Here is a 55666-nt window from a genome sequence, read left to right on the forward strand (position 1 = left end):
CGACGTGGTCGAACTCCAGGCCCTTGGCGAGCGAGGCGGGCAGCACGGTCACCCGCTCCGAAGCCGCCACCGCCTCGGGCACCGTCCCCGCGAGGCCGTCCGCCGCGATCACCCCCACCGAGCCCTCCGCCGCGAGCGCGTCCCGCACGGCCGCGCGGATCCCGGACGGGAGGTCCGCCGTCCGGTGGACGGTCACCTCGCCGTCCGTGCGCGCCGACCGGCCCGCCGGGACGTCCGCGCCCAGGTGCGGCAGGAGCCGGTTGGCGAGGTCCACGATCGCCGCCGGGACCCGGTGGCCGAGCGTCAGGGGCACCACCCGCGCCTCCGGCTTCCCCAGGTGGGCGAGGTGCGCGCCCCAGTCGCGGGCGGCCCAGGGCGTGGTGCCCTGGGCCAGGTCCCCGAGGACGGTGAGCGAGCCGAACGCGGTGCGGCGGGCGACGGCCCGGCACTGCATGGGCGAGAGGTCCTGGGCCTCGTCCACGACGACGTGGCCGTAGCCCCCGGGGTGCTCGACGAGGCCCGCGAGCTCGTCGAGGAGGACGAGGTCGGCGGCGGTCCAGCGGGCCGTGCGGTACGAGCGCGGGGGCCGCTCCCAGCGGATCGCGTCCCGCTCGGCGGCGGTCAGTTCCACCGCGCCGCCCGGATCGGTGAGCAGCTCCGCGAGGACCTCCTCCGGGACCGCCTTCGGCCAGCACGCGTCCAGGAACGCCGTCACCGGGCGCGACCGCTCGATCCGGCGCGCCCAGGCCGTGCCCCTCGGCCCCGACCGGCGTTCGGCGCGGGTCCGGAGGGCCCGGACGACCCGGGCGCGGACCCGCTCGCGGCCCGTGGCGTAGGGCGGCGCCTCCTCCCGTACCGCCGTGACGATCTCCGCGAGGACGGCGGCCGGGAGGCGCCAGTGGTACGCGCCGTCGGGGACGGCCAGGTCGTCCGCCGGGGCCGGGTCGACGCGGGCGTACAGCGCGCGGCGCAGCACCTCCGCCATCCGGGCGTCGTGCTTGGCCCGGGCCGCCGCACCGCCGTCCTCGGCGCGCACCGGGTGGCGGGCGATCTCCTCGTCCAGGGTGGTCTGGCGGATCCCGGTCTCGCCGAGCGCGGGCAGCACCTCCGCGATGTACGCGAGGAAGGTCCGGTGCGGGCCGAGGACGAGGAGGCCGGAGCGGCGGATCCGCTGCGGGTGGGTGTAGAGCAGGTACGCGGCCCGGTGCAGGCCCACGGCGGTCTTGCCGGTGCCGGGCGCGCCCTGCACGCACAGGGAGGCGGCCGGGTCGGAGCGCACGAGGTCGTCCTGCTCGGGCTGGACGGTGGCGGCGATGTCCCGCATGGGGCCGGTCCGGGGCCGTTCGATCTCCCGGGCGAGCAGGATCCCGGCCGCCCCTCCCCCGCCGTCCGTCAGGTGCTCGTCCTCCAGGGCCGTCAGGTCCTCCGACGCGCCGATGCCGTTCGGGGCCCAGCCGAAGCGGCGGCGGCGCAGGACGCCCTGCGGGTCGTGGGCGCCGGCCTGGTAGTAGGCGCGGGAGACGGGGGCGCGCCAGTCGACGACGAGCGGCGGGGCGGCGGGGTCCTCCGCGATCCGGCGGCGGCCGATGTGGTGGGTCTGACCGTCCTCGTGGTCGAGGCGGCCGAAGAACAGCGGCCCCGGCGGCTGTTCGCCCATCTCCTCGGCCCGGCCGCGCAGATGGCGGCCGAGGGCCTCGGCGTCGGCGCCGGACGCGGCGGTGTCCTCGCCGGTGACGACCTGCCCGGCCGCGTCCTCGGTCATGCGGGCCAGGGCGGCGCGGCAGGCCTCGTGGTGGGAGCGCTCGCGGGCGAGCTCGGATTCCGGGTGCGCGGAGGTGTCCAGTGACGTCATTCCGACGAGCCTAACGGAAAACGTTACCGGGTTACGTTTTTTACTTGGTCAGGTCAGCGCTCCGTACGGAAGCCCCGCCCGCTCCGTACGGAAGCCCCTCCCGCAGCGTCGCGAACGCCCGCCCCGCCTCCGCCACCGCGTCCGCCGCCACCGCGTCCGCCGTCTCGCCGCCCGCGATCCGGACGACGTTCCGGTCCGCGAGGACCCGGAGCACGGCCACGACCTGCCCGGCGGCGAGCCGCGCCACCAGGGGGTCGCCGCCGAGCGCGCCCGCGAGGGCCTCCTCCGTACCGGCCCGGTACGCGTGGAGGCGGGCGAGCAGCGCCGGGGTGCCGTAGAGAAGGCGGTGGTACGCCAGGACCTCGGGCGCGTCGCAGAGCCCGGTGACCGGATCGCGCCGCTCCAGGCCGTCGAGCAGGTGCGCGTACAGGGCGTCGAGCGGGGCCGTGCCGGTGGCGCGCCCCGCCTCCACCACGCGGGCCGGCTCGTCCTGGTGGTCCGCGAACCGGTGGAGGACCAGGTCCTCCTTGGCCGGGAAGTACCGGAAGAGCGTCGGCTTCGAGACCTCGGCGGCGGCGGCCACCTCCGCGACGGAGACCCCGTCGAACCCGCGCTCCAGGAAGAGCGCGACCGCCGTGTCCGACAGGACCTGCCGGGTGCGGGCCTTCTTGCGCTCGCGGAGGCCGGGGGCCGGCGGCTCCCCCGTCACGACGCGGTCCCCCCGCCTGCCACCAGGACCGCGACCCCGTCCAGGATCCGGTCCAGGCCGAAGCGGAACTCGTCCTCCGGTTCGTCGGCGACGTCGAGGACGCCCGAGTGCAGCACCCGCGTCACCGCCGGGTACTCCTCCGGGTCCGCGAGCCGCCGCAGGGTGCGGGCGTACCGGGCCATGACCTCCTCCGGCGGGTCGTCGCTCGCGGCGACCACGGCGGCGAGGTCGGCCGTCAGGACGGCCTCGTTCTTCACGTAGCCGGAGACGAGCAGGGTCACCGAGAGCACGGCGCCGTCGTCCAGGCCCGTCCCCTCCAGGGCGACGAGGGCCCTCTCCCACCAGGCGACCATGTTCGGGGTCGCGGGCGGACCGGCGACGGGGACCCGCAGCAGCCAGAGGTGACGGTGGTAGACCTCGCGCATCGCCCAGGCCCAGGCCGCCAGCGCCTCGCGCCAGTCGGTGCCGGGCGGGGGGAGTTCGGGCGGGGCGCCGGTCGCGGCCTCCTGCATGAGGACGTACAGCTCGCTCTTGGCGGAGACGTACCGGTAGAGCGACATGGTGGAGACGCCCAGCTCCTTGGCGACCCGACCCATGGAGACGGCGTCGAGCCCCTCGGCAGAGGCGAGGGAGACGGCCGCGCCGACGATCCGGTCCAGGGTCAGGCTGGGCCTCGGCCCCTTGGCGGGCCGCTCCCGCACCCCCCAGGCCGCCTCGATCGCGGGCGGCAGGAAGGACCCGCCGCCCGACGGACCGCCCGCGCGGGAATCCGCCCGGCCGCCCGCCCCGGCTCCCGCCCGCCCGTCGCCCCGGTCGCTTCCGCCGTCCGCCATGACCTTCCGCCTCCGCACCTCGTAGGCCCCGTCCCGCAGGACGCGCACGGCCCGCACCACTCGTACGACCCGCACGGCCCGTACTGCATGCACGGCCCGCACCGCTCGTACGACCCGCACGGCGCGCACAACCCGCACGGCCCCGTACAGCCCGCACGACCCGTACCGCGCCCGCCGCCCGCAGGGCCCCGCACGCTTGACGTCCATCCTAGTAATGCGTAACCCTTACACAGTAACGCGTAAGGCATACGCAGTACCGGCGCGGTGTTCCGCCGTGCCCTCCACGAGCCCAGGGAGCACGCCATGCCTCCGGCCATCGAAGCCACCGGCCTGTCCAAGAGCCACGGCACCGTCCGCGTCCTCGACGCCCTCGACCTGCGGGTCGCCGAGGGCACCGTCTTCGCCCTCCTCGGCCCCAACGGCGCCGGGAAGACCACCACCGTCCGCATCCTCGCCACCCTCACCCGGCCCGACGCCGGCCACGCGCGCGTGGCCGGGCACGACATCGTCACCGAGCGCTCCCGGGTCCGCCGCGCGATCAGCCTCACCGGCCAGTACGCCGCCGTCGACGAGACCCAGACCGGCGCCGAGAACCTGCGGACCGCGGCCCGGCTCTCCGGGCTCTCCCGCCCCGCCGCCGCCCGCCGCACCGCCGAACTCCTCGAACGCTTCCGCCTCACCGAGGCCGCCGACCGCCTCACCAGGACCTACTCGGGCGGCATGCGCCGCCGCCTCGACCTCGCCGCCGGCCTCGTCCGCGACCCCGGCACCACCCGGGTGATGTTCCTCGACGAACCCACCACCGGCCTCGACCCGCGCAGCCGCCAGGAGCTGTGGGAGGCCGTCCGCGAGCTCTCCGCCGCCGGCACGACCGTCTTCCTCACCACCCAGTACCTGGAGGAGGCCGACCGGCTCGCCGACCGGATCACCGTCATCGGCGCGGGCCGCACCCTGGCCACCGGCACCGCCGCCGAGCTCAAGTCGCGCTACGCCGGACACCGGCTCGACCTCGTCGCCCGGGACCCGGAGGCCTATCTGCGGCTCGCGTCCGCCGCGGCCCCCGTCACGACCGCCCCCGAGACGCTCGCCCTCGGCGTCCCCACCGACGGCAGCGCCGCCCACGTCCGCGAACTCCTCGACGTCCTCGACCCGGAGCGCCGGGACATCGCCCGCTTCGCCCTCCACACGGCCACGCTCGACGACGTCTTCCTCGCCCTCACCGACACCACCGCCCTCCCCGTGAACGACAAGGAGCCCAGCCGTGTCTGACGCCCTCTCCGCCGCGAGCGTCCTCGCCGGCCGCGGCATCCGGATCAGCCGCCGCAACCTCGACGCCGTCATCACCTCGATGATGCTGCCGATCATGCTGATGCTGGTCTTCGTCTACTTCTTCGGCGGAGCCATCGACACCGGCACCCGGTACGTGACCTACGTCGTCCCCGGCGTCCTCGTCCTCTGCGCCGGGTTCGGCGCGGCGAGCACCGCCGTCAGCGTCAGCGAGGACATGCGGCTCGGGGTCGTCGACCGCTTCCGCACCCTCGACATCGGCGGTACGCCGTTCCTCGCCGGGCACGTCGCCGCCACCGTCGCCCGCAACGCGCTCTCCACCACCCTCGTGCTCGGCGCGGCCTTCGCCATCGGCTTCCGCCCGGCCGGGACCGTCGCCGGCTGGCTCGCGGCGATCGGACTGCTGCTCGCCTGGATCACCGCCGTCTCCTGGCTGTCGGCGGCGCTCGGACTCGTCACGAGGTCGGCGGAGGCGGCCGGGGCCGTCACCTTCTTCATGATGTTCCTGCCGTACCCGAGCAGCGCGTTCGTCCCGATCGAGACCATGCCGAGCTGGCTGCACGGCTTCGCCGAGCACCAGCCGGTGACCCCGCTCATCGAGTCGATGCGCGGCCTGCTGCTCGACCGGCCGGCCGGTGACGCGCCGTGGATCGCGCTGGGCTGGTGCGCGGGCCTGCTGACCCTGGCGCTCGCCGCCTCCGGCTTCCTCTTCCGCCGCCGGACCCGCTGAAGTCCCCGGGAACGGCTCAGAAGATGTCGGGCGAGAACGGGCGCAGCGCGGTGCGGAACAGCAGCTCGGCACGGGCCGCCGCGCCGGGCACCGCCTCCTCGACGCGCCCGAGCCGGGCCAGCCGTACCGCCGAGTGGTCGCCGAACGCCAGCGTCCCCAGCTCGGCGACGCCGAGGACGAGGTCGGCGGACGCGTCCGTACGGACGCAGGAGGCGCCCTCCGGCGAGGCGTCGAGGCGGAAGCGCCCGCCCGCCGGGCCGTCCGCGTCCCGCACCTCCAGGACGAGGGAGTCCTCCACCGGGTACGCGCGGCCCTCCAGGAGCCGGACCACGTCCAGGACCCGCACCCACAGCATGTCCGCGTGGGACACCGTCCTCGCCGCGCGCGGATCCGGCAGGAGCTCCGGCAGCGGGTCGTCGGGAGCGCGGTGGCCGGAGCGGACGGTGGTGATCCAGTCGATCGAGCAGAGGTAGAGCCACAGGGCGCGCTCGGCGGCCGGGGTGACGGCGACCAGGTCCCGCACGGTCGCGGTGTTCACCGGCTGCTTGCCGTCGTCCCACTTGTCGTCCGAGCGGTACGACACGAACCCCTCGGGCTCGCCGGACGCCGACCGGTACACCGCGTAGTACGGCTCCGTCCACGGGTCGATCTGGAAGCCGAGGCCGGTGCCCTGCGCCCAGAGGCGCTCGGTCCGGTCGGTGACGCCGGCCCGGACCCCGGCGAGCCGGCGGTGCAGCGCGGGCCCGATCTTGCGGATCTCGTCGCCGTCGGACAGGTCGACGCGGCCGCCGTCCTCCGGGCGGCCCGAGCGGCGCGGGTCGAGCCCGGCCCGCCGCAGGTCCACGCTCCACTCGGTGGTCCAGCTCGCCGGGCCGAAGCCGAAGCGGCCGTAGATCGGGTACTCGGCGGCGATCAGGGTCGCGATCGCGTCGCCCCGCTCCTTCGCGGCGGCCAGGTCGGCGGCCATCATGCGGCTCAGCAGGCCCTGGCGCCGGTGCGTCGGCGAGACGGTCACCTGCGTGATCGCGTCGGCGGTGAGGCTGCCCCCGCCGACCGTGCTGACCTCCTGCCGGAACGAGCGGAAGGTGGCGACGACCCGGTCCCGGTCGAACGCCCCGAGGGTCCGCGCCAGGTCCGTGTGCGGCAGCCGGTCGGCCGCGTCCCCGTCCGGTACGACGGGCGGACGGAGGAAACCGGTGCGCAGGGCCCGCAGCCAGTCGGGGAACTCGGATTCCGTCACCGCGCGTACGTCGACAGTCATCCCCCGACCCTACGCAGGCCCCCGACGGGCCCGCACCGGGTTTTCGGGCGCCCCGGAAGCGGCCCCGGGAACGGCCCCGCGGGCCCCGCCGAAAGCCCCGGAAGGCCTCAGGCCAGCAGGTCGTCGACCTGCGCCTCGCCCTCCCGGTACCGGCGGGCGATCTCCGCGCCGCAGTCGTCGGCCGTCCGCTGGAGCTGCTGCCGGCGCCGGGAGATCTGCTGCTCGTACCCCGCGAGCCGGCCCATCCCCGCGTGCAGTTCGTCGTCCGTACGGGCCGTCAGGTCCGACAGCCCGACCTCGGACAGCATCTCGGCCGCGAGCCGCCGGTACTCCTCCCCGCGCGGCGTCGACAGCGTCACGTGCCGGGCCGAACTGCGGTGCCGCGAGGGCACGTCGGCGAGGATCTCCGAGAGCCGGTCGAGGACCGGCGCCTCCGGGTCGGTCCGGCGCGCCAGCTCGGCCCGCAGGATGTCGATCCGGCCCTGGAGCATCCGCCGCACGTAGCTCAGGTCGGCCTCGTCGCTCCGGGCGTCCCGGCGCAGCGCGCGCAGCTCGGGCAGCCTCAGCGTGCCGAGCTCCGGCTGCGCCCGGTCCGGCAGGGCGGGCTCGGAGGTCCGCTGCGCGGGCGGCCGCGTCGCGGAGGAGCGGCCGGCCCGCGTCAGCGGTACGGGACCGGGCGGCGTGGGCCCGGTGCCAGGTGCACTCATGAGTTTCGTCCCCTCGACCGGTGCGGAGCCGCACCGCCTGACAGGCATGGTGCCACTCCCACCCGTGCACGTGCAGGCGCTCTGCACCCGTTCGGCCCCTCCCGCGTTCGGGTGGGTAGGTTGGTGCGCATGCGAGCAGTGGTGCAGAGGGTCGACGGCGCGCGCGTCGTCGTCGCAGGGGAGACCGTCGGTGAGATCGAGGGCGAGGGGCTGTGCGTCCTGGTCGGGGTGACCCATGACGACACCCCGGAGAAGGCCGCCCGATTGGCCGGAAAGCTCTGGTCCGTCCGGGTGCTGGAAGACGAGAAGTCGTGCTCCGACGTGAACGCGCCGCTGCTCGTGATCTCCCAGTTCACCCTCTACGGAGACGCCCGCAAGGGCCGTCGCCCCACCTGGAACGCGGCCGCGCCCGGCCCGGTCGCCGAGCCCCTCGTGGACGAGGTCGTGCACCGGCTGCGCGAGCTGGGCGCGCACGTGGAGACGGGCCGCTTCGGAGCGGACATGCGCGTCTCGCTCACGAACCACGGCCCGTTCACGGTGATCGTCGAGGTCTGACCCCGGTCAGGGCTCGACGACGACCTCCTGCGCGGCCGCCGTCGTCCCGGCGACCAGGGGCGCGTCCACGGGAACGTTCCGCTTGACCAGGGCCAGGGCGATCGGGCCCAGCTCGTGGTGGCGGACGGCGGTGGTCACGAAGCCGAGCTGGCGCCCGTCCTCGCCGTCGGAGGCGAGCCGGACCGGGGTGCCGTGGCCCGGCAGGAACACCTCGCTGCCGTCCAGGTGCAGGAAGACCAGGCGGCGCGGCGGCTTCCCCAGGTTCTGCACGCGGGCGACGGTCTCCTGCCCCCGGTAGCAGCCCTTCTGGAGGTGGACGGCGCTGCCGATGAGGCCGATCTCGTGCGGGATGGTCCGGTGGTCGGTCTCGAAGCCGAGCCGCGGCCGGTACGCCTCGACCCGCAGCGCCTCGTACGCGAGGATCCCGGCCACCGGGCCGTGCGAGGCGGCGAAGGGCTCCAGGTCCGCGCGGGGCAGGAACAGGTCGCGGCCGTGCGGGGTCTCCCGTACGACGGCCCCCTCGGGGACCTCGGCGATGGAGCCCGCCGGGAGGTGGACGACCGCGGTGTCCTCCGTGCGGTCGGCGACCTCCACCCGGTAGAAGAACTTCATCGACTCCAGGTACGCGATCAACTCGCCCTGCGTGCCCGGCTCGACGTGCGCCCACACCGTCTCGCCGTCGTCGACGAGGTAGAGGGCGTGCTCGATGTGCCCGTTCGCGGAGAGGATCAGCGCCTCGGTGGCCCGCCCGGCCGGCAGGTCGGTCATGTGCTGGGTGAGCAGCAGGTGCAGCCAGCTCAGCCGGTCGTCGCCGGAGACGGTGACGACGCCGCGGTGCGAGAGGTCGACGAAGCCCTCGCCCCCGGAGAGGGCGCGCTGCTCGCGGAACAGGTCGCCGTAGTGCGCGGCGACGCCCTCGTCGTGCCCTTCCGCGGCGACGGCGCCGGGCAGGGACAGCAGGGGGCTGGTCGTGGAATGTCGCTGCATGGGGAAAGCCTACGACTCCGTGTCCAGGGGGGCGCCGGGCGTCCGGGCCCCGGTGGGCATCCGGGCCCCGGTGGGCATCCGGGCCCCGGTGGGCATCCGGCGCCCGCCGGACATCGGGGATCCGCCGCCGGGCGTCGGGCCCGCCCCCGGGCCTACTCGCCCGCCGGGATCTCCTCGCGCTTCTTCGCGGCGCAGTCCCCGCACCTTCCGAAGATCGCGAAGTGCTTCATGTCCGTCTCGAAGCCGAAGGTCTCGCGGAGCTTCCCGGTGAACTCGGCCGCCACCTCGACGTCCGCCTCGATCACCCCGGAGCAGTCCCGGCAGACCAGGTGGAGGTGGTGGTGCCGGTCGGCGAGGTGGTACGTCGGGGCCCCGTGCCCCAGGTGCGCGTGGCTGACGAGCCCGAGCTCCTCCAGGAGCTCCAGGGTCCGGTACACGGTGGAGATGTTCACCCCGGAGGCCGTCTTGCGGACCTCGCAGAGGATGTCGTCGGGCGTCGCGTGCTCCAGCGCGTCGACCGCTTCCAGGACAAGCTGGCGCTGCGGCGTCAGCCGGTAGCCGCGCTGCCGCAGGTCGCTCTTCCAGTCGGTGCTCACCACGCCCCCCAGTGTAGGAGGGCGCGGCGCGCGACCCCAGGCCTTCGCCGGACGGAAGGGTCCACTCAGCGGAAGAAGGCGATGCCGTCGTCCGGCATGTCGGGCAGGTTGCGGGCCATCTCCGCGACCTCCTCCGGGGTGACGACCTTCTTCAGGTGCGCCGACATGTACGGCCGCAGCGGGACCTCGGGGGTCGCCTTCTCGCCCACCCACATCAGGTCGCTCTTGACGTAGCCGTACAGGCGCTTGCCGCCGCTGTACGGACCCGAGGCGGCCGTACGGGCGACGGCGTCCGTCGCCAGGTCGATCTGCGGCTTCTGGTCGGCGAGCTCGCCGTACCAGATCTCGACGACGCCCTGGTCGCGGATCATGACGACCTCGACCTTGCGGTCCTTGTCGATCCGCCAGTAACCGCTCTCGCTCTCCAGCGGACGGACCTTGTTGCCCTCGTCGTCCAGGACCCAGGAGTGCGAGTGGTACTCCAGGAAGTCCCGGCCGTCGTGGCTGAAGGTCACGGACTGGCCGAAGTTGCACTTCTCGGCGCCGGGGAAGTCGGAGACGCCCGCGCCCTCCCACGTGCCGAGCAGGAACGCGAGGGGGACGAGGTCCGGGTTGAGGTCGGACGGAATCTCGATCATGAGCAGCTCTGGCGTTCTCTAGAGGTGGATTACCGCTGGCCCTGGTACAGCTTCTTCACTGCCAGGCCCGTGAAGGCGAGCACGCCCACGCAGACCAGGACCAGCAGAGCTTCGAAGAAAAAGATCACGGAGTGCTCCTCGACTGAGGTGTGAAGGCGGAACGGGCCGGACCCCAGCTTAGTGGCCTGGGGTCCGGCCCACTCGGTGAGGTGGGTCTCGGCACGGGTTCCGCGCGGGCGGCGGTCAGCCGAGGAGCTGCGCCTGGAGGGCGACGGTCTGCTGGAACGGCACGGTCAGGGTCCCGCCCTTCCGGGTCTGGGTGACCACCCCGATCGTGTCCCCGGCCTGGATGTAGGCCCACCGGGTCTGCTCGGGGCCGTACGGCTCCGTCTCCGCGTAGGCGTAGAGGGAGAGGTACGGCACCGCGACCTTCTGGAGGGACGCGTCGATCTCCGCGGCCTCGACGCCGAGGGGCATCCTGGTGGTCTTGGAGACCCCCTCCATGGTCTCGTCCTTGAAGTCCTCCGCGAACGCCACCGACGCGAACCGCAGCAGGTGCACCCGGGTGGTCGTGCCGTCCGGCGTGGTCCAGCCGCGGGCGGCGACGTGCCGGAGCGCCGAGTCCGCCATGTACTCCCTCACCCCGGCCCGGTCCTTCTCGGGAAGGAGCGCGAGGTAGGAGTCGAGGCCGGTCCAGCCGCCGTTCAGCTTCGGGTCGGCCGTGGCGCCCGCCGGGGCGGGCAGCAGGAGCTTGCGCAGGTCGGCGTGGTGGATCTCGCCGTCGTTGCCCTCGGTCCACGGGCGCGGGACGTCCTCGGGCAGCGCCGGGAGGGCGAGCTCCGGATAGTTCCAGCGGCCGTCGGACTCGGTCGCGAGACCGGGCACGTCGGTGCGCTCCAGGGCGGTGATGCCCAGGGCCGTACCGGCGCCGACGCCGCCGCAGACGAGCACGGCGGCGGTCCAGCGGACGATGCCCCACAGGAGGGGCCGCCGGGACTTCTTCGGCGCGGGGGCGGAGACGGGCTCGGGCTCGGGTACGGAGACGGCCTCGGGTGCGGGGACGGGTGCGGGCTCCGTCGCGGGCGCGGGTGCGGGCGCGGGTGCGGGCGTAGGCGCGGGCGCGGATGCGGGGACGGGCGGCGCCGGCGGCGCCGGTGTCAGGGCCTGCTCGGTCATACGTACTCCCCCGGGGACGCGATGTGGTCGAGCTGCTGCTTCAGGAGGTCCGCCACGCGCGCCTCGTCGAACGGCTTGGCGCCCACCGCCTTGAAGGTGACCATGACCTCGGAGTCGTACGCGAGGCAGATCATCTGCTTCAGCGCCAGGGCCTTCTCCTTCTTGTCCAGCTCGTCGTTCTCGGGCGCGGTGTAGCAGACGGCGTCGCGGTGGTCCTTGATCTTGGGTCCCTTCGGGAACTCCAGGAAGTCCATGACCTCCTTGCGCAGCCGGTAGCTGTCCTTGACCCGCTTCTTGTCCTTCATCCGCGCGATCTGGAAGGAGGCGACGACGTCGCGGTCGGGGTCGGCGAAGGTGCGGACCGCGATGCCCCCGATGCCGAGCCGGTCGACCTGCTTCTCGAACTCCCGGCGCTTCTTCCCGGAGAGCCCCTTGCCCTCCTGCTTCATCAGGGCGGTGGCCTCCGCGGCGCCGAGTTCGCCGTCGTTCCCGTACAGCTCCTCGTCGGGACCGAACTCGTACCCCTCCGGCAGCGGGAGGAGGAGCCTGCTCAGCGGGGTTCCGGCCTTGCCGCGCGCCAGGGCGGCGGCCGGGTCCTCGTCCCGCGCGGTCTTCTCCGGCGTGCCCCACACCTGCGTCGGCGCGGTGCGGTCGGCGGAGGAGACGGTCAGGGCGGTGTACGTGACGCCGCCGCCGATCAGGCCGAGGACGAGCACGGAGGGCAGGACGACGCCGAGGAGGATCCGGCGGGCTCCCCTCTTCCCCGGAGTCTCCGCCCGCTGCTCGCCCGCCTCTTCGGTCACGGGTTCGGTCACGTCGTTCCAGTCCTCACTCACAGGCGCCCCAGCTGTCGCTCGGCCAGCGAACGGATGTCGTTCTCGGAGATCTTCTTCGTGTCCACGATGAAGATCTCCACCGCGATGTCACCGCGGTGGAAGTAGGCCCTGGCCCGGTACATGTCGAGGTAGCCGGCCTTCCGCTTCACGGGGAAGACGTAGTAGCGGCCGTTGGTCGAGCCCTTGAGCTCCCGGCCCTCGTTCCGGGCGAAGTCCTCGTCGGGCATGTAGCCCTGCTGGTCCTCGACGTACTCCCGCGCCCCGAGGACGTCGTTCGCGCGGTACTGGATCAGCCGGACGTCGACCTCCCGGTGCTCACCCGTCGCCCAGGAGGCGACCGCGACCCGCTGGAGGCCCAGGCCGATCTGGTGGTCGAGGGCCCCGCTCGGCCTGTCGAACATCGAGGTGAACGCGGACACGTCCATCCAGCCGTCGGTGTCGGCGGCGTCGGCGTTCCTCGCGCCGGCGGGCTTCGGCAGCAGCAGCTTCCGCAGGTCGCCCCGGGCCTTCGTCCGGAGGTCCTCCGACGCGGGGAGCGGCTTCGCCTTCTGCCCCTTCGGGAGGGACTTCGGCTGGACGAGGCCCGGCTGGTTCAGCGGCGGAAGGGCGGTCGGTTCGCGCTGGGCCTGGACGCCGTAGCCGACGGCGGTGCCGCCGACGAGGCCGATGACGGCGGCGACGGCGATCAGCCCGACGGTACGGAGGACGCGGCGGCGGGGCCGTGCGGCGGCCCCGGGCGCGGTGTCCGGCCCGGCCTGGGGCGCGGCACTCGTCTCGGCCTCGGGCGCGGGCCCGGCACTCGTCTCGGCCGCGGGCGCGGTGTCGGGCGCGGGCGCGGTGTCGGTCGGCGCGTCCGGTTTCACCGGCGGTGGTGCCGTTCCCTGGTCAGGGATGGTTGCTTCGTCGTTCAAGAGTCCCCCCACGAGACCTGAAGCACGGATTCCACAACCCGCGCACCCACCTGACCCGTGAGGGGTGCATGGGGTTGCGGTGGTCCGCATTACAGTTCGGTGTATGGCGAAGAAGCTCGTGATCAAGGTGACCGCCGGGGCCGACTCCCCCGAACGCTGCTCGCAGGCCTTCACGGTGGCCGCCGTGGCCGTCGCCAGCGGGGTCGAGGTGTCGCTCTGGCTGACCGGCGAGTCCGCCTGGTTCGCCCTCCCGGGCCGGGCCGCCGAGTTCGAGCTCCCGCACGCCGCACCGCTGCCGGACCTGCTCGACTCGATCCTGGTGGGCGGGCGCGTGACGCTCTGCACGCAGTGCGCGGCCCGCCGCGAGATCACGGAGAAGGACGTCCTGAACGGCGTCCGCATCGCCGGCGCGCAGGTCTTCGTCCAGGAGGCGACGGCGGACGACGTACAGGCCCTCGTCTACTGACCCGCTGGACTCCGTCCGACGGCTCCCGGGCGACGCCCCCGAGCCCCGACCCGCCGCACGGGCCCTACCGCCCCCCGCGCTTCTTCCCGTCCAGCTCGTCCCACCACTCGTCCGACTTCGGGTCCCCCGAGGGATCGTCCCACCAGCGGTCCTCCGGGCCCCGGCGGTTCGCGATCATCGCGGCGACCGGGGGGATGACCATGGCGACGACGCACATGGCGACGGCGGCCGGCATCGAGAAGAGGCGCACGACGGCCCAGGCGCCCACGAAGAGGACGAGGCAGGCGCCCATCATCCAGAAGTAGACGTGGCGACGGCGTGCGTACACCCCTTCAGCCTACGTCCGGGCAGACCGAAGGGCCGTGCCCCAAGTCCCGGAATGGCGTCCAACCCCCCAGGAGGCACGGCCCTTCGGCCGGTAAGGCGTCGCGGATCAGACCGCGATGGCGACCTCCGCGAGGCCGCCCTTCTGCGCCACGACCTTGCGGTCGGCGGTGCCGCCCGGCACCAGGGCGCGGACGGTCCAGGTGCCCTCGGCCGCGTAGAAGCGGAACTGTCCGGTGGCGGAGGTCGGAACCTCGGCCGTGAACTCGCCGGTCGAGTCCAGGAGGCGGACGTAACCGGTGACCGGCTCGCCGTCCTTGGTCACGAAGCCCTGGATGGTGGTCTCACCGGGCTTGATCGTCGAGGCGTCGGGGCCGCCGGGCTGCGCTCCACACATGCTGTTCTGTCCTTACGGTCGAGGGGTCCGGAGGAAGGGGAGGTCCGGAGGGGTTACTTGGCGGCGCCGAGCTCGATCGGCACGCCGACGAGGGAGCCGTACTCGGTCCACGAGCCGTCGTAGTTCTTGACGTTCGGGACCTCGAGGAGCTCGTGCAGGACGAACCACGTGAGCGCGGAGCGCTCGCCGATGCGGCAGTAGGCGATGGTGTCCTTCGCCAGGTCGACCCGCTCGTCCTCGTAGAGGGCCTTGAGCTCGTCGTCCGACTTGAACGTGCCGTCGTCGTTGGCGTTCTTCGACCACGGGATGTTGCGGGCGCTCGGCACGTGGCCGGGGCGCTGCGACTGCTCCTGCGGGAGGTGCGCCGGGGCGAGCAGCTTGCCGGAGAACTCGTCGGGCGAGCGGACGTCGACCAGGTTCTGGGCGCCGATCGCGGAGACGACGTCGTCGCGGAAGGCGCGGATCGAGGCGTCCTGGGCCTTGGCCTTGTACTCGGTGGCCGGGCGGCTGGGGACCTCGGAGCCGTCGACCAGGTCGCGGGAGTCGAGCTCCCACTTCTTGCGGCCGCCGTCGAGGAGCTTCACGTCCTGGTGGCCGTAGAGCTTGAAGTACCAGTAGGCGTAGGAGGCGAACCAGTTGTTGTTGCCGCCGTAGAGCACGACCGTGGTGTCGTTCGCGATGCCCTTGGCCGAGAGGAGCTTCTCGAAGCCCTCCTGGTCGATGAAGTCGCGGCGGACCGGGTCCTGGAGGTCCTGGGTCCAGTCGATGCGGATGGCGTTGCGGATGTGGTTCTTGTCGTAGGCCGAGGTGTCCTCGTCGACCTCGACGAGGGCGACCTGCGGGTTGTCGAGGTTGGCCTCGACCCAGTCCGCGTCGACCAGGACGTCGCTGCGAGCCATGCTGTTCTCCTCCGGGGCAGTGTGCGGCGGTGCGGTGCGGGGTGGTGCGGGTACGCGTCGGAAGCGTGTGCACGACGGCGTACGGCTGCGCGAGATGGGGCCCCGACTTCGGTCGGCGGGCCGTGAGGAAGGGCGGGGTCGGACGTCCCGCTCAGACGGAGCGACAGAGCATGGCGGCGACGCGGCACAGGTCCACTGCCCGCCGCTTCGTGAGATCCGCCTGTCGCTTCATGCCCACGATCGTAGGGACGGACAGGCGGCCGTGTCACCGGCGTGTCGTATTTTGAGACGCGATCGTCCGAGATATGAGACGCGATCACGGTACGGGGCGGCTCCGGGCGCCTCCGCACCGAGGTGTCCGGTTTCTTTTCTGCGGATCGGACAGCGCCGTCTCAGAATGTGACCAGCCGGTAGGGGTGGCGCCCCCACCGGGCCGGGGCCGGGCCGTCAGGGCCCAGGGACTCAGCCCGTCAGGGCCATGTCCTTGCCCGAGACCGTGACCGCCAGGCCCTCCGGGCGCGGCTCGACCTTCTCCACCTTCATCCCGGCGAGCACCTGGAGCGGGCGCTCGAAGTCGGTGCGGGCCCGGACCAGGTCCTCCACGCCCGGGATGCCCTCGCCGGGCACCTCGTCGGCGCGGAACCGGATCGTGTCGCCGTTCACGACGGATACCGTCGAGACGACCGTGCGGGTCAGGGTGCGGCCCAGGACCTTGACGCTGCCGGTGACCTCCACCTTGCCCTCGCCGCCGTAGGCGACGGTGGCCTCGCGCTCGGAGGCGGCGGTGAGGTCCGCGTAGGAGATGAGGGCCGTGCCGGTCGCGGAGCCCGCCTTCGCGCCCGTCCAGCCGCCGGTCACGGTCACGTCCCGCAGGACCATGTCCAGCTCGCCGACCCGGATCTGCCGGTCGCCCGCCCGCGCCTGGATCCCGGTCGCCCGCACGTCGACCCGGTCGAACCGGTCGGTCGCGACCTGGGTGAGGAAGGGGAAGCCCTTGATGTCGACCTCGACCGACTCGCTCCGGAGACCGGAGAGCTTCGTCCGGTCCGCCGCCTCCGACTCCGTGTACGCCGCGGCGAGGCGGTCGACCCCCACGAGGATCCCGCCGAGGACGACGGCCAGGATGAGCAGAATCCGCAGTGCTCGCATGGGCTGTGCGTCCCCCCGTGAAAGTGTTCGGCCCCCGACACGAAGATCGACGTGCCGGGGGTCCGGTTGGTTCCCGCGCCCGGACGGTCTCCGGGGCGCATCGGGGTGCCGCGTCAGCCCAGGGCGCGGCCGAGCAGGTACACGGCGGGCGCGGCGGCGGTCAGCGGCAGCGCGACGCCCGCGGTCATGTGGACGAACCGCGACGGGTAGTCGTAACTGGCCGCCCGCAGGCCGACAAGGGCGCAGACCCCGGCGCCGAGACCGAGCAGCGCCCCGGACGCGCCCAGGTCCGTGAAGCCGCCGGCCGCGATCCCGGCACCCGCCGAGGCGAGCAGCGCGGCGACCGCGGAGACCGGGCCGGGCAGCGGGAGCGCCTTCGCGAGGACGGCGGCGGCGACCGCGACCCCGCCGACGACCACCGCGTCGGGGGCCGCGCCGAGGTGCCCGGTGGCGATCACGGTCAGCGCCGCCGAGGCGACGGTGGCCATCAGGCCGTACATCCGCTCGTCCGGGTCCGCGTGGCTGCGGAGCTGGAGCACGAGGCAGAGCAGCACCCAGACGCCGAGCGTGCCCAGGATCGCGGGGGCCGCGTTCTCCCGGCCGACGACGAGCAGGGCGCCGTCGGCGGCCAGGCCGCCGGCGAAGGCGAGGGCGATGCCCTGCCGGGCCGGCCACATGCCGTTGAGCCGGAACCAGCCGGCCGCGGTGAGGCCCTGGAGCAGGACGAGCGGGAGGAGCAGCCCGTAGGGGCCGAGGGCGGCGCCGCCGGCGATCAGCAGGCCGAGGACCGCCGTCAGGGCGGCGGGCTGCATGCCGGGCTCGATGATCGGCGAGCGGCCCTCGGCGCGGGCGCGCTGGGCGTCGGTGATCCGGGTGTTCCCGGAGGTGGTGGGCGAGGAGTAGGCGGGCCCGCCGTCGGCCGCGGGGGCCGGTGCCGGGGGCTGGGCCTGGTCCTGGGCCTGGTCGGCGGCCGGAGCCTGAGTGTGGACCGGGGCGGGGGCGGGCATCGGAGCCGCCGCCTGCTGCGGCTGGGGCTGGGCCTGGGGCTGGGGCTGGAACTGCTGCTGCCGGTACGCGCCCGCGTAGGACTCCGGCGACTGCTGCCCGTACGCCTGCGGCTGGGGCTGCGGCTCGTACGGCTGCGGGTACGGCTGTGCCTGCGGCTGCGGCTGCGACTCGTACGCCGGCGGCTGCTGTCCGTACGTCTGCTCCTGCCCGTACGCCTGCGGCTGCCCGTACGCCTGCGGCTGCCCGTACGCCTGCGGCTCGTACGCCCGCGGCGGCTGCTGCTGCCCGTACGGGTCGGGGGCCTGCGGCCGGGGCCGGACGGCCGGCTGGTACTGGGTGTCCCAGGTCTGGCCCTCCCACGTCTGCGTGACGTCGGGGCCCTGCTGCCCGTCCGCGTACGGGTCGTACGGCTGCTGCCCGCCCGCGTACGGGTCCGGCTGCTGTCCGCCGTGGTGCTGGTCGTTGCTCATTGCTCTGGGGTTCACCCTCCTGCGAACGGGGGGAGCACCTCGACCGTGCCGCCCTCGGCAAGCCGTACGGTCTCATGGCTCCGGGTGCCGACGGGGTCGCCGTCGACCAGGAACGAGCACCGCTGGAGGACCCGGACGAGCTCTCCCGGGTGCTTCGCCCGGACCGCGTCCAGGGCCTCGGCCAGGTGCTCGGCGGCGTACGGCTCCTCGGCGACACCGGCGGCCGCCTTGGCCGCGGCCCAGTAGCGGATGGTTCCCGCTGCCATAGCGGCGCTCCCTTCGTTCGTGTGCGCGCCGCTCCCCATGATGGGCCATGCGCGCGTGGGCCGGACCGGTGACCGCCGTCCCGGTGAACCGCGCGGGAGAGGGTTCCCGAACCGCCCCGACACGGCCGCCTCACCCCCGCGCAACATGGCGGTCCGGGTGCGGGAAGTGAGCGAAGAGACATCCACGATGTGAAATCCGCCCTCTCCACCGGAAGGCATCTGGGTTATTCTGCTGGGCAGAGGATCCGGGCGACGCAGCCACCGGGTCCTTTTGCGTTTTCCGACCGTTGTTACGGACGGATGAACAAAAGCTCTCAGGGCGCGAGAGCCGGCAGAGCCGTACGAAGCAGTGCACGTCCTCGCAGGGACCGAGGAAGGAACCGACCTTATGGGCGAGCGAACCGAGCACGATCGCATGACCACGACCGGGGCGGGTGGTGGGCGATGAGTTCACTGCTCCTCCTGACCAACGCCCTCCAGCCGTCGACCGAGGTGCTCCCCGCACTCGGTCTGCTGCTGCACAACGTCCGGGTGGCCCCGGCCGAGGGCCCGGCCCTCGTGGACACCCCCGGCGCGGACGTGATCCTCGTCGACGGCCGCCGCGACCTCCCGCAGGTGCGCTCGCTCTGCCAGCTGCTGCGGTCCACCGGACCCGGCTGTCCGCTGATCCTCGTCGTCACGGAGGGCGGCCTCGCGGCCGTCACCGCCGACTGGGGCATCGACGACGTCCTCCTGGACACGGCGGGACCGGCCGAGGTCGAGGCGCGGCTGCGGCTCGCCATGGGCCGCCAGCAGATCGTCTCCGACGACTCCCCGATGGAGATCCGCAACGGCGACCTGTCGGTCGACGAGGCGACGTACAGCGCGAAGCTCAAGGGCCGGGTCCTGGACCTCACCTTCAAGGAGTTCGAGCTCCTGAAGTACCTCGCCCAGCACCCGGGCCGGGTCTTCACGCGCGCGCAGCTCCTCCAGGAGGTGTGGGGGTACGACTACTTCGGCGGCACCCGTACGGTCGACGTCCACGTGCGGCGGCTGCGGGCGAAGCTCGGCCCCGAGCACGAGTCCCTCATCGGCACCGTCCGCAACGTCGGCTACCGCTTCGTCACCCCCGAGAAGGTGGAGCGGGCGGCCGAGGAGGCCCGTGCCAAGGAGGAGGCGCGCGTCAAGGGCACCACGGAGGACGTCACCCCCTCGGGGGACAGGAACGTGGCAGACGCCACAGTGCGGCCTGCCGGTAGGTAGGTCCCCCCGCGTAGACTGCCGCGCGTGGCCAAGGTGACGCGGGATGACGTAGCTCGACTGGCGGGTACTTCGACCGCGGTCGTGAGCTACGTCATCAACAACGGACCCAGGCCGGTCGCCCCGGCCACGCGCGAGCGTGTCCTCGCCGCCATCAAGGAGCTGGGCTACCGCCCCGACCGGGTGGCCCAGGCGATGGCGTCCCGGCGCACCGACCTCATAGGCATGATCGTCCCGGACGCGCGCCAGCCCTTCTTCGCGGAGATGGCGCACGCGGTCGAGCAGGCCGCCGCCGAGCGCGGCAAGATGGTCCTCGTCGGGAACTCCGACTACCGGACCGAGCGCGAGATCCACTATCTGCGCGCCTTCCTCGGGATGCGGGTCTCCGGTCTGATCCTGGTCAGCCAGGGCATGAGCGAGCAGGCCGCGAGCGAGATCGAGGCCTGGGACGCGCGCGTGGTGCTGCTGCACGAGCGGCCCGAGGCGATCGACGACGTGGCCGTCGTCACCGACGACATCGGCGGCGCCCAGCTCGTCACCCGCCACCTCCTGGAGCACGGCCACCCGTACGTGGCGTGCCTCGGCGGCGTCCCGAACACCCCGGCCGTGGGCGACCCGGTCGCCGACCACGTCGAGGGCTGGCGGCGGGCCATGGTCGAGGCGGGCCGCTCCACCGAGGGCCGGCTCTTCGAGGCACCGTACAACCGCTACGACGCCTACCAGGTGGCCCTGAAGCTGCTCGCCGGTCCGGACAGGCCGCCGGCCATCTTCTGCTCCACCGACGACCAGGCCTTCGGCGTGCTGCGGGCGGCGCGCGAGCTGCGGATCGAGGTGCCGACCGAGCTGGCGGTCGCGGGCTTCGACGACGTGAAGGAGGCGGCGCTCACCGACCCGCCGCTGACGACCGTCTACTCGGACCGCCCGGCGATGGCCCGGGCGGCCGTCGACCTGGTCCTCGACGACTCGCTGCGGGTGGCGGGCTCGCGCCGCGAGCGGGTGAAGCTCTTCCCGTCGGCCCTGATCGTGCGCCGCTCCTGCGGCTGCGACGGCGGCGGACCGGACCTGGCACGGCTCTCGACCCCGCGCTGAGCCCCGGCCCGTACAGGGCTTCACACGGAGGCCTTTACATCGGGCATACAGGCTTCTGTCGGGCTTCTCAGCCGCTCCTCAGACGCCTCTCATGTACGGCTCCGAGAGTCTTCCCATGACGGATCACCAGGAGCAGCCGCAGCAGCCGTACTACCCGCCGAGGCCGCCGTACGAGCCGGGCCGGGCCCCCCACGAGCCGTTCACCACCGAGCACGGCACCACGATCTGGCCGTCCGGCGGCCACGGCGGTCACGTCCCGCCGCCGGCGGACCCGGCGCCCACCGCCGCCGTCCCGGGCCCCCGCCGCCGCGCCAGGCGCGGGGTCGGGCTCATGGCGGCCGTGGCCATCGCGGCCGCCGCGGTCGGCGGCGGCGCGGCCACGCTGGTCCAGCGGCTCGTCTCCGACCCGGCGACGGCCTCCGCCTCCGCCCCCGTGGCCGGCACGAACGTGGCCGCGCGCGGCACCGGCACGGTCGCCGGGGTCGCCGCCGCCGTCTCCCCCTCCATCGTGGAGATCTCCGCCGCCTCGAACTCCGGCAAGTCCACCGGCTCGGGCGTGATCATCACCTCCGACGGCGAGATCGTCACCAACAACCACGTGATCTCCGGCGCCTCCGAGATCACCGTGCGGCTGGACGACGGCAGCACCTACCCGGCCGAGGTCGTCGGCACGGACCCCGACAAGGACCTGGCGCTGATCAAGCTGAAGGGCGCGTCCGGCCTGAAGGCCGCTTCGCTCGGGGACTCGAAGGACGTGAAGGTCGGCGACGAGGTCGTGGCCATCGGCTCCCCCGAGGGGCTGACCGGGACCGTCACCAGCGGCATCGTCTCCGCCCTCGACCGGGACGTGACCGTCGCCAAGGACGAGGACCAGGGACAAGGACAGGGCCAGGGCCAGGACCGGCAGCAGTACGACCCCCGGCAGGGGTGGCCGTTCGAGTTCGGCGGGCAGCAGTTCAACGGCGACACGGGCTCGTCGAAGACCACGTACAAGGCGCTCCAGACCGACGCCTCGCTCAATCCGGGGAATTCCGGCGGCGCGCTGATCAATATGAACGGCGAGATCATCGGAATCAATTCGGCCATGTATGCGCCCAGTTCTTCGAACGGCTCCACGGCCGGGAGCGTCGGCCTCGGATTCGCGATCCCGATCGACACCGTGAAGGCCGACCTGGACGGACTCCGCTCGGGCGGCGACAACTGAACACGTGGGACGCTGCCCCCATGACGGGACAGCAGAACGAAGCCGAGCGGATCCTCATCGTCGACGACGAGCCCGCCGTACGGGAGGCCCTGCGCCGCAGCCTCGCCTTCGAGGGGTACGCGACGCGGGACGCCGTCGACGGGCTCGACGCGCTCGCCGCCGTGGAGTCGTACGCCCCCGACCTCGTCGTCCTCGACGTGCAGATGCCCCGCATGGACGGCCTGACGGCGGCCCGCCGGATCCGGGCGTCCGGCTCGACCGTGCCGATCCTGATGCTCACCGCCCGCGACACCGTCGGCGACCGGGTCACCGGGCTCGACGCGGGCGCGGACGACTACCTGGTGAAGCCCTTCGAGCTGGACGAGCTGTTCGCCCGCATCCGGGCCCTGCTGCGCCGCAGCTCGTACGCGACGGCGTCGTCCGCCGCGCCGGAGGACGACGTCCTCTCCTTCGAGGACCTGCGGATGAACCCGGCCACCCGCGAGGTGACCCGGGGCGGCCGGCCCGTGGAGCTGACGCGGACCGAGTTCACGCTCCTGGAGATGTTCATGGCGCACCCGCGCCAGGTGCTGACCCGCGAGCAGATCCTCAAGGCCGTGTGGGGCTTCGACTTCGAGCCGAGCTCGAACTCGCTCGACGTGTACGTGATGTACCTGCGGCGCAAGACGGAGGCGGGCGGCGAGCCGCGCCTGGTCCACACGGTGCGGGGCGTGGGGTACGCGCTGCGCGGAGGGGGCGGGGAGTGACGGCGTCCCCTCCGCCCCCGCCCGCGGTCCGGCCCGGATCCCGCTTCCGCCCGCTGGCCTGGTTCCGCTCCCGGCCGCTGCGCTCCCGGCTCGCCCTGCTGACCGCCGTCGCGGTGGCGCTCGCGGTGGCGGCGGTGTCGCTGGCGTGCTGGTTCGTGACGCGGGAGCAGCTGGAGAACGAGCTGGACTCCTCGCTGAGCTCCACCCGGCTGGATCCGGGCGGGTTGCAGAACATCCTGTCGTCCTGCCGCCAGGGCAGCACGCCGCCGGCGGTGGTGGGCTCGTACAAGGTGCAGGTGATCTTCGCCGACGGGAGCGTGTGCATCTCGGGGGAGGCCGCCATCCCGGTCGGGCGGGGCGACCTCGCGGTGGCGCAGGGCCGGCTGGAGGACGTCCTGCACACGGTGAGGGACGACGCCGGGCGCGAGATGCGCGTCTACACCTATCCGCAGGAGAGGGCGCCCGGCCTCGCGGTCTCCCTCGCCCGGCCCCTCTCCGAGATCGACAACTCGATGTCCACGCTGCGCTGGGTGCTGCTCCTGGTCTCCGGGATCGGGGTCGTCGGCGCGGGCGCGGCCGGCCTGTGGGTGGCGCGGACCGGTCTGGAGCCGGTGAACCGGCTGACGGGGGCCGTCGAGCACGTGGCGGCGACCGAGGACCTGACGGTCCGCATCCCGGTGGAGGGCGAGGACGAGATCGCCCGCCTGTCGCGCTCGTTCAACGCGATGACGGCGGCGCTCGCGACCTCCCGGGACCTCCAGGCGCGGCTGATCGCGGACGCGGGCCACGAGCTGCGGACGCCGCTGACCTCGCTGCGCACCAACGTCGAACTCCTCGCGCGGAGCGAGGAGACGGGCCGGGCGATCCCGCCGGAGGACCGGCGGGCCCTGATGGCCTCGGTGAAGGCGCAGATGACGGAGCTGGCGTCGCTGATCGGGGACCTCCAGGAGCTGGCCAGGCCGGACGCGGGGCGGTCGGGCCCCCTGGAGGTGGTGCCGCTGCACACGGTGCTGCGGGCGGCCCTGGACCGGGCGCGGCTGCGCGGCCCGGAGCTGGCCTTCGTGACGGACCTGGCGCCCTGGTACGTACGGGCGGAGACTGCGGCGCTCGAACGGGCGCTGGTGAACGTCCTGGACAACGCGGTGAAGTTCTCGCCGCCCCGGGGCACGGTCGAGGTGACCCTGATGCGGGGCGAGCTGACGGTCCGGGACCACGGCCCGGGCATTCCGGCGGACGAGCTGCCGCACGTCTTCGACCGCTTCTGGCGCTCGCCGTCGGCCCGCAGCCTGCCGGGCTCGGGCCTGGGCCTGTCGATCGTGGCGCGCACGGTCCGGCAGGCGGGCGGCACGGTCGCGCTGGCCCCGGCGGAGGGCGGCGGGACGGTGGCGACGGTCCGGCTGCCGGGGGCGCCGACACCGCCGCCGGGCGGGGCCTCCGGAGCCTCAGTTGTGCCGGAGGAGGGCCTCGACAAGCCCTGACCGGGTGTTCGGGAAGTCCAGGGGGACGATCCCGAGCTCGGTCCGGCCGGCCATCTCGGCGCTGTCGAGGAAGCCGTGGACGCGGGGGTTGAGCCGGTCGGAGTTCCAGCGGGGCGGGAGGTACGCGGAGGTGCTGACGAAGTTGACGTAGAGCCGTCCCGGCTGGGCGACGGCGGCCCGGAAGTGGGCCTGGACCTTGGGGTACTTGGCGTCGGGCAGCGCGTTCCAGTCGTCCTGGAGGGCGATCTGGGCCCCGTCCCACCACTTCAGGCCGGGCAGCCCGCCGTTGTCGGCGATGAGGACGACCTTCCCGCGGGCCTCGCCGAGGAGCGGCAGCCGGTCGCCGACGCGGAAGAGGGGGCGCCAGCCGCGGTGGTCGAGGTAGTCGTCGAAGACGGCCCGGAAGGTGGCGTCGGACTCCTCGGAGTACTCCTGCTTGACCCGCATGAGGACGGTCTCGGAGGGGTGCGCGGCGAGGAAGTCCCGGCAGGCGATCAGCACGTCGCCGAACATCATGTTCTGGTACGAGGCCCCGTGGTGGATCGCGAACGAGCCCCCGGTCACCCGGCAGCGCACGTCCAGGAAGCGGATGCCGCTGTCCAGCTGCTGGGCGATCGTGGTGTTCTGGCACTCGCTCCAGGGCCCGCCGAACCGGGCGCCGGAGTCGTGCGTGCCGGGGATGGTGAGCCGGGTCAGCTCGGTGCCGTCCCCGTGCGCGGCCATCCACGCCCGTACGTCCACGGCCGAGGCGGGGGGCGCCCCGACGAGCAGGGCGGCACCGGCGGCCGCGGCCCCCACGAGGAATCGTCGTCGGTCCATGGCACCGCACTATGACAGGTTCACTTCAATACCCGCCAGGGTGCGGCACGAGGGAGACGGAAAAGGGGCGGCGGCCGGGGACGGAAGAGGGTCGGCGCCGCGGAACGCGAAGGGGCGGCGGCCCGCCGAAACGGTCCGCCGCCCCTCCCGTACGCGTTACTTGACGACCGTGATGCGGTCCGCCGCCGGCGCCGGCAGCGGCGCGGAGGCCGAGGAGTGGGCCGCCAGGTAGGCGGTGAACATGTCCAGGTCGGACGCGCCGACCAGCTTGTTCCTGTGCTCCTTCAGGACCGGGAAGCCGTCACCGCCACCGGACAGGAACTCGTTCATCGCGACCCGGTAGGTCTTCGCCGGGTCGATCGGCTCGCCGTTCAGCCGCACCGAGGAGACCACGACCCGGTCGGCGCCGGTCTTGGTCATGTCCAGGGTGTACGTGAAGCCCTTCGACACCTGGAGGATCTTCGGGGACGCCAGGTTGGCGCCGCTGACCTGCTGCTGGAGCACGGTGACGAGCTGGGCGCCGGTCAGGTCGACCGCCGTCATCATGTTGGTGAACGGCTGGACGGTGTACGCCTCGCCGTAGGTCACGACCCCGTCGCCCTCGGCGCCGGACGCCTTGCGGGTCAGGGGCGCGCGGATGCCGCCGGGGTTCATCAGGGCGAGCTGGGTGCCGCCCTTGTCGGCCGGGGCCATGCCCTCCAGCTGCGCGTCCGCGATCAGGTCGCCCAGCGGCTTCTCGTAGACCTGGGGGTCGAGGGGGTTCTCGATGTCGGCGGCGATGTGGCCGACGGGGCGGTTGGCGATCGGCGCGGCCAGGGTCTTCCAGCGGTCGATCAGCCTGCTCATGTCACGGGCCGGCTTCACGTCACGGGTGACGACGTGGTTGGCGGAGGCGACGGCCGTGCGGACGATGTCGTCCGTGCGCCGGTCGTAGGTGAGCGTCGTGTCGGTGTAGAGCCGGCCGAAGGAGGCCGCCGAGGTGACCGTGCGCGGCTTGCCCGCCGGGTCCGGGATCGTGCACGCGTACGCCTGGTGGGTGTGGCCGGTGACCAGGGCGTCGACCTGCGGGCTGACGTTCTTGGCGATGTCGACGATCGGACCGGAGATGCCGTTGCCGGGACCCGGGCTGTCGCAGTCGTAGTTGTACGCGCCCGAGGCGGGCAGACCGCCCTCGTGGAGCAGGGCGACGATCGACTTCACGCCCTTGCGCTCCAGCACCTTGGCGTACTTGTTGATCGTCTCGACCTCGTCGCCGAACGTCAGGCCCTTGATGCCCTCGGCGGAGACGATGTTCGCCGTGCCTTCGAGGGTGACGCCGATGAAGCCGATCTTGACGCCGTTGCGCTCCCAGACGAAGTACGGGTCGAGCAGCGGCCTGCCGGTCTTCTCGTTCGTCACGTTGGCCGCGAGGTAGGGGAAGTCGGCGCCCCGGAACTTCCGGCCCTTCTCGAAACAGCCCTCGGTCGGGTGACAGCCGCCGTTCTGGATGCGGGCCAGCTCGCGCGCGCCCTCGTCGAACTCGTGGTTGCCGACCGAGGTGACGTCGAGGTCGAGCTTGTTCAGCGCCTCGATGGTCGGCTCGTCGTGGAAGAGGCCGGAGACCAGCGGCGAGGCGCCGATCATGTCGCCCGCGGCGGCGGTGACGGAGTACGGGTTGCCCTTGCGGGCCTGCCGCAGGTGCGTGGCGAGGTACTCGACGCCGCCGACGCCCTCGACGGTCTCGGTCGTGCCGTCCGGCTTCAGGCGGGTGAGCCGGCCCGACGAACCGGTCGGCGGCTCCAGGTTGCCGTGCAGGTCGTTGAAGGAGAGCAGCTGGACGTCGACCAGACGGCCCTTCCCCTTGTCGTGGCCGCCGTCGAACCGGTCACCGGCCGCGCCGGCCGACGGCATCGCGGCGACGAGCGCCCCGACCGTCGCGAGCCCGGCCCCCGCGGCGAGGATCCGCCGCGCCGTCCTGTTCTTCCTCGGTGTCGCTGCCATCTGCCCTCTGTTCCTTCTGCGCCTCTACGGGACGCACTTCCCGTATGCCGGTGCAGCCTAGGGTCAACGCGCGTAGCACAACAGGGGGTAGCGGATTACAAGACGGTTGCCGCCCGCTTTCCGCCGGGCGGCGGCGGGCCGCCGTAGGCTCGTGCCATGACTTCCGACACGGCACCGGCCCTCGAACCCGGACGGCAGATCCACACGTACGACGAGCTCACGCCCGAGCAGGTCCGGGACGTAGGAGAGCTCCTGGAGGCCGCCGACCGGGCGGACGGGATGCACGCCGTGTCCGAGCAGGGGCGGCTCTACCTGCGCAACGGCCGGCGCGAGGGGGTGCGGCACTTCCTGCTGACCGTCGGCCCCCGGCTCTACGGCTACGCCCAGCTGGAGGAGACCGACCCGATCGAGGCCCCCGCCGCCGAGTTGGTCGTCCACCCCGACCGGCGCGGGCTCGGACACGGCCGGGCGCTCGGCACCGCCCTGCTCGGCGCCTCCGGCAAGCGGCTGCGCGTCTGGGCGCACGGCGGCAAGCCGGCCGCCCGGCACCTCGCCCAGGTCCTCGGACTGACCCTCTTCCGCGAACTGCGCCAGCTGCGGCGGTCCCTGGTGCCGCTCGACATCCCCGAGCCGGTGCTGCCCGAGGGCGTCACCGTCCGCACCTTCGTCCCCGGACGGGACGACACTGCCTGGCTCGCCGTCAACGCCGCCGCCTTCGCCCACCACCCCGAGCAGGGCTCCCTCACCCAGCGGGACCTGGACGACCGGGCCGCCGAGCCGTGGTTCGACCCGAAGGGCTTCTTCCTCGCGGAGAAGGACGGACGGCTCGTCGGCTTCCACTGGACGAAGACGCACGCCGAGGAGCAGCTCGGCGAGGTGTACGTGGTCGGCATCCTGCCCGAGGCCCAGGGCGGCGGCCTCGGCAAGGCGCTCACCGCGATCGGCCTGCGGCACCTGGCGGCGCAGGGGCTGCCGACGGCGATGCTGTACGTGGACGGGGACAACTCCACGGCGGTGCGGGTGTACGAGGGGCTCGGCTTCGCCACGCACGAGGTGGACCTGATGTACCGCACGGAGTCGTAGGCACCCAAGGCTCCGTGGACAGGGGGCGGTTGACACCGCCCCCTTCTTTGCACCACCCTTTCACTACTTGATTAGTGAAAGGGTGGTGGAAGGGAACGTGCTCGAATACCGCATCGACCGGCGCAGCGGCGTCGCCACCTACCTCCAGATCGTCCAGCAGACGAAACAGGCCCTCCGCATGGGCCTCCTGGAGCCCGGCGACCGGCTGCCCACCGCGCGCGAGGTCGTCGAGGCGACGGCCATCAACCCCAACACGGTCCTCAAGGCCTACCGCGAACTCGAACGCGAAGGCCTCGTCGAGGCCCGCCGCGGCCTCGGCACCTTCGTCCGCGCCACCCTCGGCACCGGCCCCGCCGACTCGCCGCTGCGCGGCGAACTCGCCGACTGGGCACGCCGGGCGCGGGACTCGGGACTCGAACGGGACGACGTGGCCGCGCTCTTCACATCCGTACTGAAAGAACACTTCGAGGGGGACGACGAACGATGACCGAGGACACCGCCCTGAGGGCGGAACTCCTGGGCAAGAAATACGGGGGACGCAGAGGCGACTGGGCCCTGCGGGAGTGCGGCTTCGTCCTCCCCCGGGGACGGGTCTGCGCCCTCGTCGGCCCCAACGGCGCCGGCAAGTCCACCCTCCTCGGCCTCGCCGCCGGGCTCCTGCGCCCCACCGAGGGCACCATCGAGGCCCCCGACCGCGAACTCCTCGCGTACGTCGACCAGGACAAGCCGCTCCATCCCCGGCTCAGCGTCGACGACACCCTGCGCATGGGCCGCGAACTCAACCCGGGGCGCTGGGACGACGCCGTCGCCCGCCGGGTCGTCGAGGGCGGCGGCTTCTCCTCCGACACCCTCGTGCACCACCTCTCCGGCGGCCAGCGCACCCGCGTCGCCCTCGCGCTCGCCCTCGGCAAGCGGCCCGAACTGCTCCTCCTGGACGAGCCGATGGCCGACCTCGACCCGCTCGCCCGCCACCAGCTCATGGGCCTGCTCATGGCCGACGCCGCCGAGAACGGCACCACCGTCGTCATGTCGTCCCACATCCTCACCGAGCTGGAGGGCGCCTGCGACCACCTCCTCCTGCTCCACGGCGGCCGGATCCGCCTCGACGGCCCCGTCGAGGAACTCCTCGCCGCCCACACCCTGCTCACCGGCCCCGTCGCCGACCTCGCCCCGCACACGGTGATCGAGTCCCGCACGACCGGCCGCCAGCTCACCGCCCTGATCCGCCGCGAGGGACCGGTCGAAGGCCCCTGGGAGACCTCGGACCCCTCCCTGGAGGACCTCCTCCTCGCCCACCTCCGCACCCCCGAAGGAGCCCCCGCATGAGCACGCTCGCCCTGAGGGGTTCCTACTGGGTGACGGTCCGCCAGTACCGGCGGACGCTGTGGCTCACGGGCGCGCTGGTGCTCCTGGCGCTGGCGGTGATCGGGGGGCTGCGGGTCTGGGACCTCCGGACGCCGGACGTGTACATGGAGAACGGCGAGAGCTTCTCGGCCGACGACAGGGCCTACGGCCTGCTCCGCTACGGCATCGAGCAGCTTTCCCTCGGCATGGCCCTGCTGCCGCTCCTCGCCGGCGCCTTCGTCGCCGGACCGCTGATCGCCCGCGAGTTCGAGTCGGGGACGTACAAGCTCTCGCTCACCCAGTCGGTGACCCCGGCGGCCTGGCTCCGCGCCAAGCTCCTCATCGCGACCGCCGTCGCGCTCGTGACGACCCTGGCCCTCGCGGGCGTCTTCCGGATCGGCTGGGGCCGGACCGCGAACACCTGGAACCTCGGCTGGTCCGACCGGGGCCCGTACGAGGCGGCCGGCGTCGTCCTCTTCGCCTACGTCCTCGCCGCCGTCGCCGTCGGCGCCCTCGTCGGACAGCTGATCCGGCGCACCCTCGTCGCCATGGCGGCCACGGGCCTGGTCATGGGCGCGGTCCTGCTCGTGCTCGGCGAGCTCCGCTGGTCCTTCCTCGCGGTGAAGACGGTCACCGGCCCGCACGGCGGCACGCTCTGGACCCCGAAGGACGGCTTCATGATGGAGACGGGGCTGCTCACCTCCTCCGGCGCCCGCTTCGACGGGACCGCCTGCTGGGAGGAGGCGGCCCGGACACCGGGCACGGACCACGTCAACGGCCTGTGGAACAAGGTGCAGGACCAGTGCCTCGCCCGGAACGGCGTCACCGGCCAGTACCTCGACTACCACCCCCACTCCCACTTCTGGCCCACCCAGCTCATCGAGACCGGCATCCTCCTCGCCCTCGCCGCCCTCGCCGGCTACGCCGCCTTCCGGGTCCTGCGCGCCCGGCACCCGTAACCCCCCGTACACGGAAAAGGGGCGCGGGGCCCGCACACGGCCCCGCCCCCGATTCCCGTACGACATGTCGTCGTTACCGGCCATTCAGAAGCGCTTGCGACGCTCACGCAATGAAGCGCTCCGTGTCCGGCCTCCCCAAAGGGAGACTTCCCTCCCCCGCGGCCCGCTCCGACGCGCCTGAGCAGCCCCTCGCGCGGAAGAATGGGGTCATGAGCCAGCAGCCCGCCGAGGTCCCGGTCCAGTCCTCCGCCACGCCGTCGTCCCCCGCCCCCCTCGGTTCCATAGCCGCGCACCGTCCGCAGGCGGCCACCGACATCGATTCCGGTCTGGACACCGATCCCGACGCCTACGAGGGCGACGGCGCGCTCGGCGACGAACTGCCGCAGGGGCGGTTCCTCGACCGGGAGCGCAGCTGGCTCGCGTTCAACGAACGCGTCCTCGAACTCGCCGAGGACCCCACGACCCCCCTCCTCGAACGGGCGAACTTCCTCGCGATCTTCGCCTCGAACCTCGACGAGTTCTTCATGGTCCGGGTCGCCGGCCTCAAGCGCCGCATCGCCACCGGCGTCGCCACCCGCTCCGCCTCCGGCCTCCAGCCCCGCGAGGTCCTCGACCTGATCTGGACCCGCTCGCGCGAGCTCATGGCCCGGCACGCCGCCTGCTACCAGCAGGACGTGGCCCCGGCCCTGGCCGACGAGGGCATCCACCTGATCCGCTGGCCCGAGCTCACGGAGAAGGAGCAGGCCCGGCTCTTCACCCTCTTCCGCCAGCAGATCTTCCCCGTCCTCACCCCCCTCGCCGTCGACCCGGCCCACCCCTTCCCGTACATCTCGGGACTCTCGCTCAACCTCGCCGTGGTCGTGCGCAACCCGGTCAGCGGCCACCGCCACTTCGCGCGCGTGAAGGTGCCCCCGCTGCTCTCCCGCTTCCTGGAGGCCTCCCCGCAGCGGTACGTCCCCCTGGAGGACGTCATCGCCGCGCACCTGGAGGAGCTCTTCCCCGGCATGGAGGTGCTCGCCCACCACATGTTCCGGGTCACCAGGAACGAGGACCTGGAGGTCGAGGAGGACGACGCCGAGAACCTGCTCCAGGCCCTGGAGAAGGAGCTCATGCGGCGCCGCTTCGGCCCGCCGGTCCGCCTGGAGGTCGAGGAGTCCATCGACCCGTACGTCCTCGACCTGCTCGTGCGCGAGCTGAAGGTCTCCGACGCCGAGGTCTACCCGCTGCCCGGCCCGCTCGACCTCACCGGCCTCTTCGGGATCGCCGGGCAGGACCGGCCCGAGCTGAAGTACCCGACGTTCGTCGCCGGCACCCACCGGGACCTCGCCGAGGTCGAGTCCGCGTCCGCGCCGGACGTCTTCGCCGCGCTGCGCGAACGGGACGTGCTCCTGCACCACCCGTACGACTCGTTCTCCACCTCCGTCCAGGCCTTCCTGGAGCAGGCGGCGGCCGACCCGGACGTCCTCGCGATCAAGCAGACGCTGTACCGGACCTCCGGCGACTCCCCGATCGTGGACGCCCTCATCGACGCCGCCGAGTCCGGCAAGCAGGTCCTCGTCCTCGTCGAGATCAAGGCCCGCTTCGACGAGCAGGCCAACATCAAGTGGGCGCGCAAGCTGGAGGAGGCCGGCTGCCACGTCGTCTACGGCCTCGTCGGCCTCAAGACCCACTGCAAGCTGTCCCTGGTGGTGCGCCAGGAGGGCGAGCTGCTCCGCCGGTACTCGCACGTCGGCACCGGCAACTACCACCCCAAGACGGCCCGGCTCTACGAGGACCTCGGCCTGCTCACCGCCGACCCGCAGGTCGGCGCGGACCTCTCCGACCTGTTCAACCGGCTCTCCGGCTACTCGCGGCGCGAGACCTACCGGCGCCTGCTGACCGCCCCGAAGTCGCTGCGGGACGGCCTGGTCTCCCGGATCACCAAGGAGATCGCCCACCACCGCGCCGGGCGGCCCGCGTACGTGCGGATCAAGGTCAACTCGATGGTCGACGAGGCCGTCATCGACGCCTGCTACCAGGCCTCGCGGGCCGGCGTCCCCGTCGACATCTGGGTCCGCGGCATCTGCGCCGTACGGCCCGGCGTCACCGGCCTCTCGGAGAACATCCGGGTCCGCTCGATCCTCGGCCGCTTCCTGGAGCACTCCCGGGTCTTCGCCTTCTGCAACGGCGGCGAACCCGAGGTGTGGTTCGGCAGCGCCGACATGATGCACCGCAACCTGGACCGCCGGATCGAGGCCCTCGTACGGGTCTCCGACCCGGCGCACCGGGCGGCCCTCATCCGGTTCCTGGAGACCGGGATGTCCGACACCACCTCCTCCTGGCACCTCGGCCCGGACGGGAACTGGACGCGGCACGCGACCGATCCCGAGGGACGGCCCCTGCGGCACGTCCAGGAGATGCTCATCGACGCGCGGAGGCGCAGGCGTGCACAATCCTGACCAGTCGCAGGACGTCACGGCGGGCGAGGCCCTGTCCCCGTACCTCCACGCGCGGGCCGCGGACTTCCTCCGCGGCCTGCGCCTGCACGGCGAGAGCGGCTCCGACACCGCCGGGGCGGAGGAGGCAGCCCGTACGCTGCGGGCCGCCGCCCGGCGGATCGGCGCCACCCTCCACACCTTCCGGCCGCTGCTCGACGGCCCCTGGGCCGACGAACTGCGCACCGAGCTGGCCTGGCTCTCGGGCACCCTGGCCGTGGAGCAGGCCTGCACCTCGCGCCTGGTCCGCCTGGTGGACGCGCTGTCCCGCCTGTCGAACGGCGGCGGGCCCGTCCCCGCCGCCCGCGGCAGCGAATCGGCCGGGCTCTCGGTCGGCGCGGCCCGGGCCGGCGCCCTCCTGGAGCGCCAGCTGACCCTGGCCCGTACGCGCGCCCACTCGGCGGCCCTCCAGGCGCTCGGCTCCGCCCGCTTCCACGCGGTCGCGGACGCCGTCGCCCTCCTCGCCTCGGAGGTCCCGCTCGGGCCCGCCTCCGCCGCGCCCGCCGCCGAGGTCCTGGACGCCTCCGCCTCCGTGGCCGAAAGACGCCTCCTGGACGCGGTCGCCGCCCTCCCGCTGACCCGGGCGGCCCACCCGTACAACGCCGAGGCCCTCGCCCTCGCCGCCGGCGAGACCCAGGACGCGCCCTGGCACCAGACCCGGCTGCTGCTGCGGCTGCACCGGTACGCCACCGAGGCCCGGCACGCCGGGAACGAGCCGGACCCCGTCCTGTACGAGGCCACCCGCGCCCTGGACCGGCACCGCGACGCCGCCGAGGCCGCGTCGGCCGCCGCCACCGCCGCCCGCACCCCCCGGATCGCCCCGGCGACGGCCTACGCCCTCGGCGTCCTCCACGCCGACCAGCGCCACGAGGTCGAGGCGGCCCGCTTCGCCTTCCAGCGCGCCTGGCGCAGAACGACGGCCCCGGTCCCATGACCCCCCGCGACGCCCCGATCCTGGCGGCGGGCTGCGTCCTGTGGCGCCCGTCGCCCTCGGGGCGGGGGATCGAGGTCGCGCTGGTCCACCGGCCCAAGTACGACGACTGGTCGCACCCCAAGGGGAAGCTGAAGCGCGGCGAGACGGCGGAGGAGTGCGCGCTGCGCGAGGTCCTGGAGGAGACGGGACGCCACTGCGAGCTGGGCGCCCGGCTGCCCACGGTCCACTACACGGTGGCGGGCCGCCCCAAGGAGGTCTCCTACTGGTCGGCCCGCGCCCTCGACGGCGCCTTCACCCCGACCCGCGAGGTCGACGCCCTCCTCTGGCTCCCCCCGGACCGCGCCCGCCCCCGCCTGACCCAGCCGAGGGACCGCGACCTCCTGGACGCGACGGTGACGACCCGCCGCTGAGGCGACCCCCGGCCGAAGGCCGGAAAAGACCCGCGCCCCACCCCGCACGACGACCCCCACCCCCGGCCACCCCGCCCCGAGGGCTCGCACCGGGGCTTCCGGCACGGTTCACTTCCCGTTCACCCTCCCCCGTCGGCGGCTTCACCTGTTCTGCCTAATTTCGGCCTTACGAGGTGCTCGGAGCACAGTGAAGGCACCCGCCAAACCGACACACGCCGTCGTAGAACGTTCAGGACACTCGGTCCGCGACAAGACGGCTTCTGGAAGGAACACCCGAAAGTGAAGCTTTCGCGCAAGAACGGGCTTCGCGCCTCCGCGATCGGTGCCCTCGTCGTCTCCGGCGCCCTGGTCCTCTCGGCGTGTGGCTCGGACAACAACACGGCGACCCCGGACAAGAAGGACGGCGGCAGCACCTCGGCCGCCGCTTCGAACATCGCCTGTGAGGGCGCCAAGGGTCAGCTTCTCGCCGCCGGCTCCAGCGCGCAGAAGAACGCGATGGACCTGTGGGTCAAGAACTTCCAGGCCGCCTGCTCCGGCGTCGAGATCAACTACCAGGCCATCGGTTCCGGTGGCGGCATCACCAAGTTCAACCAGGGCCAGGTCGCCTTCGCCGGCTCCGACTCCGCGCTGAAGGAGGAGGAGGTCGCCGAGTCGCAGAAGATCTGCAAGGGCGGCAAGGGCGTCAACCTGCCCATGGTCGGCGGCCCCATCGCCATCGGCTACAAGCTGGAGGGCGTGGACAATCTGGTCCTGGACGCCTCCACCATCGCCAAGATCTTCGACAACAAGATCACCAAGTGGAACGACGAGGCGATCGCCAAGCTGAACCCGGGCGCCAAGCTCCCCGACTCCACCATCCAGGCCTTCCACCGCTCCGACGAGTCGGGCACCACCCAGAACCTGGGCAAGTACCTCTCGACCGCCGCCGCGGCCGACTGGAAGCACGACCCGAAGTCGAAGTCGTGGCCCGCCCAGGGCGGCCAGGCCGCCAACGGCTCCTCCGGCGTCGCCACCGCCGTCAAGGACGCCGAGGGCTCCATCGGCTACTTCGAGCTCTCGTACGCCACCGCGAACAAGATCTCCACGGTCAGCATCAACACCGGCGCCGCCGCCCCGGTCGCCGCCTCCTCGGAGAACGCCTCCAAGGCCATCGCCGCCGCCAAGGTCAAGGGCACCGGCAACGACCTGGCCCTCTCCCTCGACTACGCCACCAAGGCCGAGGGCGCCTACCCGATCGTCCTCGTCACGTACGAGATCGCCTGCGACAAGGGCAACAAGGCGGAGACCCTGCCGACCCTGAAGGCCTTCCTCAACTACACCGTGAGCGAGGAGGGCCAGAAGGTCCTCGCCGACGCCGGCTACGCCCCGCTCCCGGCCGAGATCGCCGCCAAGGTCCGCACGATCGTCCCCACCCTGTCCTGACCCCCGGCCGGGCCGGCCCCTGACCTCCCGTGCAGGGGCCGGCCCGGCATCCGGTGCACCGCCGCCAGGAGCCCGTACACCCGTACCGGCCCCGCAGACCGGAGAAGCAGATGGCCACCACCACACCCGAGCTCAAGAGGAGCCGGAGCGCCAAGAGCGCCTCCCGCCCCGGGGACCGCGTCTTCAGCGGACTCTCCCGAGGCTCCGGCATCACCCTCCTCGTCATCATGGCCGCGATCGCGGTCTTCCTCAGCTACCGCACCGTCATCGCCCTCTCGAAGGACAGCGCCAACTTCTTCACCACCTTCGAGTGGAACCCGGCCGGCGACCCGCCGGTCTTCGGCATCGCCGTCCTCGCCTTCGGCACCGTCGTCTCGTCGGTCGTCGCGATGGTCATAGCCGTGCCGGTCGCGATCGGCATCGCGCTCTTCATCTCGCACTACGCCCCGCGCAGGCTCGCCAAGCCGCTCGCGTACGTCGTCGACCTGCTCGCCGCCGTGCCCAGCATCATCTACGGCCTCTGGGGCGCGATCTTCCTCGTCCCCTACCTGGCCGGCCTGAACGAGTGGCTCGACCAGTACCTCGGCTGGACGTACATCTTCGACAAGTCCCAGGACGGCGTCGCCCGCAACCTCTTCACCGTGGGCATCCTCCTGGCGATCATGATCCTCCCGATCATCACCAACGTGACCCGCGAGGTCTTCCTCCAGGTCCCGAAGATGCACGAGGAGGCCGCCCTCGCCCTCGGCGCCACGCGCTGGGAGGTCATCCGCATGTCGGTGCTGCCCTTCGGCCGCTCCGGCATCATCTCCGCCTCCATGCTGGGCCTCGGCCGCGCGCTCGGCGAGACCATGGCCGTCGCCGTGGTCCTCTCCCCCAGCTTCCTCATCTCGGGCCACCTGCTCGACCCGGGCGGCGGCACCTTCGCCCAGAACATCGCCGCCAAGTTCAACGAGGCCAACGAGTTCGGCCGGGACGCCCTCATAGCGTCCGGTCTCGTCCTCTTCGCCATCACCCTGCTCGTCAACGGCGCGGCCCGCTGGATCATCGGCCGCCGCAAGGAGTACTCGGGGGCAGCGGCATGAGCCACGCCATTCAGGACCGTCCGCTCTCGGTCGCCCCGCGCCGCGGGTCCCTCTCCCACGCCCGCCTCCCCCGCTGGACCCCGGCGGCCGTCGCCGCCGGCTCGATCCTCGCGGGCGTCGGCATCGGCCTCGTCACCGGCTGGCACAGCAAGGTCCAGTGGGGCCTGATCTCGGCCCTGCTCTTCGTCCTCGTCACGTACGCCCTGACCAGCAAGGTCGAAGGCAGCCGCCAGGCCAAGGACCGCGTCGCCACCAGCCTCGTCTGGGTCTGCTTCGTGCTCGCCGTCGTCCCGCTGCTCTCCCTCGCCTGGGTCACGATCAGCAAGGGCGTGGCCGTCCTCGACGGCTACTTCCTGACCCACTCGATGAACGGCGTCCTCGACGCCGAGGCCGGCGGCGGCGTCTACCACGCGCTGCTCGGCACCATCGAGCAGGTCGGCATCGCGACCCTGATCGCCGCGCCGATCGGCCTGCTGACCGCGGTCTACCTCGTCGAGTACGGCGGCGGGAAGCTCGCCCAGGCCGTCACCTTCTTCGTCGACGTCATGACGGGCATCCCGTCCATCGTCGCCGGCCTCTTCATCCTCGCCACCTGGAACCAGATCCTGGGCTTCGGCCCCTCCGGTTTCGCCGGCGCGATGGCCCTCGCCATCCTGATGATGCCGGTCGTGGTCCGCTCCACCGAGGAGATGCTCAAGCTCGTCCCGAACGAGCTGCGCGAGGCCTCCCTCGCCCTCGGCATCCCCAAGTGGCGCACGATCCTGAAGGTGGTCCTGCCCACCGCGATCGGCGGCATCACCACGGGCGTCATGCTCGCGGTCGCCCGCATCACCGGCGAGACGGCCCCCGTCCTGCTCCTCGTGTTCGGTACGAGGCTCATCAACCCGAACCCCTTCGAAGGCGCCCAGTCCTCCCTGCCGCTGTACGTGTACGAGCAGTACGCGGTCGGCACCGACCCCGCCGTGGCCCGTGCCTGGGCCGCCGCGCTCGTCCTGATCGCCTTCGTCATGATCCTCAACCTGGTGGCCCGCGGCATCGCCCGCTGGAAGGCCCCGAAGACCGGCCGCTGACCGCGGCAATTGGAAGTGATCCCCATGGCCAAGCGAATCGACGTCAGCGGCCTCTCCGCCTACTACGGCGCCCACAAGGCGATCGACGACATCTCGATGACCGTCGAGCCCCGCTCCGTGACGGCCTTCATCGGCCCCTCCGGCTGCGGCAAGTCCACCTTCCTGCGCACCCTGAACCGCATGCACGAGGTCACCCCCGGCGGCCGCGTCGAGGGCAAGGTGATGCTGGACGACGAGAACCTGTACGGCGCGAACGTCGACCCGGTCGCGGTGCGCCGCACGGTCGGCATGGTCTTCCAGCGCCCGAACCCCTTCCCCACCATGTCGATCTTCGACAACGTGGCGGCGGGCCTGCGCCTCAACGGCAGCTACAAGAAGTCGCAGCTCAGCGACATCGTCGAGAAGTCCCTCAAGGGCGCCAACCTCTGGAACGAGGTCAAGGACCGCCTCAACAAGCCGGGCTCCGGCCTCTCCGGCGGCCAGCAGCAGCGCCTGTGCATCGCCCGCGCCATCGCGGTCGAGCCCGACGTCCTGCTGATGGACGAGCCCTGCTCGGCCCTCGACCCGATCTCCACCCTCGCCATCGAGGACCTGATCGGCGAGCTGAAGGAGCGCTTCACGATCGTCATCGTGACGCACAACATGCAGCAGGCCGCCCGCGTCTCCGACCGCACCGCCTTCTTCAACCTGGCGGCCGTCGGCCAGCCCGGCAAGCTCATCGAGCTGGACGACACGGAGCGCATCTTCTCCAACCCGAGCGTCCAGGCGACCGAGGACTACATCTCCGGCCGCTTCGGATAAAGGCCGTCCTGCGGTGCTGCATGGCGGTGCCACCGCACGACGAAGGGCCCGGCTCCCCCACGAGGGGAACCGGGCCCGTTTCCGTACGGGAAGCGTCGGACTAGCCGAAGCAGAGCCTCACCACGCCGCATCCCCCCGGGGGCGACCCCCGGACCCCCGGCAGTGCCGGGGCACAGCGCCTGTCAGCCGTCAGCCGTCAGCCGAAGCAGAGTCTCACCACGTAATAGCTCAGCGCAGCGACCAGCGCCGCCGCCGGCATCGTGATGAACCAGCCCAGGATGATGTTCTTGGCGACACCCCAGCGGACCGCGTTGACGCGCTTCGTCGCGCCCACGCCCATGATCGCGGAGGTGATGACGTGCGTGGTCGAGATCGGCGCGTGGAACAGGAACGCCGAGCCGAACATGATCGACGCGCCCGTGGTCTCCGCCGCGAAGCCCTGCGGCGGGTCCAGCTCGATGATCTTGCGGCCGAGGGTCCGCATGATGCGCCAGCCGCCCGCGTACGTGCCGAGCGACAGCATCACCGCACAGGCGATCTTCACCCACACCGGGATGTCGTCGCCGGCCTCCTGCACGTCGGCGATGACCAGGGCCATCACCACGATGCCCATCGTCTTCTGGGCGTCCTGGAGGCCGTGGCCGAGGGCCATGCCGGCCGCCGACACCGTCTGCGCGATGCGGAAGCCGCGCTTCGCCTTGTGCGGGTTGGCCTTGCGGAAGATCCACATGATCGCGCACATCACCAGGTAACCGGCCACGAGGCCGACCACCGGCGAGACGAACATCGGGATGACGATCTTGTCGAGCACCCCGCCCCAGATCACCTCGGTGCCGCCGGCCAGCGCCGCGCCCACCATGCCGCCGAACAGGGCGTGCGAGGAGGAGGACGGCAGACCGAAGTACCAGGTGACCAGGTTCCAGATGATCGCGCCCACGAGCGCGGCGAAGAGGATGCCCATCCCCTTGTCGCCGGTGGGGGTCTCGATGAGCCCCTCACTGACGGTCTTGGCGACCCCCTGGCCCATGAAGGCGCCCGCGAGGTTCATCACCGCCGCCATCGCCAGGGCCGCCCGGGGCGTCAGCGCCCGGGTCGACACCGAGGTGGCGATGGCGTTGGCGGAGTCGTGGAATCCGTTCGTATACGTGAAGCCGAGCGCGACACCGATGGTCACGATCAGGGCGAAGGTGTCCACGAAGCCTCAGGACTCCTTGACCGCGATGGTCTCCACCGTGTTGGCCACGTGCTCGAACGCGTCGGCCGCCTCTTCGAGGACGTCCACGACCTGCTTGAGCTTCAGCACCTCGATGGCGTCGTACTTGCCGTTGAAGAGCTGGGCGAGCAGCTTGCGGTGGATCTGGTCGGCCTGGTTCTCCAGACGGTTGACCTCGATCCAGTACTCGGTGAGGTTGGACATCGTCCGCAGGTTCGGCATCGCCTCGGCGGTCAGCTCCGCCGCCCGGGCCAGGACCTCGATCTGCTGCTCGACACCCTTGGGCAGCTCCTCGATGTTGTAGAGGACGACCAGGTCGACGGCCTCCTCCATGAAGTCCATGATGTCGTCGAGGGACGAGGCCAGGGAGTAGATGTCCTCGCGGTCGAACGGCGTGATGAAGGAGGAGTTGAGCTGGTGGAAGATCGCGTGGGTGGCGTCGTCACCGGCGTGTTCCGCTGCCCGCATCCGCTCCGCGATCTCGGCCCGGGCGGAAGGCTCCGCCCCGAGCAGTTCCATCAGGAGCTTCGAGCCCGTGACGATGTTGTCCGCGGACGCGGCGAACATGTCGTAGAAGCTCGTCTCCCTGGGGGTCAGACGAAATCGCACGTGGGGTCCTCGGGGTGCTGGGTTGGGTCAGGCTGATGCTAGGCGCATCATCCGGCCACGGCTAACCGGCGTCCTCTCAGTGTCGCCCATCAGGCACAGTGATCTGCACGGGCCCCCGCCCGGTTCGGCGGGGATCGGTACCATATACCCACGAGGGGTATACACCCCCTTTCTGGACAACGGGAGGACGCGATGACGACCACCGAGGCGGACCAGGTCACCCCCGAGCCCGTCGAGGCCGTCGGGCCCGTCGAGACCGCCGCGGCGGCCGGCCACGAGCACGGTCACGAGCAGGGCGTGCACGGCTACCACAAGCAGAAGGACGAGCACCTCAAGCGCCTCCGGCGGATCGAGGGCCAGATCAGGGGCCTCCAGCGGATGGTCGACGAGGACGTCTACTGCATCGACATACTCACGCAGGTCTCCGCCTCCACGAAGGCGCTCCAGTCCTTCGCGCTCCAGCTCCTGGAGGAGCACCTGCGGCACTGCGTCGCGGCCGCGGCGGCCAAGGGCGGCGACGACATCGACGCCAAGGTCGAGGAGGCCACGAAGGCGATCGCCCGCATGCTGCGCACCTGAGGTGCGGGGGTCCGGCCGGAAATCGCCGTTCGCTCAGCAGCCGCGCGCGGTCCGTTCCGCCGCCACCCTGAGCACCTCGTCTATCCGGTCGGCGCTGAGCCGCTCCCCGTCGGCGGCGGAGGCGGCGATGATGAGCTCGCCGCACAGCTCTATCTCGGCGAGGGCGACGCACTCCTGGTCTGCGGGCACGGTCGCGGTACCGGGCGGGGCCACGCGCATCCACCTCTTCCTGCCGGCGTCGGTCTCCCAGCGGTCTCCCAGCGTAGGGACGGTGCCACGCACCGCGCATGACACGTCTGGACCATTTGCCGATGGCCCGCGCCACCGTCGCCCGAGGTGGGGGCGGGGCCCTCCCCTCGCACGAGGTCCCGGCCCTCCCCCTGCCCTCAGGTCTCGACCTTCCCGTCGTAGAGGTCCCGGCTGTCCGGCAGCACGACCCGGACGGGGACCCCGAAGCCGTACAGGAGCGTGGTCGACGCGACGGCGACCGTGCGGCCCTGGTTGCTGAAGCTGAACCGGTGGCGGACCTTCCGCAGCCGCCCCTCCCCGTCCAGGTACGCGTCGAACGGCACCGCGTCGTCGGAGAACCCTTCCGCCGCCGCGGCGAGCGCCCCGCGCAGCTGCGGCGACGCGGCCCGGGCCGCGTGCGCGATGTCGGCGACCCCCCGGTAGTGGCCGACCTTCACCCCCGCGAGGTCCACCTCGCCGACGTACGCGACCTCCCGGACGCCCCGCAGCAGTTCGGCCGCGGCGGCCGGGTCGGTGGCGCCGCCCGTGACGAGGTTCCCGTCGTCGAGGGCCGTGGTGTCGACGCGGACCCACTTGTCGGCGGGCACCCCGGCCCCGCGGTTCTTCATGTAGAGCGCGCCGGGGGTGAGGAGTTCGGTGATCGGCCGGTGGCCGCTCGTGCCGGCCGGGTCCTTGGGCAGCACCACCTGGAGGTGGCCGGTCCGGCGCCGGAAGTCGTAGCCGCCCTCGCCCCGGATGGTGACCCGGGTGCCGCCCGAGGCCATCTCCATGGCGGTGCTGGCCTTGGCGGTGCCGGCCCGCGCCAGCGCGTCGGCGGCGCCCCGCACGGCGAGCGCGGGATCGACGGCGGGCTTGGGGTCCGGGGGCGCGGCGCACCCGGAGACGGCGGCGGACCCGACGAGGGAGCCGACCAGCACGACGGTGGCGGCGAACGCCCCGCTCCCCCGGCCCTGCGGACGCCCGTACTCCTGCACCACCATCGCCTGCCAACCCCCGTACCTCGCCGCTGTCCGTCCGGGACCGCCTCGCCCCCGGCCCGGGGGCGTCCGTTCCGGATAACGACGGTCAGGGCGAGCCGTCACGCGCAGTACGGTGGTCGCGTGCACGCGGAGGCTTCCCCCCACACCACCACGACGACGGAACGCGGCTCGTTCGCGCTGGCGCGCTGCAGCTGCGGCTGGTCGGGCCCGGCCCGCAGATCGAGGGACCGGGCGCGTACGGACGCGGCGGACCACGCCCGTACGGCGACGGGCCCGGGCACCCCCTAGGGGTCTTCTCACCCGCCGTCAGGCGGCCAGGTCCTTGCGGTCCTTGCGGCCGGTCCCGGCGGACGATCCGCCGACGCGGGACTCGGGGATGTCGACCGTCTCCGGGAACCGCGCGGGCTCGGCCCGGCGGGAGCGGACGAGGCGGGCGGCGCGGCCCGAGCGGGCGACGGCGGAGACGACCGGGGTCAGCAGGGCGAGCGCGAGCGGGGCGAGGAGCAGCGCCACCGCCGTACCGAGGGCGAGGCCGCCGATGACGTCGGTCGGGTAGTGGACGCCCATGTAGACCCGGGCGAAGCCCTCGGCGAGGGCGAGGCCGATCGCGGCGAGACCGAAGCCCCGGTGGGCGACGAAGAGACCGACGGCGAGGGCCATCGCGAGGGTGGCGTGGTCGCTGACGAAGGAGAAGTCGGTCTTCCCCCCGACGAGGACCTCCAGGCCCCGGTGGTCCACGAAGGGGCGGGGGCGCTCGACGAAGCCCCGGATGGGGATGTTGACCAGGAGGGCGGTCCCGGCGGCCAGCGGGGCCCAGACGAGACCGGCGACGGCCGAGACGGAGTCGGCGAGGGTGCCGCGCCGGCGGACGCTCCACCAGCACCCGAGCACGGTGAGGACGATCGCGAGGACGATCCCGTACTCGCCGACGTACGCCATGACGCGGTCGAACCACGGCGGAGCGGCCTTGGCCAGTCCGTTGATGTCGTAGAGCAGGCTGACATCGGGGCTCGAACCGTCCGATGCGAGTACAGCCATCTGCTGCGGCCCCTTGCTCTCGTTGTCTGCGGTTTCCAACCCCCGTGGTCAGAGCGGTCGGATCAGGGAACGAACCGCCTGAGGCGTGCGTTCCGCTCTCTCCGGTGGATCATGCCGACGTTATCGAAGAGTGACGGCCCGCCGCAGCTCAGGGCCTGTGCATGACGGAGAGTTCCGGCCATGTCCCGTACGCCCCGAACGCCTCCCTACGTCTGCGGCGGGTGCGTGGGCAGGGCGGCGGCGCCCTCCGGGGTGACCCGGGTGGCACCGAAGTAGTCCGGGGTGTCGATCCGGTCGAAGCGGATCACCGCCCCGGTCCGCGGCGCGTTGATCATGTAGCCGCCGCCGACGTAGACGCCGACGTGCCGGATGGCCCGCGAATCGGTCAGGTCGTCCGAGAAGAAGACCAGGTCCCCGGGGAGCAGCTCCTCGCGCGAGGGGTGCGGCCCGGCGTTGTACTGGTCGTTGGCGACGCGCGGCAGCCGGATCCCGACGCTGTCGTACGCGGCCTGGGTGAGCCCGGAGCAGTCGAACCGGCCGTTCTGCGCGGCCGTGCCCGTACCGCCCCAGAGATAGAGGGTGCCGAGCTTCTGCTGCGCGTAGTGGATCGCCCCCGCGGCCTGCCGGGACGGGTCGACGCGGCCGAGGGGCCGGGCGAAGCTCCTCTCCAGGGACTTGATGATGCGGACGTAGTTCCGGGTCTCGCTGAAGGGCGGCACGCCGCCGTGCCGGATCACCCGGTACGCGCCCGCGTTGTACGCGGCCAGCATGTTGGTCGTCGGGTCCCCGGGCACGTTCCTCACGTACTCGGCGAGCTCGCAGTCGTACGAGGCGGCCGACGGGATCGCGTCCTTCGGGTCCCAGATGTCCCGGTCCCCGTCGCCGTCGCCGTCGATGCCGTGGCCGGCCCAGGTGCCGGGGATGAACTGGGCGATGCCCCGGGCGTCGGCCGGGGAGACGGCCCGCGGGTTCCAGCCGCTCTCCTGGTAGAGCTGCGCGGCGAGCAGCGCCGGGTTGATGGCGGGGCAGAGGTTCCCCCACCGCTGCACGAGCCCCTGGTAGAGGGCCGGGACGGCGCCCTTGGCGAGCCCCACGGTGCCGTTCTTCCCGCTGCCCGCGCCGGCGGCGAGGCCCGAGGCCGCGGAGTACGTGCCGACGACGAGCATGGCCACGAAGGCGAGACAGACCCCGAAGGCCCCGCCGGCCACCAGCCACGCCCTGCCCGCCCTACGGCCCGCCCTACGCACCGTCAACCACCCCTCGGCCCATGGCAGTACGCCCCGACGGGTCAGTCTAGGCGGCGACGGCCTCTCTGGGGACGGTGCGCGACGACCTCGTCACGCGCGCCGCGCGTGCGCCCGCCCGTCAGACGCCCCAAGAGTGGAACAACGACGATCATTGCCCGGAGTCACCCTCCGTGATACACAGAGTGACCATACGCTTCTTCACACGGAAACCGGTCACACCACCGCAGGTCAAGACGGTCAGACCGGTCAAGTGTGCGGGGATCGGGTAAAGAGAGCCGCCAAGCAGTCACACGCGAGCGGTTTCATCAGCGAAGATAGGGCGATGACCCGTGCCGTCCGGGAGGGGCGGCCAACAACCCATACAGGGGCGGTGAGTTACATGTACCTGGCGGCCAACAAGGGCGACATCACCACCATTATCGGTGGAATCGCCCCGAACTGGGGGCCCTTCGGGAGCCTGGGCAACGAAGCCAAGGTGATGATCGAGGTCGTGATGGCCGTGGCCATCCTGCTCTGCCTGGGCATCGCCATCTGGGGCGCGGCCAAGCAGCGCATCGGCGCGACCGCCCTCCGCGACACGTTCAGCGCGGAACAGGGCAAGGGCCTGATCGTGGCCGGCCTGACCGGCGTCTTCATCATCGGCTCGCTGGGGACGCTCTTCACCATCGTGTACGGGATGGCCGTCTGACGTCCCGTCGGACCCGTCCCCCGAGATTGCCCACCTGAACCTGATGCCCAGTCCTGTTGAAGCACGGCCGTACCCGCGAACGAGTGAGGGGGCGTACCCGGCATGAGTCCCGGCGACGAGCACGACAGCTTCGGCGGCGTGGGCGGCTCGGGCCAGACCCGGACCCGCCTGCCCGAGGGCAACAGCGGCGACGTGTACGGCGCCGGCCGCCGCCCCGTCCGCAGCTCCCGCTCCCTCGTCACGGTCGTGGGCGTGGTGGTCCTCCTCGTCGGCGCCATCGCGCTCGCCAACCGCGGCGGGGGCGACCCGGCGGACCCGTCGGCCCCCCGCGCGGGCACCCCGGGCAAGACGGCCCCCACGGCGGCGACGGGCGTCCCCCCGGTCACGGGCAGGAACGGCCCGATCCCCACGGGCTACGCCCGCGACGAACAGGGGGCCCAGAGCGCGGCGACGAACTACGCGGTGGCGCTGGGGTCGGCGGCGATGTTCACCACCGCCGGACGCGACGAGATCGTCACCACGGTCTACACGCCCGACGCCGCGGCCGCCCGCAGGGACGACCTCGACAAGGCCTACGGCTCCCAGGAGCTCCTGACCCGCATCGGCCTCCGGCCCGACGGCACGGCCCCGCCGGGCATGACGTTCATCTCCCGGGTCGTCCCCGTGGGGTCCAAGACGGAGAGCTACGGACCGGACCGGGCGACGGTCTCGGTCTGGTACTCGACCCTGTTCGGCCTCGCGGGCGAGGCCTCCGAGAACCCCGTCTCCGAGGCCTGGTACACCGACACGTTCGAACTGCGGTGGGCCGACGGCGACTGGAAGGTCACCAAGACCACCCAGAAGGACGGACCCGTGCCCGTCGCCCGCGACCAGCGGGCTTCCGGCGCCCAGGACATGGCGGACGCCGTCGGTCAGTTCGGAGGCTTCACTTATGCCCGGTAAGCCCCTCGTCCGCAGCGCCGGGATCGTCACCGCGTTCGGCGCGGTCCAGACGGCCGCCGTCCTCTTCGCCGGCCGGGCCTTCGCGGATCCCACGCCGCCGTCGACGCCCACGGCCACGCCGACGCCCACGCCTTCCCCCAGTGCCGGCGGCAGGGGGTGCGACCTCCTCACGGGACAGGCCAGGGAGCACTGCGAGAGGGGGCAGACCGGCGGCGGAGGCGGGCAGGACCCGCTCACCGACCCCACCACGGCCCTCGACCCCCTCACCTCCCTCTCCCGAGGCTTCGCCGACGCCGCCACCGCCACCCTCGACTACCTCTCCAAGGCCGTCAAAGAGACCGCCGACGTGGACTTCACCAACATGGAGTTCCTCGGCCGCTACGCCGTCGTCTTCGCCGCCTCCACCGTCCTCACCCTCCTCCTCTGGCTCCTCGCCGTCGCCAAGCGCGCCATCCGCGGCGTCCCCCTCACCACCGCGCTCTCCGAAGCCATCGGCTTCCTCTGGCTGACGGTCCTCGCCTCCGCCTTCACCCCCCTGATCCTCTACACCGTCGTCAACGCCACCGACGCCGTCACCGAGGTCATCGCCTCCGGCACCGGACAGCAGACCGACGTCTTCTTCGGCAGCTTCAAGGAGGCCCTCCAGAAGGGCGACAGCATCGGCGGCGGCCCCATCATGCTGATCATCGTGTCCCTGGTGACCGTGATCGCCGCCGGCGTCCTCTACCTGGAGCTCTTCCTCCGCGCCGTCATGCTGTACGTCGGCGCCCTCCTCGGCGTCGTCGTCTACTCCGGCCTCGTCGACAAGAACATGTGGGGCCACGTCCGCCGCTGGGCCGGCATCATGATCGCGATCATCATGGTCAAGCCGGTCATCGTCATCGTCCTCGGCCTCGCCGGCGCCCTCTCCTCCGGCACCGGCCCGGACTCCTTCTCCGCCGTCGTCTCCGGCCTCGCGATCATCCTGCTCGCCATCTTCGCCTCCGCGATGATCTACCGCTTCGTCCCCGGCTTCGGCGACGAGATCGCCGCCTCCCGCAACAACCGCCTCCACCGCGCGGGAGAGAACACCGCCGCCGCCGTCATCTCCTCCCCCGCCTCCCTCGTCTCCCAGGGCATCAAGACCCACAGCTCCCGCGGCGACGGCGGAGGCGGCGACGGCGGCCGGTCCGCGGCCCCCCGCCCCGCCAACCAGCTCTCCGGCGGCATGGCCGCCCACAGCAGCCGCGGCGGCGCCGGCGGCGGAGGCGCGACACCGCCCCCGGCCCCCCGCAGCAGCAGCCCCACCGCCGGAACCCCGCACAGCAACCGCAAGAACTCTGGAGGTGCAGGGCGTTGACGACCCAGTCCCAGCCGGTCGCGCCCCGCCGCACGTATCTCGTCGGCCGCGCCCGGCCGAACGCGATCGTCGGCAAGAACCGCGAGACCGGCGAGATCGCCCTGATCATCGTCGGCGCCTTCCTCGGCATGATGAGCGGACTCCTCGTCCCCCTCCTCCCCCTGCGGATCGCCCTCCTCGCGGGCCTGCCCATGCTCGCGATCGCCGCCGTGTACCTCCCGTACAAGGGCCGCACCTTCTACAAGTGGTTCGAGATCAACCGCAGCTACAAGCGCATGCTCAAGCGCGGCACCGCCTACCGCTCCTCCGTCGTCGAGGCCGGCACCCGCCTCGACGGGCGCGAGGTCGAGGTCGGACCGCCCCCCGGCATCGGCCGCGTCGGCTGGCTCGCCGCCCCCTTCGGCCCCGACGAGATCGCCGTCCTCCTCCACGCCGACCGCCGCACCGTCACCGCCGCCATCGAGATCGAGGGCCCCGGCGTCGGCCTGCGCGACAGCGAGGACCAGGAGGCCCTCGTCGACCGCTTCGGCACCCTCCTCAAGCACGTCGCCAACGGCGACGGCTTCGTCACCCGCCTCCAGATGCTGGCCCGCACCCTCCCCGCCGACCCCGACGCCCACGCCAAGGACGTCGGCCAGCGCGGCGACCCGCACGCGCCCCCGTGGCTCCAGGAGTCCTACGACCAGCTCCAGTCCATGGTCTCCACCTCCAGCGAGCAGCACCGCGCCTACCTCGTCGCCTGCATGCACTACACCCGCGAACTCGCCGCCGAGGCCAACGCCATGGCCCGCGCCGCCCGCCACGCCTCCGGCGCCCGCCGCCTCGACCGCGACGCCGGCCTCGCCGTCGTCATGGCCCGCGAGCTCACCGACATCTGCGCCCGCCTCGCCGAGGCCGACATCCGCGTCCGCCAGCCCCTCGGCCAGTCCCGGCTCGCCTCCCTCGTGCACTCCATGTACGACCCGGACCACCCCATCGACCACATCCAGGCCATGACGAAACGAAACGCCTGGCCGGCCGAGCTGGACGCGATGGAACCGACGTACCTCCAGGCCAAGACCCGCGAGTCCTCCACCCGCGCCCCCTGGTGCCACGCCACCGCCTGGGTCAAGGAGTGGCCGATGACCCCCGTCGGCGTCAACTTCCTCGCCCCGCTCCTCGTCCACACCCCCGACGTCATCCGCACGGTCGCCGTCACCATGGACCTGGAGCCCACCGAGGTCGCCATCGAGCGCATGCTCACCGAGAAGACCAACGACGAGGCCGACGCCAGCCGCGCCGCCAAGATGAACCGCACGGTCGACCCGCGCGACATCGCCGCCCACGGCCGGCTCGACCAGCGGGGTGAAGATCTCGCCAGCGGCGCTGCCGGAGTGAACCTCGTCGGGTACATCACGGTGTCGTCGCGTTCCCCCGAGGCCCTCGCCCGGGACAAGCGCACGATCAGGGCCTCCGCCGGCAAGTCGTACCTGAAGCTGGAGTGGTGCGACCGCGAGCACCACCGGGCCTTTGTGAACACCTTGCCGTTCGCGACCGGCATCCGCCGCTAGGGCCGAAGGGGCACAGACCCATGCGAGATCCGCTGTCCGTCCTCACCGACGCCTTCACCTCCTTCCTCTTCGGGAAGGTGGAGACGACCCGCCTGCCCGTCCGCACCTCCACCGGACAGGCCCAGGCCGTCTACCTGCCGACCGCGGCCCCCGGCCTCGGCGACTCCGGCGTCATCATCGGCCGCGAGGTCTACAGCGGCAAGGGCTACATCTACGACCCCTTCCAGCTGTACGGGCAGCAGCTCCCCGCCCCCCACTGGCTGGTCCTCGGCGAGTCCGGCAACGGCAAGTCGGCCCTGGAGAAGACGTACGTGCTCCGCCAGCTCCGCTTCCGGGACCGGCAGGTCGTCGTCCTCGACGCCCAGGGCGAGGACGGCGTCGGCGAGTGGAACCTGATCGCCCAGGAGCTGGGGATAACCCCCATCCGCCTGGACCCGATGGTCGCCAACGACGCCGGGATCCGCCTCAACCCGCTCGACCCGTCGATCACCACCACGGGCCAGCTCGCGCTGCTGCGCACCATCATCGAGGTGGCGATGGGCCACGGCCTCGACGAGCGCTCCGGCTTCGCGCTCAAGGTCGCCCACGCGTACGTGACCCACCACGTCACCGACCGCCAGCCGATCCTCACCGACATCGTCGAGCAGCTCCGCCACCCCAAGGCCGAGTCCGCCGAGGCGATGAACGTCGCCATAGACGACGTACGGGCCTGGGGCCTGGACGTCGCCCTCGTCCTGGACCGCCTGGTCGACGGCGACCTGCGCGGCATGTTCGACGGCCCGACGACCGTCGGCATCGACCTCGACGCGCCCCTGATCGTCTTCGACCTCTCCCACATCGACCGCAACTCCATCGCCATGCCGATCCTCATGGCGATCGTCGGCGTCTGGCTGGAACACACCTGGATCCGCCCCGACCGGAAGAAGCGCATCTTCCTGGTCGAGGAGGCCTGGCACATCATCAACAGCCCCTTCGTGGCCCAGCTCTTCCAGCGCCTCCTGAAGTTCGGCCGGCGCCTCGGCCTGTCCTTCGTCGCGGTCGTCCACCACCTCTCCGACGTCGTCGACGGAGCGGCGGCCAAGGAGGCGGCGGCGATCCTCAAGATGGCCTCGACCAGGACCATCTACGCCCAGAAGGCCGACGAGGCGCGCAACACCGGCCGGGTCCTCGGCCTGCCCCGCTGGGCGGTCGAGATCATCCCGACCCTCACCCCCGGCATCGCGGTCTGGGACGTCAACGGCAACGTGCAGGTGGTCAAACACCTCATCACCGAGAAGGAACGCCCGCTCGTCTACACCGACCGCGCCATGACGGAGTCCTCGGTCACCGACCAGGACCTGGAATGGGAGACGGAACAGCGGGCGATCCTCATCGAGCAGCAGATGAACGGCTCCTCGCAGTCGACGGTGGCATAGGCGGCACGGATGGAAACGGCACGGAAGGGAGGAGGGATCTCGGACGGGCTGCTGCTCAGCCTGTTCGCCCTCCTCCTCTGCCTCACGGTCCTGGTGTGGACGGCGACCGGCCTGGCGGGCCTGTTCGCCCACGGGTCCTGGCCGGACAGCGTCGCCTTCACCGGCACGCCGCCGGCCCTGCGCTCCCTGGCGACGGCCCCGACGGACCTCCCGGCGGCCTGGCCGGCCGCCCCGCCGGACCAGCTCTCGGGGTACGGCCTCTTCTGGGGCCTCCTGATCGGCGAGGCGATGATCCTCCTCGTCCTCGCGGTCTTCGTCCTGGGCACGGTGACCCGCTGGCGCGCGGTCCGCGCCCAACGGAAGGCGGGCGCGTACGGGACGCAGCCGGGGGACACCGTACGGGAGCCGGTACGGGAGGGCCGTGAGGCCGTACGGGAGAGCTATGAGGCCGTACGGAAGGACCCCGAGGCCCGACGGAACGCGCCCCGGCACCCCGTACGGGACGAAGACCCGCTTCTCGTACGGGATCACGCCCCCGCGCACCCGCACCCGGAACCGGAACCGGCTCCGACCCCCACCGCCCCACCCGAGCAGCACACCAGGGAACCCGTCCCCACCCCCCTGGGCCCCGTACGGGAGACCCCGAGGCCTCCCCTCCCCCCGGCCGAGCCGCAGATCCCCCCGCAGCCCCGCCCCGCCGCCCCCGGGCACCCGGCCCCCGCAGGGGCCCCCGGCACCCTCTTCGGCCCGCCCGAGGTCCGCCGCCCCGCCGCCGTCCGGGCGGTGCGGGACGCCGAGGGCCCGGTCCTCGTCGTCACCTCCGACCCCGCCGTCTGGTCGGAGACCAAGGACGCGCGCGGCAAGCTCGGCCCGGTCCTCGTCTACGACCCCGGGCACCTCTGCGACACCCCGGGCCGGCTCCACTGGTCGCCCGCCGAGGACTGCGAGGACGCGGAGACCGCCCAGGCCAGGGCCGCCGCCCTGCTCGCCCCGGTCCGCCCGCACTCCCGGCTCGACGCGGCGACCGCCGACACCGCGGAAACGCTCCTGCGCTGCTGGCTGCACGCGGCGGCCGTCGACGGGCGCCCCTTCCGGCAGGTGCACCGCTGGGCCCAGGGCTCCGACGCCCACGAACCCGTACGGATCCTCCGCAGCCACCCCAGGGCCGTGTCGGGCCTGGCCGGACTGCTCGAATCCGCCCTGACCGCGCACCCCGAAAGCCGCCGTCTGGCGCAGGAACTGACGGCCCGTGCGTTCTCGGCCCTCTCCACGGTCCACATCAGGGAGGCCTGCACCCCGAATCGAACGGATTCGCTGGCCCTGGCATCTTTCCTCCCCGAAGGGGGCACCCTCTACGTGGTGGGTGAATCGATCGAGGACCCCCGCACCCACCCCGGCGCGATGCCGCTCCTGACGGCGCTCGCCGCAAGCGTGGTCGAGCACGGCCGCCGCATGGCCGCACGGTCATCCGACGGTCGGCTCGTCCCACCACTCACCCTGGTGCTCGACGACGTCGCCGCCGTCGCCCCGTTCCCCGCGCTCCCGGCCCTCCTGGCCGACGGCGAAGGCCGGGGCCTGCCCGCCCTGGCCCTGATGCGCTCCCGCGAACAGGCCAGGACCCGCTGGCCGAACGACACGCTGGTGCCACGGGGTTAGAGCCGGTTCAGGAGACGGGCCGCTCCAACGCGTACTCCACCTCTTCCGCCGATCCGCTCCCCGGCACCGCCACCCGCTCGCCCGTCGGCGCGAACCCGAACCGCCGGTAGAAGGCCGCCGCCCGCGCGTTCTCCTCGTGCACGTACAGCCGCACCCGCTCGACCACCGGCTCCGCCAGCGACCAGGACCACTCCACGCCCGCCCGGAACAGCGCGTCGATCACGCCCGTCCCGCGCGCCCCGGGACGCACGTACACCCCCACGACGTGCGTCTGGTCCACCTTCGCCGGCTCGCCGAACCGCACCTCGTCCGAGGGCCGCTCCACGAGCAGCGTGATCGTGCCCGCCCAGGAGCCGTCCGGCCCCTCGGCCACGAACTGCCGCACCCTCCCGGCACCGCTCTCGGACGAGTCCTCCGCCCGCTCGCGCCAGAAGGAGTCGGGCCGCTCGACGGCCGCCTCGTAGGTATCGAGGAACGCCAGGTGCGCGACCGGATCCCGGAGGGCGGCGAGACGGATCTCGCGGGCCTTCTCCCACTCGTCGGCGCGGATGACACGTATCAGATGGTCCATGGCCCAGATCCTGACGACGGACGCACGCCCCTGACAAGGCATTTCCGAAGCCGCACGCCCCCACCCGCACGCCGCGCCCCTCCCACCCCGCGTTCCCGCGCGTCGTACCCCGGTACTACGCCTGGCTCCCGCACACCACCCCGGTCCGACGCCCCGCCCCTCCCCGCCTCCTAGCGTCGGAGGCATGATCCGAGCAGAGAACCTCACCAAGCGGTACGGGGACAGAACCGTCGTCCAGGACCTCGGCTTCACCGTCCGGCCCGGCACCGTCACCGGCTTCCTCGGTCCCAACGGCGCCGGAAAGTCCACCACCCTCCGCATGATCCTCGGCCTCGACGCCCCGACCCGCGGCCGCGCCACCGTCGACGGACGCCCCTACGACCGCCACCGCGCCCCGCTCACCCGCGTCGGCGCCCTCCTCGAAGCCCGCTCCGCGCACCCGAGCCGATCCGCCCACCACCACCTCATGGCCCTCGCCCACACCCACGGCATCCCCGCGCGCGCGTGGAGCGGGTCCTCGCCCTCACCGGCCTCACCGCCGACCACCTGATCGTCATCGGCAGGGGCCGGCTCCTCGCCGACACCACGGTCGACGAGCTCGTACGGACCTCCGGCGGCGCCTCCGTCAGGGTCGTCACCCCCGAGGCGGACCGGCTGCGGACCCCTGCTCCCCGCCACCGCCCGGATCACCGCCGAGGCCCCGGACACCCTCCTCGTCACCGGCCTCGACGCACCCGGCATCGGCCGCACGGCCGCCGCCCACGCCGTGCCCCTCCACGAACCCACCCCGCGGAAGGCCTCCTTGGAGCAGGCGTTCATGGACCTCACCCGCGACGCCGTCGAGTACAGGGCCGATCCCCAGGGAGCCACCGCATGACCACCCCGACCACCGAGGCACCCACAACACCCACGACACCCACGACACCCACCGCACCCGCCATCACCCCGGCCCGCGTCCTCCGCTCGGTGCCGGGCGCGATTGGCGCCTTCGTCGGCGGGGTCCTGATCGTCCCCGAGATCCTCGGAACGCTCCCGTACGAGGCGGTGGACACGGCCGTCCGGTACTTCCCCACCCAGGCGGCCGGCGCCCTCGGCTCCTCGACCCCGATCCCGGGCGCGGCCTCCCCCGGCGCCGCCCTCCCGGCCCTGCTCCTGTGGGCGTCCGCCGCCCTGGCCGTCCCCGCCCTGTTGCTCAAGCGCCGGGACGTATGAGGAAGATGACGACGTGACGACGGAGACGGAAGAACAGCCGAGCGGAACCACGGACACGGGCCTCAGCCGCCACGTCCACCGTCTCCTCACGCGCGTACGCGCCTTCGACGCCCGCCACCCCTGGCCGTGGGACACGGCGGTGACGTCCTGCTGGGTGGTGGCCGCGCTCGTGGACGCGGCGGGCGGCTGGCGGAACACCGCCCCGGACCCGACCCTGCCGGCCTGGTTCGTGACCGCCCTCAGCCTGGCCCTGACCGTGCCGCTGTACTGGCGCCGCCGCCACCCCGTGCCCGCCCTGGCCGTGATGGCGGGCGCGGCGCTCCTCAGCGACGCCTCGGGCGCCTTCCTCCAGGCCTCGTACCTCCAGCTGCTCCCGGTCTTCCACATCGCGCTGCTCCGCCCGCCCCGCGCGCTCCTGTGGGCCCTCGCCCTGCTCCTGCCGCCCCTGGTGACGGGGGCGGTCCGCTTCGCCCCGGGGAACTGGGACCAGCGGGTGGTCCCCGCCCTGTGGGCGTACGCGCTCGTCGCCCTCCTCGGCATCACGGTCCGCTCCCGCAAGGACTACACGGCGGGCCTCGTCGACCGGGCCCGCCGCCTGGAGACCGAGCGCGACCAGGAGGTCCGGCTCGCCGCGGCGGCCGAACGGACCCGCATCGCCCGCGAGATGCACGACATCATCGGCCACAACCTCTCGGTCATCACCGGCCTCGCGGACGGCGGCCGGTACGCGGCGGCCAAGAACCCCGAGCGCGCCGCCCAGGCCCTCGACGCCATCGGCACGACGAGCCGCGAGGCCCTCGCCGACCTCCGCCGCCTCCTGGGCGTCCTGCGCGACGACGAGCAGGAGGCGGTACGGAACCCCCAGCCGACCCTGGCGGACCTGGACGCCCTGCTCACCGGCGTACGCGAGGCGGGCCTGCCGGTCCGGCTCGACACCCGCGCCGAGCCTCCCGCCCAACCCCTCTCTCCCGGCGCCCAGCTGACGGTCTACCGGGTGGTGCAGGAGGCCCTGACGAACACCCTCAAGCACGCGGGCCCCGACGCGAAGGCGACCGTGCTCCTCACGTACGCCCCCGGGGAGGTACGGGCGGAGGTCACGGACACGGGAACGGGCGCCGCCCGCGCCCCGAGGGGCCAGGGCCAGGGCCTCACCGGAATGCGCGAGCGCGCGGCCCTCTACGACGGCACACTCGACTGCGGCCCGCTGCCGGCCGGCGGCTGGTCCGTCCGGCTCCGCATCCCCCTCCACACCGCCCTCTGACCTCTGCCCTCTGACCTCTGACCGAACCACCCCCCGAATCCCGGAAGGTCTCCCCTCGTGACGACCGTTCTCATCGCGGACGACCAGCCGATGCAGCGCTTCGGCTTCCGCATCCTGCTGGAGAGCCAGGACGACATGACCGTCGTCGGCGAGGCGCCGAACGGCGCCGAGGCGATCCGCCTGGTCGACTCCCTCCGCCCCGACGTCGTCCTGATGGACATCAGGATGCCGGGCCTGGACGGCATCGAGGCGACCCGCCGCATCATCGCCACGGGAGCCCGCTCCCGCATCCTGATCGTCACCACCTTCGACCTGGACGAGTACGCGTACGACGGGCTGCGCGCCGGCGCCAGCGGCTTCCTGGTGAAGGACGCCCAGCCGGAGGAACTCCTCGCCGGCATCCGTGCGGTGGCCGCCGGCGACGCGGTCGTCGCCCCGAGCCTCACCCGCCGCCTCCTGGACGCCTACATCCACCACCTGCCGCGGCAGACCCCCGCGGAGGAGCCCGACGGCCCGGAGGACCCCCGCCTCACCGCCCTGACGGAGCGGGAACGCGAGATCCTCACGGTCATCGGCCAGGGCTGGACGAACACCGAGATCGCCACCCGCCTCCACCTCGCGGAATCCACGGTGAAGACCCACGTGAGCCGCATCCTCGCCAAGACGGGCGCCCGCGACCGCGTCCAGGCGGTCATCCTGGCGTACGACACCCAGCTCGTCGCGCCGGCCTGAAAAGGCGGTGGGAAAAAGGAGGGTGAACGCAGAAAAGCCCCGCACCAGATGGTGCGGGGCTTTCCCACAATGATTGTTCGGCGGTGTCCTACTCTCCCACAGGGTCCCCCCTGCAGTACCATCGGCGCTGAAAGGCTTAGCTTCCGGGTTCGGAATGTAACCGGGCGTTTCCCTAACGCTATGACCACCGA

The 55666-nt window shown here is 72.6% G+C and carries 57 protein-coding genes, 1 rRNA gene and 2 pseudogenes (2 of these 60 only partly in view); 32 read left to right on the plus strand and 28 right to left on the minus strand.

Annotated features, from left to right (window positions below; genetic code table 11):
* The 3 genes in view from ACWGSR_RS20610 to ACWGSR_RS20620 are tightly spaced (at most 40 nt apart) and all read right to left on the minus strand, a layout consistent with a single transcriptional unit that may run on beyond the window.
* Positions 1-1852, minus strand: the 5' portion of a protein-coding gene (locus tag ACWGSR_RS20610; RefSeq protein WP_453568035.1) for a HelD family protein. 155 nt of this gene lie to the left of the window's left edge; the window shows 1852 of its 2007 coding nt (coding positions 1-1852); the start codon lies at positions 1850-1852; its stop codon lies off the left edge, out of view.
* 40 nt (positions 1853-1892) lie between these two features.
* Positions 1893-2561 carry a TetR/AcrR family transcriptional regulator gene (locus tag ACWGSR_RS20615; protein WP_453568037.1) on the minus strand — a complete coding sequence of 223 codons (669 nt, stop codon included), beginning with the start codon at positions 2559-2561 and terminating at the stop codon, positions 1893-1895.
* Positions 2558-3469 (minus strand): TetR/AcrR family transcriptional regulator, encoded by a 912-nt coding sequence (locus ACWGSR_RS20620; protein ID WP_453568039.1) that lies wholly within the window; start codon positions 3467-3469, stop codon positions 2558-2560. The genes ACWGSR_RS20615 and ACWGSR_RS20620 overlap by 4 nt, the downstream gene beginning before the upstream one ends.
* A gap of 228 nt (positions 3470-3697) precedes the next feature.
* Here ACWGSR_RS20620 and ACWGSR_RS20625 point away from each other — a divergent pair, with 228 nt between their 5' ends.
* Positions 3698-4663 carry an ATP-binding cassette domain-containing protein gene (locus tag ACWGSR_RS20625; protein ID WP_453568041.1) on the plus strand — a complete coding sequence of 322 codons (966 nt, stop codon included), beginning with the start codon at positions 3698-3700 and terminating at the stop codon, positions 4661-4663.
* Positions 4656-5411 (plus strand): ABC transporter permease, encoded by a 756-nt coding sequence (locus tag ACWGSR_RS20630; RefSeq protein WP_453568043.1) that lies wholly within the window; start codon positions 4656-4658, stop codon positions 5409-5411. The genes ACWGSR_RS20625 and ACWGSR_RS20630 overlap by 8 nt, the downstream gene beginning before the upstream one ends.
* A gap of 16 nt (positions 5412-5427) precedes the next feature.
* Here the strand turns inward: ACWGSR_RS20630 and ACWGSR_RS20635 are convergent, their stop codons facing one another.
* Both ACWGSR_RS20635 and ACWGSR_RS20640 read right to left on the minus strand, forming a co-directional pair.
* On the minus strand, positions 5428-6672 hold the full coding sequence (locus ACWGSR_RS20635) for a GNAT family N-acetyltransferase (RefSeq protein ID WP_453568045.1): 1245 nt from the start codon (positions 6670-6672) through the stop codon (positions 5428-5430).
* 107 nt (positions 6673-6779) lie between these two features.
* On the minus strand, positions 6780-7379 hold the full coding sequence (locus ACWGSR_RS20640) for an RsiG family protein (RefSeq protein WP_376237098.1): 600 nt from the start codon (positions 7377-7379) through the stop codon (positions 6780-6782).
* A gap of 129 nt (positions 7380-7508) precedes the next feature.
* On the opposite strand from ACWGSR_RS20640, the gene dtd reads away from it, so the two are divergent.
* A complete protein-coding gene (gene dtd / locus ACWGSR_RS20645; RefSeq protein WP_453568048.1) occupies positions 7509-7934 on the plus strand; it encodes a D-aminoacyl-tRNA deacylase in 426 nt (141 codons plus the stop codon).
* 6 nt (positions 7935-7940) lie between these two features.
* Here dtd and ygfZ read toward each other — a convergent pair whose 3' ends face one another.
* From ygfZ to ACWGSR_RS20675, 6 genes are all read right to left on the minus strand, one after another.
* Positions 7941-8921, minus strand: coding sequence for a CAF17-like 4Fe-4S cluster assembly/insertion protein YgfZ (ygfZ, locus tag ACWGSR_RS20650; RefSeq protein WP_376237102.1), 981 nt, complete (start codon positions 8919-8921; stop codon positions 7941-7943).
* Between the two features lie 152 nt (positions 8922-9073).
* Complete coding sequence (locus tag ACWGSR_RS20655) at positions 9074-9520, minus strand: Fur family transcriptional regulator (RefSeq protein WP_376237105.1); 447 nt, start codon at positions 9518-9520, stop codon at positions 9074-9076.
* A gap of 62 nt (positions 9521-9582) precedes the next feature.
* The gene (locus ACWGSR_RS20660) at positions 9583-10155 is read right to left on the minus strand and encodes an FABP family protein (RefSeq protein WP_376237108.1); all 573 of its coding nucleotides are present in this window, start codon (positions 10153-10155) and stop codon (positions 9583-9585) included.
* 243 nt (positions 10156-10398) lie between these two features.
* On the minus strand, positions 10399-11331 hold the full coding sequence (locus ACWGSR_RS20665) for a hypothetical protein (protein ID WP_453568051.1): 933 nt from the start codon (positions 11329-11331) through the stop codon (positions 10399-10401).
* Positions 11328-12146, minus strand: coding sequence for a hypothetical protein (locus ACWGSR_RS20670; protein ID WP_453568053.1), 819 nt, complete (start codon positions 12144-12146; stop codon positions 11328-11330). Before ACWGSR_RS20670 ends, ACWGSR_RS20665 begins: the two co-directional genes overlap by 4 nt.
* A 17-nt stretch (positions 12147-12163) precedes the next feature.
* On the minus strand, positions 12164-13078 hold the full coding sequence (locus ACWGSR_RS20675) for a hypothetical protein (RefSeq protein WP_453568055.1): 915 nt from the start codon (positions 13076-13078) through the stop codon (positions 12164-12166).
* Positions 13079-13181: 103 nt separating this feature from the next.
* Here ACWGSR_RS20675 and ACWGSR_RS20680 point away from each other — a divergent pair, with 103 nt between their 5' ends.
* Complete coding sequence (locus ACWGSR_RS20680) at positions 13182-13544, plus strand: DsrE family protein (protein WP_376237120.1); 363 nt, start codon at positions 13182-13184, stop codon at positions 13542-13544.
* Positions 13545-13608: 64 nt separating this feature from the next.
* On the opposite strand, the gene ACWGSR_RS20685 is transcribed toward ACWGSR_RS20680, so the two are convergent.
* The 7 genes from ACWGSR_RS20685 to ACWGSR_RS20715 form a co-directional block, all read right to left on the minus strand.
* A complete protein-coding gene (locus tag ACWGSR_RS20685; RefSeq protein ID WP_453568058.1) occupies positions 13609-13872 on the minus strand; it encodes a DUF3099 domain-containing protein in 264 nt (87 codons plus the stop codon).
* A gap of 105 nt (positions 13873-13977) precedes the next feature.
* Entirely contained in the window at positions 13978-14265 is a 288-nt protein-coding gene (locus ACWGSR_RS20690; RefSeq protein WP_030220952.1) for a DUF1416 domain-containing protein, read from the minus strand.
* A gap of 53 nt (positions 14266-14318) precedes the next feature.
* Complete coding sequence (locus tag ACWGSR_RS20695) at positions 14319-15164, minus strand: sulfurtransferase (protein WP_376237127.1); 846 nt, start codon at positions 15162-15164, stop codon at positions 14319-14321.
* A gap of 151 nt (positions 15165-15315) precedes the next feature.
* Positions 15316-15396: a putative leader peptide gene (locus ACWGSR_RS20700; RefSeq protein ID WP_350497993.1), complete on the minus strand. Its 81-nt coding sequence runs from the start codon at positions 15394-15396 to the stop codon at positions 15316-15318.
* A gap of 230 nt (positions 15397-15626) precedes the next feature.
* Positions 15627-16313 carry an LmeA family phospholipid-binding protein gene (locus ACWGSR_RS20705; RefSeq protein ID WP_453568060.1) on the minus strand — a complete coding sequence of 229 codons (687 nt, stop codon included), beginning with the start codon at positions 16311-16313 and terminating at the stop codon, positions 15627-15629.
* A gap of 113 nt (positions 16314-16426) precedes the next feature.
* Positions 16427-17791, minus strand: a complete 1365-nt coding sequence (locus tag ACWGSR_RS20710) for a hypothetical protein (protein ID WP_453568062.1) — start codon at positions 17789-17791, stop codon at positions 16427-16429.
* 11 nt (positions 17792-17802) lie between these two features.
* On the minus strand, positions 17803-18057 hold the full coding sequence (locus ACWGSR_RS20715; protein WP_366375953.1) for a MoaD/ThiS family protein: 255 nt from the start codon (positions 18055-18057) through the stop codon (positions 17803-17805).
* Between the two features lie 444 nt (positions 18058-18501).
* Between ACWGSR_RS20715 and ACWGSR_RS20720 the strand changes: the two genes are divergently transcribed.
* From ACWGSR_RS20720 to ACWGSR_RS20740, 5 genes are all read left to right on the plus strand, one after another.
* Positions 18502-19299, plus strand: coding sequence for a response regulator transcription factor (locus ACWGSR_RS20720; protein WP_376237138.1), 798 nt, complete (start codon positions 18502-18504; stop codon positions 19297-19299).
* 24 nt (positions 19300-19323) lie between these two features.
* Positions 19324-20385, plus strand: a complete 1062-nt coding sequence (locus tag ACWGSR_RS20725) for a LacI family DNA-binding transcriptional regulator (protein ID WP_365548707.1) — start codon at positions 19324-19326, stop codon at positions 20383-20385.
* A gap of 115 nt (positions 20386-20500) precedes the next feature.
* On the plus strand, positions 20501-21589 hold the full coding sequence (locus ACWGSR_RS20730; protein ID WP_453568064.1) for a S1C family serine protease: 1089 nt from the start codon (positions 20501-20503) through the stop codon (positions 21587-21589).
* 20 nt (positions 21590-21609) lie between these two features.
* Entirely contained in the window at positions 21610-22335 is a 726-nt protein-coding gene (locus ACWGSR_RS20735; RefSeq protein WP_376237146.1) for a response regulator transcription factor, read from the plus strand.
* Entirely contained in the window at positions 22332-23813 is a 1482-nt protein-coding gene (locus tag ACWGSR_RS20740; RefSeq protein WP_453568067.1) for a HAMP domain-containing sensor histidine kinase, read from the plus strand. The genes ACWGSR_RS20735 and ACWGSR_RS20740 overlap by 4 nt, the downstream gene beginning before the upstream one ends.
* On the opposite strand, the gene ACWGSR_RS20745 is transcribed toward ACWGSR_RS20740, so the two are convergent.
* Positions 23778-24632: a phosphatidylinositol-specific phospholipase C gene (locus ACWGSR_RS20745; RefSeq protein ID WP_453568070.1), complete on the minus strand. Its 855-nt coding sequence runs from the start codon at positions 24630-24632 to the stop codon at positions 23778-23780. The two genes, ACWGSR_RS20740 and ACWGSR_RS20745, sit on opposite strands and share 36 nt — an antisense overlap.
* Positions 24633-24788: 156 nt before the next feature.
* Complete coding sequence (locus tag ACWGSR_RS20750) at positions 24789-26612, minus strand: bifunctional metallophosphatase/5'-nucleotidase (protein WP_453568072.1); 1824 nt, start codon at positions 26610-26612, stop codon at positions 24789-24791.
* A 156-nt stretch (positions 26613-26768) separates the two neighbouring features.
* Here ACWGSR_RS20750 and mshD point away from each other — a divergent pair, with 156 nt between their 5' ends.
* The 11 genes from mshD (at position 26769) to pstB (ending at position 38194) form a co-directional block, all read left to right on the plus strand.
* Positions 26769-27695 (plus strand): mycothiol synthase, encoded by a 927-nt coding sequence (gene mshD, locus ACWGSR_RS20755; protein WP_376237158.1) that lies wholly within the window; start codon positions 26769-26771, stop codon positions 27693-27695.
* A gap of 97 nt (positions 27696-27792) precedes the next feature.
* On the plus strand, positions 27793-28182 hold the full coding sequence (locus ACWGSR_RS20760; protein ID WP_376237162.1) for a GntR family transcriptional regulator: 390 nt from the start codon (positions 27793-27795) through the stop codon (positions 28180-28182).
* Entirely contained in the window at positions 28179-29021 is an 843-nt protein-coding gene (locus ACWGSR_RS20765) for an ATP-binding cassette domain-containing protein (RefSeq protein ID WP_453568075.1), read from the plus strand. The genes ACWGSR_RS20760 and ACWGSR_RS20765 overlap by 4 nt, the downstream gene beginning before the upstream one ends.
* A complete protein-coding gene (locus ACWGSR_RS20770; RefSeq protein ID WP_453568077.1) occupies positions 29018-29998 on the plus strand; it encodes an ABC transporter permease in 981 nt (326 codons plus the stop codon). The genes ACWGSR_RS20765 and ACWGSR_RS20770 overlap by 4 nt, the downstream gene beginning before the upstream one ends.
* 209 nt (positions 29999-30207) lie before the next feature.
* The gene (locus ACWGSR_RS20775; protein WP_453568079.1) at positions 30208-32436 is read left to right on the plus strand and encodes an RNA degradosome polyphosphate kinase; all 2229 of its coding nucleotides are present in this window, start codon (positions 30208-30210) and stop codon (positions 32434-32436) included.
* Positions 32423-33406, plus strand: a complete 984-nt coding sequence (locus ACWGSR_RS20780) for a CHAD domain-containing protein (protein ID WP_453568081.1) — start codon at positions 32423-32425, stop codon at positions 33404-33406. The genes ACWGSR_RS20775 and ACWGSR_RS20780 overlap by 14 nt, the downstream gene beginning before the upstream one ends.
* Positions 33403-33816, plus strand: a complete 414-nt coding sequence (locus ACWGSR_RS20785; RefSeq protein ID WP_453568083.1) for an NUDIX hydrolase — start codon at positions 33403-33405, stop codon at positions 33814-33816. The genes ACWGSR_RS20780 and ACWGSR_RS20785 overlap by 4 nt, the downstream gene beginning before the upstream one ends.
* Before the next feature lie 279 nt (positions 33817-34095).
* On the plus strand, positions 34096-35238 hold the full coding sequence (pstS, locus tag ACWGSR_RS20790) for a phosphate ABC transporter substrate-binding protein PstS (RefSeq protein WP_376237181.1): 1143 nt from the start codon (positions 34096-34098) through the stop codon (positions 35236-35238).
* A gap of 110 nt (positions 35239-35348) precedes the next feature.
* Positions 35349-36323 carry a phosphate ABC transporter permease subunit PstC gene (pstC, locus tag ACWGSR_RS20795; RefSeq protein WP_376237184.1) on the plus strand — a complete coding sequence of 325 codons (975 nt, stop codon included), beginning with the start codon at positions 35349-35351 and terminating at the stop codon, positions 36321-36323.
* Positions 36320-37393, plus strand: coding sequence for a phosphate ABC transporter permease PstA (pstA, locus tag ACWGSR_RS20800; protein ID WP_453568086.1), 1074 nt, complete (start codon positions 36320-36322; stop codon positions 37391-37393). The genes pstC and pstA overlap by 4 nt, the downstream gene beginning before the upstream one ends.
* 24 nt (positions 37394-37417) lie before the next feature.
* On the plus strand, positions 37418-38194 hold the full coding sequence (pstB, locus tag ACWGSR_RS20805; protein WP_376237190.1) for a phosphate ABC transporter ATP-binding protein PstB: 777 nt from the start codon (positions 37418-37420) through the stop codon (positions 38192-38194).
* Between the two features lie 196 nt (positions 38195-38390).
* Here the strand turns inward: pstB and ACWGSR_RS20810 are convergent, their stop codons facing one another.
* On the minus strand, positions 38391-39389 hold the full coding sequence (locus tag ACWGSR_RS20810; protein ID WP_376237193.1) for an inorganic phosphate transporter: 999 nt from the start codon (positions 39387-39389) through the stop codon (positions 38391-38393).
* Positions 39390-39395: 6 nt separating this feature from the next.
* Positions 39396-40016 carry a DUF47 domain-containing protein gene (locus ACWGSR_RS20815; RefSeq protein WP_017242367.1) on the minus strand — a complete coding sequence of 207 codons (621 nt, stop codon included), beginning with the start codon at positions 40014-40016 and terminating at the stop codon, positions 39396-39398.
* A 192-nt stretch (positions 40017-40208) separates the two neighbouring features.
* On the opposite strand from ACWGSR_RS20815, the gene ACWGSR_RS20820 reads away from it, so the two are divergent.
* The gene (locus ACWGSR_RS20820; RefSeq protein ID WP_376237197.1) at positions 40209-40595 is read left to right on the plus strand and encodes a metal-sensitive transcriptional regulator; all 387 of its coding nucleotides are present in this window, start codon (positions 40209-40211) and stop codon (positions 40593-40595) included.
* A gap of 33 nt (positions 40596-40628) precedes the next feature.
* Here ACWGSR_RS20820 and ACWGSR_RS20825 read toward each other — a convergent pair whose 3' ends face one another.
* Together ACWGSR_RS20825 and ACWGSR_RS20830 are read right to left on the minus strand one after the other, a co-directional pair.
* The gene (locus tag ACWGSR_RS20825) at positions 40629-40814 is read right to left on the minus strand and encodes a hypothetical protein (RefSeq protein WP_366375920.1); all 186 of its coding nucleotides are present in this window, start codon (positions 40812-40814) and stop codon (positions 40629-40631) included.
* A 167-nt stretch (positions 40815-40981) separates the two neighbouring features.
* The gene (locus ACWGSR_RS20830; RefSeq protein WP_453568089.1) at positions 40982-41824 is read right to left on the minus strand and encodes a hypothetical protein; all 843 of its coding nucleotides are present in this window, start codon (positions 41822-41824) and stop codon (positions 40982-40984) included.
* A 120-nt stretch (positions 41825-41944) separates the two neighbouring features.
* Between ACWGSR_RS20830 and ACWGSR_RS20835 the strand changes: the two genes are divergently transcribed.
* Complete coding sequence (locus ACWGSR_RS20835) at positions 41945-42112, plus strand: hypothetical protein (protein ID WP_376237204.1); 168 nt, start codon at positions 41945-41947, stop codon at positions 42110-42112.
* An 18-nt stretch (positions 42113-42130) separates the two neighbouring features.
* Here the strand turns inward: ACWGSR_RS20835 and ACWGSR_RS20840 are convergent, their stop codons facing one another.
* Together ACWGSR_RS20840 and ACWGSR_RS20845 are read right to left on the minus strand one after the other, a co-directional pair.
* Positions 42131-42862, minus strand: a complete 732-nt coding sequence (locus tag ACWGSR_RS20840) for a phosphatase PAP2 family protein (protein WP_376237207.1) — start codon at positions 42860-42862, stop codon at positions 42131-42133.
* Between the two features lie 206 nt (positions 42863-43068).
* Positions 43069-44028, minus strand: a complete 960-nt coding sequence (locus tag ACWGSR_RS20845) for a C40 family peptidase (protein ID WP_376237238.1) — start codon at positions 44026-44028, stop codon at positions 43069-43071.
* A 460-nt stretch (positions 44029-44488) separates the two neighbouring features.
* Here ACWGSR_RS20845 and ACWGSR_RS20850 point away from each other — a divergent pair, with 460 nt between their 5' ends.
* From ACWGSR_RS20850 to ACWGSR_RS20875, 6 genes are all read left to right on the plus strand, one after another.
* On the plus strand, positions 44489-44797 hold the full coding sequence (locus ACWGSR_RS20850; protein WP_351972632.1) for a hypothetical protein: 309 nt from the start codon (positions 44489-44491) through the stop codon (positions 44795-44797).
* Positions 44798-44899: 102 nt separating this feature from the next.
* On the plus strand, positions 44900-45739 hold the full coding sequence (locus ACWGSR_RS20855) for a hypothetical protein (RefSeq protein WP_453568092.1): 840 nt from the start codon (positions 44900-44902) through the stop codon (positions 45737-45739).
* Positions 45729-47078: a hypothetical protein gene (locus ACWGSR_RS20860; RefSeq protein WP_453568094.1), complete on the plus strand. Its 1350-nt coding sequence runs from the start codon at positions 45729-45731 to the stop codon at positions 47076-47078. Before ACWGSR_RS20855 ends, ACWGSR_RS20860 begins: the two co-directional genes overlap by 11 nt.
* Positions 47075-48628, plus strand: coding sequence for an SCO6880 family protein (locus tag ACWGSR_RS20865; RefSeq protein WP_376237216.1), 1554 nt, complete (start codon positions 47075-47077; stop codon positions 48626-48628). Before ACWGSR_RS20860 ends, ACWGSR_RS20865 begins: the two co-directional genes overlap by 4 nt.
* 20 nt (positions 48629-48648) lie before the next feature.
* Entirely contained in the window at positions 48649-50043 is a 1395-nt protein-coding gene (locus tag ACWGSR_RS20870; RefSeq protein WP_376237219.1) for an ATP-binding protein, read from the plus strand.
* Positions 50044-50052: 9 nt separating this feature from the next.
* The gene (locus ACWGSR_RS20875; protein ID WP_453568096.1) at positions 50053-51699 is read left to right on the plus strand and encodes a type VI secretion protein; all 1647 of its coding nucleotides are present in this window, start codon (positions 50053-50055) and stop codon (positions 51697-51699) included.
* A gap of 7 nt (positions 51700-51706) precedes the next feature.
* Here the strand turns inward: ACWGSR_RS20875 and ACWGSR_RS20880 are convergent, their stop codons facing one another.
* The gene (locus ACWGSR_RS20880) at positions 51707-52270 is read right to left on the minus strand and encodes a GNAT family N-acetyltransferase (protein ID WP_453568098.1); all 564 of its coding nucleotides are present in this window, start codon (positions 52268-52270) and stop codon (positions 51707-51709) included.
* A 184-nt stretch (positions 52271-52454) separates the two neighbouring features.
* Between ACWGSR_RS20880 and ACWGSR_RS20885 the strand changes: the two are divergent.
* From ACWGSR_RS20885 to ACWGSR_RS20900, 4 genes and pseudogenes are all read left to right on the plus strand, one after another.
* Positions 52455-53147, plus strand: a pseudogene (locus ACWGSR_RS20885) (ATP-binding cassette domain-containing protein).
* Between the two features lie 77 nt (positions 53148-53224).
* Positions 53225-53482, plus strand: a pseudogene (locus ACWGSR_RS20890) (ABC transporter permease); the annotation flags it as partial.
* Between the two features lie 13 nt (positions 53483-53495).
* The gene (locus ACWGSR_RS20895) at positions 53496-54743 is read left to right on the plus strand and encodes a sensor histidine kinase (RefSeq protein ID WP_453568100.1); all 1248 of its coding nucleotides are present in this window, start codon (positions 53496-53498) and stop codon (positions 54741-54743) included.
* A 57-nt stretch (positions 54744-54800) separates the two neighbouring features.
* On the plus strand, positions 54801-55475 hold the full coding sequence (locus ACWGSR_RS20900) for a response regulator (RefSeq protein ID WP_376237230.1): 675 nt from the start codon (positions 54801-54803) through the stop codon (positions 55473-55475).
* A gap of 75 nt (positions 55476-55550) precedes the next feature.
* Here the strand turns inward: ACWGSR_RS20900 and rrf are convergent.
* A 5S ribosomal RNA gene (rrf, locus tag ACWGSR_RS20905) occupies positions 55551-55666 on the minus strand; it runs 1 nt beyond the window's last position.

This window comes from Streptomyces sp. NPDC055632 (assembly GCF_053618675.1).

Coding starts and splice junctions, on each gene's coding strand:
- ACWGSR_RS20625 (WP_453568041.1), top strand. CDS start 3,698: ATGCCTCCGGCCATCGAAGCCACCGGCCTGTCCAAGAGCCACGGCACC.
- ACWGSR_RS20635 (WP_453568045.1), bottom strand. CDS start 6,672: ATGACTGTCGACGTACGCGCGGTGACGGAATCCGAGTTCCCCGACTGG.
- ACWGSR_RS20640 (WP_376237098.1), bottom strand. CDS start 7,379: ATGAGTGCACCTGGCACCGGGCCCACGCCGCCCGGTCCCGTACCGCTG.
- dtd (WP_453568048.1), top strand. CDS start 7,509: ATGCGAGCAGTGGTGCAGAGGGTCGACGGCGCGCGCGTCGTCGTCGCA.
- ygfZ (WP_376237102.1), bottom strand. CDS start 8,921: ATGCAGCGACATTCCACGACCAGCCCCCTGCTGTCCCTGCCCGGCGCC.
- ACWGSR_RS20660 (WP_376237108.1), bottom strand. CDS start 10,155: ATGATCGAGATTCCGTCCGACCTCAACCCGGACCTCGTCCCCCTCGCG.
- ACWGSR_RS20665 (WP_453568051.1), bottom strand. CDS start 11,331: ATGACCGAGCAGGCCCTGACACCGGCGCCGCCGGCGCCGCCCGTCCCC.
- ACWGSR_RS20680 (WP_376237120.1), top strand. CDS start 13,182: ATGGCGAAGAAGCTCGTGATCAAGGTGACCGCCGGGGCCGACTCCCCC.
- ACWGSR_RS20690 (WP_030220952.1), bottom strand. CDS start 14,265: ATGTGTGGAGCGCAGCCCGGCGGCCCCGACGCCTCGACGATCAAGCCC.
- ACWGSR_RS20695 (WP_376237127.1), bottom strand. CDS start 15,164: ATGGCTCGCAGCGACGTCCTGGTCGACGCGGACTGGGTCGAGGCCAAC.
- ACWGSR_RS20700 (WP_350497993.1), bottom strand. CDS start 15,396: ATGAAGCGACAGGCGGATCTCACGAAGCGGCGGGCAGTGGACCTGTGC.
- ACWGSR_RS20705 (WP_453568060.1), bottom strand. CDS start 16,313: ATGCGAGCACTGCGGATTCTGCTCATCCTGGCCGTCGTCCTCGGCGGG.
- ACWGSR_RS20710 (WP_453568062.1), bottom strand. CDS start 17,791: ATGAGCAACGACCAGCACCACGGCGGACAGCAGCCGGACCCGTACGCG.
- ACWGSR_RS20715 (WP_366375953.1), bottom strand. CDS start 18,057: ATGGCAGCGGGAACCATCCGCTACTGGGCCGCGGCCAAGGCGGCCGCC.
- ACWGSR_RS20720 (WP_376237138.1), top strand. CDS start 18,502: ATGAGTTCACTGCTCCTCCTGACCAACGCCCTCCAGCCGTCGACCGAG.
- ACWGSR_RS20730 (WP_453568064.1), top strand. CDS start 20,501: ATGACGGATCACCAGGAGCAGCCGCAGCAGCCGTACTACCCGCCGAGG.
- ACWGSR_RS20735 (WP_376237146.1), top strand. CDS start 21,610: ATGACGGGACAGCAGAACGAAGCCGAGCGGATCCTCATCGTCGACGAC.
- ACWGSR_RS20745 (WP_453568070.1), bottom strand. CDS start 24,632: ATGGACCGACGACGATTCCTCGTGGGGGCCGCGGCCGCCGGTGCCGCC.
- ACWGSR_RS20750 (WP_453568072.1), bottom strand. CDS start 26,612: ATGGCAGCGACACCGAGGAAGAACAGGACGGCGCGGCGGATCCTCGCC.
- mshD (WP_376237158.1), top strand. CDS start 26,769: ATGACTTCCGACACGGCACCGGCCCTCGAACCCGGACGGCAGATCCAC.
- ACWGSR_RS20765 (WP_453568075.1), top strand. CDS start 28,179: ATGACCGAGGACACCGCCCTGAGGGCGGAACTCCTGGGCAAGAAATAC.
- ACWGSR_RS20770 (WP_453568077.1), top strand. CDS start 29,018: ATGAGCACGCTCGCCCTGAGGGGTTCCTACTGGGTGACGGTCCGCCAG.
- ACWGSR_RS20775 (WP_453568079.1), top strand. CDS start 30,208: ATGAGCCAGCAGCCCGCCGAGGTCCCGGTCCAGTCCTCCGCCACGCCG.
- ACWGSR_RS20785 (WP_453568083.1), top strand. CDS start 33,403: ATGACCCCCCGCGACGCCCCGATCCTGGCGGCGGGCTGCGTCCTGTGG.
- pstC (WP_376237184.1), top strand. CDS start 35,349: ATGGCCACCACCACACCCGAGCTCAAGAGGAGCCGGAGCGCCAAGAGC.
- pstA (WP_453568086.1), top strand. CDS start 36,320: ATGAGCCACGCCATTCAGGACCGTCCGCTCTCGGTCGCCCCGCGCCGC.
- pstB (WP_376237190.1), top strand. CDS start 37,418: ATGGCCAAGCGAATCGACGTCAGCGGCCTCTCCGCCTACTACGGCGCC.
- ACWGSR_RS20820 (WP_376237197.1), top strand. CDS start 40,209: ATGACGACCACCGAGGCGGACCAGGTCACCCCCGAGCCCGTCGAGGCC.
- ACWGSR_RS20825 (WP_366375920.1), bottom strand. CDS start 40,814: ATGCGCGTGGCCCCGCCCGGTACCGCGACCGTGCCCGCAGACCAGGAG.
- ACWGSR_RS20830 (WP_453568089.1), bottom strand. CDS start 41,824: ATGGTGGTGCAGGAGTACGGGCGTCCGCAGGGCCGGGGGAGCGGGGCG.
- ACWGSR_RS20840 (WP_376237207.1), bottom strand. CDS start 42,862: ATGGCTGTACTCGCATCGGACGGTTCGAGCCCCGATGTCAGCCTGCTC.
- ACWGSR_RS20845 (WP_376237238.1), bottom strand. CDS start 44,028: ATGCTCGTCGTCGGCACGTACTCCGCGGCCTCGGGCCTCGCCGCCGGC.
- ACWGSR_RS20850 (WP_351972632.1), top strand. CDS start 44,489: ATGTACCTGGCGGCCAACAAGGGCGACATCACCACCATTATCGGTGGA.
- ACWGSR_RS20855 (WP_453568092.1), top strand. CDS start 44,900: ATGAGTCCCGGCGACGAGCACGACAGCTTCGGCGGCGTGGGCGGCTCG.
- ACWGSR_RS20860 (WP_453568094.1), top strand. CDS start 45,729: ATGCCCGGTAAGCCCCTCGTCCGCAGCGCCGGGATCGTCACCGCGTTC.
- ACWGSR_RS20870 (WP_376237219.1), top strand. CDS start 48,649: ATGCGAGATCCGCTGTCCGTCCTCACCGACGCCTTCACCTCCTTCCTC.
- ACWGSR_RS20875 (WP_453568096.1), top strand. CDS start 50,053: ATGGAAACGGCACGGAAGGGAGGAGGGATCTCGGACGGGCTGCTGCTC.
- ACWGSR_RS20880 (WP_453568098.1), bottom strand. CDS start 52,270: ATGGACCATCTGATACGTGTCATCCGCGCCGACGAGTGGGAGAAGGCC.